The sequence below is a fragment of the Gordonia sesuvii genome, assembly GCF_036350415.1.
Lineage (GTDB): Bacteria > Actinomycetota > Actinomycetes > Mycobacteriales > Mycobacteriaceae > Gordonia > Gordonia sesuvii.
The window spans coordinates 170,525-226,965 of the sequence record NZ_JAZDUF010000008.1; the positions used below are offsets into that span (position 1 = coordinate 170,525).

The 56,441-nt window shown below is 67.8% G+C and carries 57 protein-coding genes (2 of these 57 running past the window's edge); 25 read left to right on the forward strand and 32 right to left on the reverse strand.

What is annotated here, in order from left to right:
- Positions 1–425, forward strand: the end of a protein-coding gene (locus VZC37_RS22210; protein WP_330435869.1) for a Gfo/Idh/MocA family protein. It extends 535 nt beyond the left edge of the window; the window shows 425 of its 960 coding nt (coding positions 536–960); its start codon lies off the left edge, out of view; the stop codon is at positions 423–425.
- A gap of 4 nt (positions 426–429) precedes the next feature.
- On the opposite strand, the gene VZC37_RS22215 is transcribed toward VZC37_RS22210, so the two are convergent.
- Positions 430–1,320, reverse strand: a complete 891-nt coding sequence (locus VZC37_RS22215; RefSeq protein WP_330435871.1) for a helix-turn-helix transcriptional regulator — start codon at positions 1,318–1,320, stop codon at positions 430–432.
- Positions 1,321–1,468: 148 nt separating this feature from the next.
- Between VZC37_RS22215 and hpnE the strand changes: the two genes are divergently transcribed.
- From hpnE to VZC37_RS22240, 5 genes are all read left to right on the forward strand, one after another.
- Positions 1,469–2,818: a hydroxysqualene dehydroxylase HpnE gene (hpnE, locus tag VZC37_RS22220; protein ID WP_330435873.1), complete on the forward strand. Its 1,350-nt coding sequence runs from the start codon at positions 1,469–1,471 to the stop codon at positions 2,816–2,818.
- A gap of 30 nt (positions 2,819–2,848) precedes the next feature.
- Complete coding sequence (locus VZC37_RS22225; RefSeq protein ID WP_330435875.1) at positions 2,849–4,081, forward strand: glycosyltransferase; 1,233 nt, start codon at positions 2,849–2,851, stop codon at positions 4,079–4,081.
- Between the two features lie 108 nt (positions 4,082–4,189).
- Positions 4,190–7,576 (forward strand): protein kinase domain-containing protein, encoded by a 3,387-nt coding sequence (locus tag VZC37_RS22230; protein ID WP_330435876.1) that lies wholly within the window; start codon positions 4,190–4,192, stop codon positions 7,574–7,576.
- A 290-nt stretch (positions 7,577–7,866) separates the two neighbouring features.
- Entirely contained in the window at positions 7,867–8,754 is an 888-nt protein-coding gene (gene thpD, locus VZC37_RS22235) for an ectoine hydroxylase (RefSeq protein WP_330435878.1), read from the forward strand.
- A gap of 114 nt (positions 8,755–8,868) precedes the next feature.
- Positions 8,869–9,735, forward strand: a complete 867-nt coding sequence (locus VZC37_RS22240; RefSeq protein ID WP_330435880.1) for an aldo/keto reductase — start codon at positions 8,869–8,871, stop codon at positions 9,733–9,735.
- A gap of 42 nt (positions 9,736–9,777) precedes the next feature.
- On the opposite strand, the gene VZC37_RS22245 is transcribed toward VZC37_RS22240, so the two are convergent.
- Entirely contained in the window at positions 9,778–11,274 is a 1,497-nt protein-coding gene (locus tag VZC37_RS22245; RefSeq protein WP_330435882.1) for an MFS transporter, read from the reverse strand.
- Between the two features lie 94 nt (positions 11,275–11,368).
- Between VZC37_RS22245 and VZC37_RS22250 the strand changes: the two genes are divergently transcribed.
- Genes VZC37_RS22250 through VZC37_RS22260 form a run of 3 tightly spaced genes read left to right on the forward strand, consistent with a single transcriptional unit; the run spans position 11,369 to position 13,156 of the window.
- Positions 11,369–11,842 carry a MarR family winged helix-turn-helix transcriptional regulator gene (locus tag VZC37_RS22250; RefSeq protein ID WP_330435884.1) on the forward strand — a complete coding sequence of 158 codons (474 nt, stop codon included), beginning with the start codon at positions 11,369–11,371 and terminating at the stop codon, positions 11,840–11,842.
- Complete coding sequence (locus tag VZC37_RS22255; protein WP_330435886.1) at positions 11,839–12,708, forward strand: SDR family oxidoreductase; 870 nt, start codon at positions 11,839–11,841, stop codon at positions 12,706–12,708. Before VZC37_RS22250 ends, VZC37_RS22255 begins: the two co-directional genes overlap by 4 nt.
- Positions 12,709–12,760: 52 nt before the next feature.
- Positions 12,761–13,156 (forward strand): nuclear transport factor 2 family protein, encoded by a 396-nt coding sequence (locus VZC37_RS22260; protein ID WP_330435888.1) that lies wholly within the window; start codon positions 12,761–12,763, stop codon positions 13,154–13,156.
- A 10-nt stretch (positions 13,157–13,166) separates the two neighbouring features.
- Here the strand turns inward: VZC37_RS22260 and VZC37_RS22265 are convergent, their stop codons facing one another.
- Both VZC37_RS22265 and VZC37_RS22270 read right to left on the reverse strand, forming a co-directional pair.
- Positions 13,167–13,823 carry an O-methyltransferase gene (locus tag VZC37_RS22265; protein WP_330435890.1) on the reverse strand — a complete coding sequence of 219 codons (657 nt, stop codon included), beginning with the start codon at positions 13,821–13,823 and terminating at the stop codon, positions 13,167–13,169.
- Between the two features lie 40 nt (positions 13,824–13,863).
- The gene (locus VZC37_RS22270; RefSeq protein WP_330435892.1) at positions 13,864–15,861 is read right to left on the reverse strand and encodes an alkaline phosphatase family protein; all 1,998 of its coding nucleotides are present in this window, start codon (positions 15,859–15,861) and stop codon (positions 13,864–13,866) included.
- A 34-nt stretch (positions 15,862–15,895) separates the two neighbouring features.
- Between VZC37_RS22270 and VZC37_RS22275 the strand changes: the two genes are divergently transcribed.
- Complete coding sequence (locus tag VZC37_RS22275) at positions 15,896–16,735, forward strand: MBL fold metallo-hydrolase (RefSeq protein ID WP_330435895.1); 840 nt, start codon at positions 15,896–15,898, stop codon at positions 16,733–16,735.
- 12 nt (positions 16,736–16,747) lie between these two features.
- On the opposite strand, the gene VZC37_RS22280 is transcribed toward VZC37_RS22275, so the two are convergent.
- The 5 genes from VZC37_RS22280 to VZC37_RS22300 all read right to left on the reverse strand — a co-directional run bounded on the left by VZC37_RS22280 (position 16,748) and on the right by VZC37_RS22300 (position 22,146).
- Entirely contained in the window at positions 16,748–18,154 is a 1,407-nt protein-coding gene (locus VZC37_RS22280; RefSeq protein WP_330435897.1) for an amidohydrolase family protein, read from the reverse strand.
- Entirely contained in the window at positions 18,154–19,446 is a 1,293-nt protein-coding gene (locus VZC37_RS22285; protein ID WP_330435898.1) for a CoA transferase, read from the reverse strand. Before VZC37_RS22285 ends, VZC37_RS22280 begins: the two co-directional genes overlap by 1 nt.
- The gene (locus VZC37_RS22290; RefSeq protein ID WP_330435900.1) at positions 19,427–20,089 is read right to left on the reverse strand and encodes a TetR/AcrR family transcriptional regulator; all 663 of its coding nucleotides are present in this window, start codon (positions 20,087–20,089) and stop codon (positions 19,427–19,429) included. The genes VZC37_RS22285 and VZC37_RS22290 overlap by 20 nt, the downstream gene beginning before the upstream one ends.
- 273 nt (positions 20,090–20,362) lie before the next feature.
- Positions 20,363–21,073, reverse strand: a complete 711-nt coding sequence (locus VZC37_RS22295) for a type II CAAX endopeptidase family protein (RefSeq protein ID WP_330435902.1) — start codon at positions 21,071–21,073, stop codon at positions 20,363–20,365.
- Positions 21,070–22,146 (reverse strand): NAD(P)H-binding protein, encoded by a 1,077-nt coding sequence (locus VZC37_RS22300; protein WP_330435905.1) that lies wholly within the window; start codon positions 22,144–22,146, stop codon positions 21,070–21,072. Before VZC37_RS22300 ends, VZC37_RS22295 begins: the two co-directional genes overlap by 4 nt.
- A 170-nt stretch (positions 22,147–22,316) precedes the next feature.
- Between VZC37_RS22300 and VZC37_RS22305 the strand changes: the two genes are divergently transcribed.
- From VZC37_RS22305 to VZC37_RS22315, 3 genes are all read left to right on the forward strand, one after another.
- Positions 22,317–23,171 carry a sulfurtransferase gene (locus tag VZC37_RS22305; protein WP_330435907.1) on the forward strand — a complete coding sequence of 285 codons (855 nt, stop codon included), beginning with the start codon at positions 22,317–22,319 and terminating at the stop codon, positions 23,169–23,171.
- An 84-nt stretch (positions 23,172–23,255) separates the two neighbouring features.
- On the forward strand, positions 23,256–23,963 hold the full coding sequence (locus VZC37_RS22310) for a type 1 glutamine amidotransferase domain-containing protein (protein WP_330435909.1): 708 nt from the start codon (positions 23,256–23,258) through the stop codon (positions 23,961–23,963).
- 15 nt (positions 23,964–23,978) lie between these two features.
- Entirely contained in the window at positions 23,979–24,386 is a 408-nt protein-coding gene (locus tag VZC37_RS22315) for a PPOX class F420-dependent oxidoreductase (protein ID WP_330435911.1), read from the forward strand.
- Positions 24,387–24,436: 50 nt separating this feature from the next.
- On the opposite strand, the gene VZC37_RS22320 is transcribed toward VZC37_RS22315, so the two are convergent.
- The 8 genes from VZC37_RS22320 to VZC37_RS22355 all read right to left on the reverse strand — a co-directional run bounded on the left by VZC37_RS22320 (position 24,437) and on the right by VZC37_RS22355 (position 31,186).
- The gene (locus tag VZC37_RS22320) at positions 24,437–25,315 is read right to left on the reverse strand and encodes a siderophore-interacting protein (protein ID WP_330435913.1); all 879 of its coding nucleotides are present in this window, start codon (positions 25,313–25,315) and stop codon (positions 24,437–24,439) included.
- A 25-nt stretch (positions 25,316–25,340) separates the two neighbouring features.
- Positions 25,341–26,225 (reverse strand): formate/nitrite transporter family protein, encoded by an 885-nt coding sequence (locus VZC37_RS22325; protein WP_330435915.1) that lies wholly within the window; start codon positions 26,223–26,225, stop codon positions 25,341–25,343.
- A 120-nt stretch (positions 26,226–26,345) separates the two neighbouring features.
- On the reverse strand, positions 26,346–27,404 hold the full coding sequence (locus VZC37_RS22330; protein WP_330435917.1) for a threonine aldolase family protein: 1,059 nt from the start codon (positions 27,402–27,404) through the stop codon (positions 26,346–26,348).
- A 146-nt stretch (positions 27,405–27,550) separates the two neighbouring features.
- Positions 27,551–28,039 carry a hypothetical protein gene (locus tag VZC37_RS22335; protein WP_330435919.1) on the reverse strand — a complete coding sequence of 163 codons (489 nt, stop codon included), beginning with the start codon at positions 28,037–28,039 and terminating at the stop codon, positions 27,551–27,553.
- A gap of 33 nt (positions 28,040–28,072) precedes the next feature.
- Positions 28,073–29,194, reverse strand: coding sequence for a molybdopterin-dependent oxidoreductase (locus VZC37_RS22340; RefSeq protein WP_330435921.1), 1,122 nt, complete (start codon positions 29,192–29,194; stop codon positions 28,073–28,075).
- Positions 29,191–29,862, reverse strand: coding sequence for a class I SAM-dependent methyltransferase (locus VZC37_RS22345; RefSeq protein ID WP_330435924.1), 672 nt, complete (start codon positions 29,860–29,862; stop codon positions 29,191–29,193). The genes VZC37_RS22340 and VZC37_RS22345 overlap by 4 nt, the downstream gene beginning before the upstream one ends.
- Positions 29,859–30,533 (reverse strand): TIGR04282 family arsenosugar biosynthesis glycosyltransferase, encoded by a 675-nt coding sequence (locus VZC37_RS22350; RefSeq protein ID WP_330435926.1) that lies wholly within the window; start codon positions 30,531–30,533, stop codon positions 29,859–29,861. The genes VZC37_RS22345 and VZC37_RS22350 overlap by 4 nt, the downstream gene beginning before the upstream one ends.
- Positions 30,530–31,186 carry a glycosyltransferase family 2 protein gene (locus VZC37_RS22355; RefSeq protein ID WP_330435928.1) on the reverse strand — a complete coding sequence of 219 codons (657 nt, stop codon included), beginning with the start codon at positions 31,184–31,186 and terminating at the stop codon, positions 30,530–30,532. Before VZC37_RS22355 ends, VZC37_RS22350 begins: the two co-directional genes overlap by 4 nt.
- A gap of 114 nt (positions 31,187–31,300) precedes the next feature.
- On the opposite strand from VZC37_RS22355, the gene VZC37_RS22360 reads away from it, so the two are divergent.
- The 3 genes from VZC37_RS22360 to VZC37_RS22370 are packed head-to-tail and all read left to right on the forward strand — an operon-like array spanning position 31,301 to position 34,463.
- On the forward strand, positions 31,301–32,686 hold the full coding sequence (locus VZC37_RS22360) for a hypothetical protein (protein ID WP_330435930.1): 1,386 nt from the start codon (positions 31,301–31,303) through the stop codon (positions 32,684–32,686).
- Positions 32,687–32,700: 14 nt separating this feature from the next.
- Positions 32,701–33,402, forward strand: coding sequence for a response regulator transcription factor (locus VZC37_RS22365; RefSeq protein WP_330435932.1), 702 nt, complete (start codon positions 32,701–32,703; stop codon positions 33,400–33,402).
- Positions 33,399–34,463 (forward strand): sensor histidine kinase, encoded by a 1,065-nt coding sequence (locus VZC37_RS22370; RefSeq protein ID WP_330435934.1) that lies wholly within the window; start codon positions 33,399–33,401, stop codon positions 34,461–34,463. Before VZC37_RS22365 ends, VZC37_RS22370 begins: the two co-directional genes overlap by 4 nt.
- A 26-nt stretch (positions 34,464–34,489) precedes the next feature.
- Here VZC37_RS22370 and VZC37_RS22375 read toward each other — a convergent pair whose 3' ends face one another.
- The 8 genes from VZC37_RS22375 to VZC37_RS22410 all read right to left on the reverse strand — a co-directional run bounded on the left by VZC37_RS22375 (position 34,490) and on the right by VZC37_RS22410 (position 41,850).
- Entirely contained in the window at positions 34,490–35,521 is a 1,032-nt protein-coding gene (locus VZC37_RS22375; protein ID WP_330436012.1) for an NAD-dependent epimerase/dehydratase family protein, read from the reverse strand.
- Positions 35,522–35,529: 8 nt separating this feature from the next.
- Entirely contained in the window at positions 35,530–36,363 is an 834-nt protein-coding gene (locus VZC37_RS22380) for an S-methyl-5'-thioadenosine phosphorylase (protein ID WP_330436014.1), read from the reverse strand.
- 108 nt (positions 36,364–36,471) lie between these two features.
- Positions 36,472–36,966, reverse strand: a complete 495-nt coding sequence (locus tag VZC37_RS22385; RefSeq protein ID WP_330435936.1) for a flavin reductase family protein — start codon at positions 36,964–36,966, stop codon at positions 36,472–36,474.
- On the reverse strand, positions 36,963–37,466 hold the full coding sequence (locus VZC37_RS22390; protein WP_330435938.1) for an NADPH-dependent FMN reductase: 504 nt from the start codon (positions 37,464–37,466) through the stop codon (positions 36,963–36,965). Before VZC37_RS22390 ends, VZC37_RS22385 begins: the two co-directional genes overlap by 4 nt.
- A 51-nt stretch (positions 37,467–37,517) precedes the next feature.
- Complete coding sequence (locus VZC37_RS22395; protein ID WP_330435940.1) at positions 37,518–38,180, reverse strand: isochorismatase family protein; 663 nt, start codon at positions 38,178–38,180, stop codon at positions 37,518–37,520.
- On the reverse strand, positions 38,177–39,703 hold the full coding sequence (locus tag VZC37_RS22400) for an MFS transporter (RefSeq protein ID WP_330435942.1): 1,527 nt from the start codon (positions 39,701–39,703) through the stop codon (positions 38,177–38,179). Before VZC37_RS22400 ends, VZC37_RS22395 begins: the two co-directional genes overlap by 4 nt.
- Entirely contained in the window at positions 39,670–40,755 is a 1,086-nt protein-coding gene (gene rutA, locus VZC37_RS22405; RefSeq protein ID WP_330435944.1) for a pyrimidine utilization protein A, read from the reverse strand. The genes VZC37_RS22400 and rutA overlap by 34 nt, the downstream gene beginning before the upstream one ends.
- Before the next feature lie 66 nt (positions 40,756–40,821).
- A complete protein-coding gene (locus VZC37_RS22410) occupies positions 40,822–41,850 on the reverse strand; it encodes a LacI family DNA-binding transcriptional regulator (protein ID WP_330435946.1) in 1,029 nt (342 codons plus the stop codon).
- 275 nt (positions 41,851–42,125) lie between these two features.
- Here VZC37_RS22410 and VZC37_RS22415 point away from each other — a divergent pair, with 275 nt between their 5' ends.
- Positions 42,126–42,332 (forward strand): hypothetical protein, encoded by a 207-nt coding sequence (locus VZC37_RS22415; RefSeq protein ID WP_330435947.1) that lies wholly within the window; start codon positions 42,126–42,128, stop codon positions 42,330–42,332.
- Positions 42,333–42,507: 175 nt separating this feature from the next.
- Entirely contained in the window at positions 42,508–44,487 is a 1,980-nt protein-coding gene (locus tag VZC37_RS22420) for a sulfatase (RefSeq protein WP_330435948.1), read from the forward strand.
- Position 44,488: 1 nt separating this feature from the next.
- On the opposite strand, the gene VZC37_RS22425 is transcribed toward VZC37_RS22420, so the two are convergent.
- Both VZC37_RS22425 and VZC37_RS22430 read right to left on the reverse strand, forming a co-directional pair.
- Positions 44,489–45,634, reverse strand: a complete 1,146-nt coding sequence (locus VZC37_RS22425) for a metallophosphoesterase (protein WP_330436017.1) — start codon at positions 45,632–45,634, stop codon at positions 44,489–44,491.
- Positions 45,635–45,714: 80 nt separating this feature from the next.
- Positions 45,715–46,317 (reverse strand): maleylpyruvate isomerase family mycothiol-dependent enzyme, encoded by a 603-nt coding sequence (locus tag VZC37_RS22430; RefSeq protein WP_330435950.1) that lies wholly within the window; start codon positions 46,315–46,317, stop codon positions 45,715–45,717.
- Positions 46,318–46,354: 37 nt separating this feature from the next.
- Here VZC37_RS22430 and VZC37_RS22435 point away from each other — a divergent pair, with 37 nt between their 5' ends.
- On the forward strand, positions 46,355–46,807 hold the full coding sequence (locus tag VZC37_RS22435) for a PaaI family thioesterase (protein ID WP_330435952.1): 453 nt from the start codon (positions 46,355–46,357) through the stop codon (positions 46,805–46,807).
- Positions 46,808–46,819: 12 nt separating this feature from the next.
- On the opposite strand, the gene VZC37_RS22440 is transcribed toward VZC37_RS22435, so the two are convergent.
- Together VZC37_RS22440 and VZC37_RS22445 are read right to left on the reverse strand one after the other, a co-directional pair.
- Complete coding sequence (locus VZC37_RS22440; RefSeq protein ID WP_330435954.1) at positions 46,820–48,055, reverse strand: glucose-1-phosphate adenylyltransferase family protein; 1,236 nt, start codon at positions 48,053–48,055, stop codon at positions 46,820–46,822.
- A 119-nt stretch (positions 48,056–48,174) separates the two neighbouring features.
- Entirely contained in the window at positions 48,175–48,903 is a 729-nt protein-coding gene (locus tag VZC37_RS22445) for a mycothiol-dependent nitroreductase Rv2466c family protein (protein WP_330435955.1), read from the reverse strand.
- A 114-nt stretch (positions 48,904–49,017) separates the two neighbouring features.
- Here VZC37_RS22445 and VZC37_RS22450 point away from each other — a divergent pair, with 114 nt between their 5' ends.
- From VZC37_RS22450 to VZC37_RS22470, 5 genes are all read left to right on the forward strand, one after another.
- Positions 49,018–49,542, forward strand: coding sequence for a Uma2 family endonuclease (locus tag VZC37_RS22450; RefSeq protein ID WP_330435957.1), 525 nt, complete (start codon positions 49,018–49,020; stop codon positions 49,540–49,542).
- A gap of 97 nt (positions 49,543–49,639) precedes the next feature.
- Entirely contained in the window at positions 49,640–50,473 is an 834-nt protein-coding gene (locus VZC37_RS22455; RefSeq protein ID WP_330435959.1) for an SDR family NAD(P)-dependent oxidoreductase, read from the forward strand.
- Between the two features lie 59 nt (positions 50,474–50,532).
- Entirely contained in the window at positions 50,533–51,141 is a 609-nt protein-coding gene (locus VZC37_RS22460) for an LGFP repeat-containing protein (RefSeq protein WP_330435961.1), read from the forward strand.
- 86 nt (positions 51,142–51,227) lie between these two features.
- Positions 51,228–51,656 (forward strand): nitroreductase family deazaflavin-dependent oxidoreductase, encoded by a 429-nt coding sequence (locus VZC37_RS22465; protein WP_330435963.1) that lies wholly within the window; start codon positions 51,228–51,230, stop codon positions 51,654–51,656.
- A 38-nt stretch (positions 51,657–51,694) separates the two neighbouring features.
- On the forward strand, positions 51,695–52,153 hold the full coding sequence (locus tag VZC37_RS22470; protein WP_330435964.1) for an SRPBCC family protein: 459 nt from the start codon (positions 51,695–51,697) through the stop codon (positions 52,151–52,153).
- A 9-nt stretch (positions 52,154–52,162) separates the two neighbouring features.
- Here the strand turns inward: VZC37_RS22470 and VZC37_RS22475 are convergent, their stop codons facing one another.
- From VZC37_RS22475 to VZC37_RS22485, 3 genes are all read right to left on the reverse strand, one after another.
- On the reverse strand, positions 52,163–52,759 hold the full coding sequence (locus VZC37_RS22475) for a TetR/AcrR family transcriptional regulator (RefSeq protein ID WP_330435965.1): 597 nt from the start codon (positions 52,757–52,759) through the stop codon (positions 52,163–52,165).
- Between the two features lie 7 nt (positions 52,760–52,766).
- Positions 52,767–54,251 carry a carboxylesterase/lipase family protein gene (locus tag VZC37_RS22480; RefSeq protein WP_330435967.1) on the reverse strand — a complete coding sequence of 495 codons (1,485 nt, stop codon included), beginning with the start codon at positions 54,249–54,251 and terminating at the stop codon, positions 52,767–52,769.
- 174 nt (positions 54,252–54,425) lie between these two features.
- The gene (locus VZC37_RS22485) at positions 54,426–55,475 is read right to left on the reverse strand and encodes an AraC family transcriptional regulator (RefSeq protein ID WP_330435969.1); all 1,050 of its coding nucleotides are present in this window, start codon (positions 55,473–55,475) and stop codon (positions 54,426–54,428) included.
- A gap of 126 nt (positions 55,476–55,601) precedes the next feature.
- On the opposite strand from VZC37_RS22485, the gene VZC37_RS22490 reads away from it, so the two are divergent.
- Positions 55,602–56,441: the 5' portion of an NADP-dependent oxidoreductase gene (locus VZC37_RS22490; protein ID WP_330435972.1), read on the forward strand. It continues 180 nt past the right edge of the window; the window shows 840 of its 1,020 coding nt (coding positions 1–840); it begins with the start codon at positions 55,602–55,604; the stop codon falls past the right edge of the window.

Here is a 56,441-nt window from a genome sequence, read left to right on the forward strand (position 1 = left end):
ACCTGGGTGTGTACGCGATCTCGGCCATGGTCGAGTTCTTCGGCAGACCGCGGCGGGTCGTCGGCGCGTCGGTGCCGATCGCCGGTGGGGCAGATGGTGCGGGCAGTGCACTGGCGATGTACGACGGGCTCGTCGTCGACCTCTCGTACTCCAAGATAACCGCATCGCAGCGACCGGACGAGATCCAGGGCGAACTCGGGACGCTGACGTTCGACCATGTTGCCCAACCGACCGCCGCCCAGATCCGGCTACACGACGGCACGGTCACCGACCACGCCTTCGACGGTCCGGCGAACAACATGGTCCACGAGATCCGCAGATTCTCCGAGATCATCAGTGGCGCAGCCGATCCCACGGTCGACCACGAGCGCACGGCCGGTGTGCTCGACGTGGTCGAGATGATTGGTCAGCCGCAGGTGGGCTGAGCCCTCAGCCCGGCACCTGCCGTTCGGTGAGCTGCTTCTCCTGGCTGGCCGCCCAGGACGCCAACAGCTTCAGTCCGTCGGCGGTGGGGGTGCCTGCCGCGGCGGTGTAGATGTTGAGGTTCAGCCCCGGTTCCGACGGTAACTCCATCCCCTCGAAATCGAGTTCGAGCTGTCCGACCGCGGGATGGCGCAACCGTTTACGGCCGCTGCGGTGGAACCGGACGTCTTGCGATGCCCACCGCTGCCGGAACAGTTCGCTGCGCGTCGACAGTTCACCGACCAGCGCGACGAGGGCCTTGTCGTTCGGGTTCTTGCCCGCCTCCAACCGGAGCATCGCGGCCGCGTCCTTCGCGATCTGGTCGTAGTCGACGAAGAACTCCCTGGCCTCCTCCGGATGCAGGTAGACGAACCGCGTCGTGTTCGCCGGTCTGCGCGGGTCGGCCAGCACAGGGGAGTACAGCGCCCGCGCCAGGTCGTTCATCGCGATGATGTCGTGGCGCCCGTTCCGCACCCACGCCGGGGCCCCGCTGATGGCGTCGAGGACCTGCTGAACGGCCGGGCGCACCGACACCGCCGTGCTCTTGGTGCGACGACGGCTGCCGGACTGGGATTGCCGCGCGAGCGCATAGAGGTGCTCCCGCTCGGCTTCGTCGAGGTGCAGGGCGTTGGCCAGGGCGTCGAGGACGCTGTCCGACGCCCCGCCGAGGTTGCCGCGTTCCATCCGGACGTAGTAGTCCACCGAGACACCGGCGAGCATCGCCACCTCTTCCCGCCGCAACCCCTTGACCCGGCGATTGCCGCCGTAGACGGGCAGACCCGCCTGCTCGGGGGTGATACGCGCGCGGCGCGAGCTGAGGAACTCGCGGACCTGGGTGCGGAGATCGGTGGTGCTCATGATTCCCACGGTATGCCCGGTACGGGCGTTCGAGGAGGTACTGGCGTTACCCCGAACCCGGGGGCTCCCTCGCCGTTTCGGGAGGCTCGGCAGGGTTCGACGACAACGCCACCACCCGACGGTCAGTGCTGACCGGTACTGTCGTCGCATGCATTGCGTGGTCGTGGGTGGGGGATTGGCCGGGCTGGCCTCGGCGGTATGGCTGACCGAGGCCGGGCACCGGGTCACCGTGTTGGAGCGCCGCGGTTCGCTCGGCGGGCGGACCATCGCGATGCCCGTGGCCGCCGTCGACGATGTGCCCGACAACGGGCAGCACGTCTTCGCCAGCGGCTACGAGCACCTCATGCGATACCTCGACAGCGTGGGCACCCGCGAACACGTCCGCTTTCCCGGTCACATGACAGTCCGCCTGCCCGGTGGCGACACCCGCCGGTCGTCGTTTGCCGGTGTCGCCGGGCTGCGCGCCGCCATCGGTGATCTGCCCGGGGTCACCGGACTGGATCGGCTGCGAACCGCCCGCGCGCAGGCGACGTTGATCAGACAGGCGCTCCGACAGCCGGATTGGCTCGACGACATCACCGCCGACGAATGGTTCCGTCGGATCGGGATGCCGCAGTCGGCGCGCGATGCGTTGTGGGACGGGATCGTGATCGGCCTGACCGGCGACAAACCGACCATCTCGTCGGCGAAGGTGCCGGCCGACCTGCTGGTCACCGGGATGCGCCGGGCCCGCGCGACGAAGACCCCGATCTCGATCGGCTACCCGAGTGTGGATCTCGACACCCTCTTCGTCGACGGCGCGCAGAAGGTGTTCGCCGACAACGGGGTCGACATCCGGCATCGGGCCGTCGTCGCGTCGGTCGACGTCGCCGATGGCGCCGTCACCGGGGTGACCCTGACCGACGGTGAGCGGGTCCCGGCCGATGCGGTGATCTGTGCGGTGCCGGTGTGGAGCGTGAAAGGGCTGCTCGACCAGGTGCCCGGGCACGAGAAGATCTACGCCGCCGTCGAGCAACTCACGCCGGTCCCGATCGTCAGCGTCAACCTCTATCTCGACCGGTCGATCGGCATGGCCGACTGGGGCGAGATCCTCCTCGGTGGCGAGGGGGTGCTGGAGCAGGTGTGGGACCGCCAGCGGATGCACGGCCGCGACCCGCAGCGCCATCACCTCTACTCGACCACCGTGTCCGCCGCCTACGACCTCACCGGCAAGTCGAACGCCGAGATCACCGACATCCAGATGGACATGCTGCGCCGGTACTTCCCGGCCGCCCGCGACGCCGAGATCGTGCACAGCCACGTGGTGCGGATGCCGAAATCCACATTCGCCCAGCGCCCCGGGACAGCGGGTATCCGGCCAGATCAGCGGACATCGGTGCGCGGACTGGCGCTGGCGGGCGATTGGACGCGTACCGACTGGACCACCACCATGGAAGGCGCGTGCCAGAGTGCGGCACGCGCGGTCGAGATCGTCCTGGAAGGTGCCGGACGGGTCTGACGGGCCGCCGAGCACGAGGTGGGGGAATCCATGAGATTCGGTTTCGCGATGCATGGCAGTCGCGGTGACGTCCAGCCGGGGGTCGCCGTGGCGAGTGCGCTGGCCGAACGCGGCCATGACGTGACCGTCGCCGCTCCGGAGGACATCGCCCCCGCGGTGAGCCGCACCGGCCTGCCCACCAAGGTGCTGTGCCCGGACAACTCCGAACTGCTGCGCAGTCCGCTGGTGAAGGAACGCCTCAAGAGCAAGAATCCGTCGGTGCGTCTCAAGGCCCTCGGGGAGATCTCCGCGTTCGGGGCGGAGATGTCCGAGCAGGTCATGCGTGAACTCGCCGACGACGCCGACGTGCTGGTGACCGGCTTGCTCGCCCAGGAACGCGCCGCCACGGTGGCCGAGTTCGCCGGCGCGACGTTCGTCCCGCTGCACTACTGCCCGATCCGGGCGAACACCTCGGTCGACGTGTTCGGCGGTACCCCGCGGTGGGCGCGGCGTGCGCTGTGGTTCATCGGCGATCAGGTCAACTGGCTGACCGTGCGCAAGCGCGACAATGATCTCCGCCGACGTCTCGGATTGCCGTCGGCCCGTCGTCCGCTGCCGCGTCGGATCAGTGTCGCCGGCACTCCCGAGGTACAGGCATACGACGCGGCGGTTTTTCCCGGTCTCGCCGACGAGTGGCCGGCGCGGCGTCCGTTCACCGGGGCGCTGATACCCGACGAGCAGACGCGCAAGGCGTTCAACGGTGATCATGGCGCCGCGACCGACGACACCATCGCGTGGGCGGGCGCCGACGGCGCACCCGTGTACGTGGGGTTCGGCAGCATGCCGATCGAGCGTGAGCGCCTCGAGCACATCGTCGAGTCGCTGGTGGGGCTCGGATTACGGGTCATCGCGCACACCGACCACGATGTGCCCGGCGGCGACGCCGTACTGCGCGTCGCCGGAGCGCTCGACCACGAGGCGCTGTTGCCGCATTGCCGTGGTGCGGTCCACCACGGCGGCGCCGGCACCACATCCGCGGTCGCCCGCGCCGGTATCCCCGCGGTCATCGGCTGGCTCAGCGCAGATCAGCCGATGTGGACGGCCGCCCTCCGACATCTGGGTGTCGGCGGGGGCCGACGACTGAAGTCACTCGAGACGGACGATCTGCGGTTGCTGCTCGACGACCAGGTGATCGGTGCGGCGGCGGAGCTCGCGACGCGGCTGACCCCACCCGACGTCGCGGTGGCGCGATGCTGTGACGCGCTGGAGGCCGCCGCGAACTGACCCGGCCCGCTCGCGGTCGACCGGTGTCGGATTCGACCGGATCCCGGCGACTTCCGCGATACGCTGGGAAAGCACCGACAAGCGCGCCAGCGCGATCGAGGCACACCTATGGCCGAGTACGATCCGCACACCACACAGCGCGATGTCGTTCCCGACATCGCCGGAGAACTCGTGAGTGCGGGATTCACCGATGCGGTGCTCATCGGGTCCGGAGGCTTCGGCGCGGTCTACCGCTGTAGCCAGCCCGACCTGGATCGCACGGCCGCGGTCAAGGTCCTCACCGATCATCTGGACGAGGAGAACCTCGAGAGATTCGTGCGCGAACAACGCGCCATGGGTCGGCTGTCGGGGCACCCGAACATCATCAACATCCTCGAAGTCGGCGCCACCCCGGGCGGATTCCCATTCATCGTGATGCAGTTCCACCCGCACGACTCGCTCGACACCCGCATCCGCAAACACGGGCCGCTGGCCTGGCACGACGTCCTCCGTCTGGGTGTCAAGGTGTCCGGTGCGCTGGAGACGGCACACCGGTCGGGCACCCTGCACCGCGACGTCAAGCCCGGCAACATCCTGCTCACCGAATACGGCGAGCCACAACTCACCGACTTCGGGATCGCCCGGATCTCCGGCGGTTTCGAGACCGATGCCGACATGGTCACCGGGTCGCCGGCGTTCACCGCTCCCGAGTTGCTCTCGGGCACCGCGCCGTCGGTGGCGTCGGACGTCTACGGGCTGGGCGCAACGCTCTTCTGCGCACTGACCGGTCACGCCGCGTTCGAACGTCGCAGCGGCGAACAGGTTGTCGCGCAGTTCCTCCGGATGGCTGCGCAGCCCGTTCCCGACCTTCGGGAGGCAGGCATACCGGCGTCGCTGTCGCGGGCCGTCGAGTGGGCGATGGCCCGAGAACCGGACGACCGTCCCGCGACGGTCGCCGATTTCGGTGACGGCCTCCGCGATGTGCAGCGCGAACTCGGCCTGGCCGTCGACGAGATGGCCCTGCCACTCGCCACCACCGCCGATCCGATCGGCGGTGGTGGCGACCGTCGTATCCGTTCCGAGATCACCACCGCACCGCCGACACCGTCCACCAAGTTCCGTCCGCCGCTCCGTCCGCGGGCGCAGGTGCCGCGAGATCGGTTGATGGAGAGGCTACGAGCGGGTGAGCGCCGGCGTCTCGTGCTGATCCACGCACCGGCCGGCTACGGGAAGACCACCGTCGCCACCCAATGGGCCGAAGAACTGATCCGCGACGAGGTCACGGTGGCCTGGCTGACCGTCGACGACGACGACAACGATCTCGCCCGCTTCCTCGCGAACCTCGTGGAGGCGATCCGCCGTGCCTACCCCGTTGTGGTCGGTGATCTCGCCGACGTCGTCGAGGAACACGGCGCGAAGGCCGAACAATACGTCCTGACCTCGCTGATCAACGAGATCCACGCCCGCCACGAACGCATCGCGATCATCGTCGACGACTGGCACCGGGTGACCGACCCCGCTGCGATCGGCGCGATGGACTTCCTGCTCGAACGCGGATGTCATCACCTGCAGGTGATCATCACCAGCCGGTCCCGCTCCGGACTGCCCATCAGCCGGATGAGTGTGCGTGACGAATTGGTCGAGATCGACATCGCCGGACTGTGTTTCGACGCCGACGAGGCCCGGTCGTTCCTGCTCGACGTGGCCGGACTCGACCTCGGGCGTGACGAGATCACCGAACTGTGGAACTCCACGGACGGGTGGGTCGCCGCGCTGCAGTTGGTGTGCCTGTCGCTGCGCGGCGCGGAGTCGCCCGCCGAACTCATCAGCCACATCTCCGGACGCCACCACGCGATCGGCGATTTTCTCGCCGAGAACGTGCTATCGACCCTCGAACCCGAGATCCTGCACTTCCTGCTGACCGTGTCGCCACCGGAACGGATCTGTGCGGGTCTGGCGACCGTGCTCAGTGGTGAAGTCCGCGGTCAGGCACTTCTCGAGGACATCGAGGCCCGAGATCTGTTCCTACGCAGGGTCGATCACGACGGTGAATGGTTTCGATTCCACCCGCTGTTCCTCGAGTTCCTCCGGCGCCGCCTCGAACGTGACCAACCCGATTCGGTGATCGACCTGCACCGCAGGGCTTCTCGATGGTTCGCCGGGCACGGCATGGTCGCCGAGGCGGTGGGGCACGCTCTCGCCGCCGGTGACACCGATCGGGCCGTCGAGCTCGTCGAGGAAGACGGCCGCAGCCTGATCGAGCATGCCCACATGGCCACCCTGCTCGGCTTGGTGGACAAGCTGCCGCCGGCCGCCGTGGTCACGAGTCCGCGCGTGCAGTTGTTGTTGGCCTGGGCCAACGTACTGCTGCATCGCACCGAGATCGCCGAGGTTGCCCGGCGGCGTGCCGAGGCCGCGATCGCCGCGAAGGCGCCACCCGACGCCGAGGATATCCAGGTGGAGGCGAACGTGGTCGCGGCGTGCATCCACGCCACCGCGGATCGGCTCGAGGTACTCGACGAGCTGATTTCCGAGGCGATCTCCCGCCCGGCGACGCTGCCGCCGTTCGTCGCGTCGGTGGCGGCGAACATCGAGACGATGCATGCGACGACACGGTTCGACTTCGACGCGGCGCATCGATGGCAGGAATGGGCACGCCCGTACCACCAGCAGAACACCGGGCCGTACGCGGTCATGTACGGGTACGCCCTGGACGGCATCGCCTATTTCGAGCAGCTGGAGCTCGACCGCGCCGAGGAGTGCTTCCGCGATGCCGTGAAGGTGTCGGTGGTCACCGGGTCGGCCGCCAAGTCGCAGGCAGCCCGGCTGGCATGTGCGGTCCTGGCCGATGTGCTCTACGAGCGGGGGCGAACCGACGAGTCGAAGAAGCTGCTCGACGAAAGCTTCAAGCTCGGCGCCGAAGAGGGCGTCATCGACATGATCAAGGCGCGCTTCATCATCGGGGCGCGACTGGCGGTGAACGACGGCGATCGTGACGGTGCCGCAGCACTTCTCGACGAGGCCGCCGACATCGCGTACCGTCTGGACGCGCCTCGGTTGCGGGCGTTCGTGGAAGCCGAACAGGTGCTGCAGCGGCTGCCCGCACGGCGACCTGTTGTCGCTCGGGTCGACTACGCCACCAGGACATTTCCCACGTTCGGCGGCGACGCGATCGTGGCGCAACTCGATGCGGCGACGGCGATCCGGCTCCTGCTCGTCGAGGCCGACGACCTGGCAGACACCGACAACGAACGGGCCGCCGCGAATCGTGACATCGCGTGCCGGTGGATTCAGGAGTGGGTGGACCACCTGTCGGGCACCGGACGTGAGCGGGCGAAGCTTCGTGCTGAACGACTGCTGGCCGCATGCCTGTTCGCGGCGGGGCGGATCGACGACGCCGCACGTGTGGCCCGCGACCTCATTCGCCGTTGCGATCGGGCCGGGATGGTTCGCTACCCGGCCGACGGCGGCGCGGAGTTCTCGGCACTCGTGGACCGGATCGATCCAGGGACCTGATCCCGGCGAGACGCAGCCTTCGGTGTGGCAAATGTCTCTTTTGTCCCCGATGATCTGGTCGCCGATGGCCCGGTGCGTGTCTTCGCAGATCAGTGCGCCGATCCGCAATTCTGGGCCCATAGCCAGTGGTCGTCGCCATTTTAGGTTGACCTTGCACCGGCCGGACACGTCTGCGAACCTCGGTGATGCGTGTGGTGTGAAACCTTGCGCACAAGCGCGCGTAATAACAGCGAAACATGACAACAGAACACGGCGAAGATGCCGATTGAGGGAAAGGATCAGCGACGATCGTGATAACTCAAACAGCAACGAAACCAGTTGACGTTTACCGCACTCGGTTGGCCGAGCGTGGCCAGATCGAGCCGCGGCCGCATCCGACCGTCTGGGGGGACACGTCGGGACGTGGACCGCTCTCGGCCGACCAGTTGGCCGGGTACGACGCACGTGGCTTCCACACCGCGACAAATGTGTTGAGCGACGCCGACATCCGCACCTGTATGAACGAGGTCGACGTGATCACCGACCGGCTCGGCAACGACGAGCGGGTGGTGCGCGAATCGTCGTCGGGCGACGTACGTTCGCTCTTCGCGGTGCATCAGCTCAGCGATGTGATCGCCGAGATCTGTTCGCGCCGAGACATTGTCGGCGTTGCCGAGCAGATCCTCGACGACGAGGTCTATGTCCACCAGAGCCGGATGAACCTGAAGCCCGGATTTGCGGGCGGCCCGTTCTACTGGCACTCGGACTTCGAGACCTGGCATGCCGAGGACGGGATGCCCAAGCCGCGGGCGCTCAGCGTGTCGCTCGCGCTGACACCGAACTACGAGTACAACGGCGCGCTGATGATCATCCCGGGCTCGCACAAGAAGTTCCTGACCTGCGTCGGGGAGACCCCGGGTGACTATCACCGCGAGTCATTGACCTCCTACCGGCCGCCGTTCGGCACGCCGGAAGAGGGCGACGTGACCGCGCTCGCCGAAGAGCACGGCATCGACATGGTCACCGGCCCTGCGGGTTCCGCGCTCTACTTCGACTCGAACTGCATGCACGCGTCGTCCGGCAACATCACGCCGTTCCCGCGCAGCAACCTGTTCGTGGTGTTCAACGCGAAGTCGAATGCCATCGGTGAACCGTTCGCGGCGGACAATCCGCGTCCGGACTACCTGGCACACAGGTGAGCTCGAGAGAGTATCAGTGAGTTGACACGAGAGGGGCGGCCATGCGGCCGCCCCTCTTATGTGTCGGGCCCCTGGGGTTGACCTCAAGTCCTGTTGAGGTCGTAGGTTCCTGACATGCCCGACTCTCACTGGTCCACCCCGATCTGGTCCGACATCGACCCGCCCCGGCAGGGGCTCGGTCTCATGAGACTCGCCGACGATCCGGGCGATCCGGATCACGACCCGACGACCGTCGTGCACACCGCGATCGACAACGGAATCACGTTGCTCGACACAGCCGAGATGTATGGCAACGAGGAACTGGTGGGACGGGCAATCGCCGGCAGGCGCGACGAGATCATCCTGTGCACCAAGTTCGGTATCCGCTGGGACGTCCCGGGGCGAACCGAGCGCTGGAGCGTGCACGCCGACGCCGCCACCGTGATCGCGTCGTGCGACCGAAGTCTGCGACGTCTGGCAGTCGACACCATCGACCTCTACTACCTGCATCATCGGAGCGACGAGACCCCGATCGAAGAGACGGTCTTGGCCATGGCCGGTCTCATCGCGGCGGGCAAAATCCGGGCGATCGGCCTGTCCAACGTCACGGCCGAGGATGTCGTGCGCGCTCACGAGGTCCATCCGGTGACGGCTGTTCAAGAGGAATGGTCGTTGGTGTCGCGCGGTGTGGAGACGATGTTGGAGACGTTGGCGCACAGGGGGATCACACTGATTGCGCACTCGCCGACCGGGCATGGTCTGCTCCGGCGCTCCCCGGGCGGCTCGCTGGGGTCGGCGCTGGCCGAGGTCGCAACGCGACACTCGGTGACGCCAGGCCAGGCCGCGTTGGCCTGGGTGCACGAACAGGGGCGTCGGCATGATCAGCCGGTGGTACCGCTGCCGGGCACGACGAGCGTCACCCACCTGCTCGAGAACGTCGCGGCCATGGATCTGCGGTTGACCGTCGACGACCTCCGCATCCTGAACGAGACGAGCGGCTGATCTCCTCATGGAGACCAGCCGCTCGTGGTGTACCCAGTGTGCTCAGGACGCCGCGGTGACGGCCTCACTGTCGGCCGGCGCCGCCTCGCGTTCGGCTTTCCTCTTGCGCGCCACCGGGATCGCCATCGTGATGGCCACGCCGACGAAGGCGGCGATCGCGCCGATCAGGAAGCACCACTTGAATGCCGACTCGCCGGGCACCTCGACGGACCCATAGGTGACGGTCGAACTGGTCAGGACCAGGGCCATCACCGCCGACGCGGTGGTGGTACCGATCGAGCGCATCAGACCGTTGAGTCCGACGGCGGCACCGGCCTCGTGCATCGGCACGGCGTTCATGATCAACGTGGGCATGGCGGCGTATCCGATTCCCACACCGGCCGAACAGATCACGGAGGCGACCGCCAACTGCCACGGCGCATTCATCAACAGGAACGCCCCGAGGTAGCCCAGGCCGAGCACGCTCGCACCGATCGCCATGGTGAACTTTGCGCCGATCTTGTTGATCAGGGTGCCCGACACCGGGGCGAACAGCATCATCATCAGACCACCGGGCGCCATCCACAGGCCGGCGGCCAGCAGGGTCTGGCCCATGCCGCCCATCGCTTCCGGGATCTCCAGGAGTTGGGGCACCACGATCGCCTGCGCCATCATGCCGAAGCCGATCGCGATCGCGGCGATGTTGGTCAGCAGCACCGCGGGGCGCGCGGTGGTGCGCAGGTCGACCAGCGGATCGGCATGGCGCAGTTCGTACACGCCCCACAGGAGCAGCACGACGAGTCCGCCGAACAGCAGGCCCAGCGTGGTGGCGGTGCCCCACCCCCAATCGTTGCCCTTCGAGACGGCGATCAGGACGCCGGACAGGCCCAGGGCCAGGCCGATCGCGCCGACGACGTCGAAGTGTCCGCCGTGGCTGTCATCGACGTGCGGCACCAGCAGTGCCACCAGCACGGTGACGATCACGGCGAGGCCGGCGGACAACCAGAACAGCGCGCGCCAGTCGAACTCCTGGGCAACCCAGGCCGAGAGGGGCAGCCCGATCGCGCCGCCCACACCGAGGGTCGCGCTCATCGCGGCGACCGCCATCGACGTCAAGCGCGGCGGGGTCACCTCGCGCATGAGACTGATGCCGACCGGGATGAAACCCATCGCCAGTCCCTGCACGGCGCGACCGATGATCATCGGGATCAGCGAGCCGCCGAGCGCGCAGATCAGCGAACCGATCACGAGCAGGGCAGCGCTGACGAGCATGATCCGCTGCTTGCCGAACATGTCTCCGAGCCGTCCGGCGATCGGCATGGCGACGGCAGCTGCCAGCAAGGTCGCGGTGACGATCCACGATGCGTTGGAGATCGAGGTGTTCAGCAGATGCGGGAGTTCGGGCTGGATCGGAATGACCAGGGTCTGCATCAGTGATGCGACCAGGCCGCCGAAACACAACACGGCCACCACGGCGACGGCGGCACCGGTGTGGCTGTCGTCGGTCAACTCGGCATCCACCTGGTCGGTGTGTCGGTCGCCGGACTGCGACGTGCTCATAGAACTCCCTTCTCGCTGTGTGTAGCGTACATATGTATGATGCACACGCCAACTCGTGGGTAGATTGCCTGTATCGAACAGGGAGGATGTGGGGATGCCACCTGCCGGTGACGACTCGGTCTGGACTTCACCGTTGTATCGGGAACTGGTCGACGAACTGCTCCGGATGAGCCGACGCAAGACGCACCTCTATCCCGGCGCGACGCTCGAGGCGTCGGCGTTCGCGATCCTGTGGACGCTCTCCGACGGCCGCCCGCGCACTCTGCGAGACCTCGGTGAAGAACTCGATCTGGAGCAGTCGACCGTGAACCGGCAGGTGAACGCGGCGATCAAACACGGGTACCTCGAGCGTTTCGAGGTCGAAGGTCAAGCCAGCAGGCTCATCCAGCGCACCGTCGCGGGTGTCGAGGCCTTCGAACACGATTCACGCCTGCGCGCCGAGCGACTCGAGCGGGTGTTCGCCGATCTCAACCCGGGCACGCCGGAGGCGTTGCTGCACGAGCTGCGGGCGTTCAACGACGCCTACGAACGGACGTACACGCGCCAACACGAATCCGCTCAGCGGTGACTGCCGCAGGGACCTACGTGGTCAGCGGGTCCGCTTCCGGGATTGGGCAGGCGGTCGCCGACCGGCTGCGAACCGACGGTCACACCGTCATCGGTGTGGATCTGCGCGACGCCGAGATCATCGCGGACCTGTCGTCGGAGTCCGGCCGGCGTGAAGCGGTCGCGGCCGTGCTCGAGCGATCCGGCGGTCGGCTCGACGGCGCGGTGCTCGCGGCAGGGCTCGGGCCCGCCAAAGGCCGGGAACGTCTGATCGCCGAGGTCAATGTCCTGGGGGTCACCGACCTCCTCGAAGGTCTGCGGTCTGCGTTGGCTGCGACCGGCAACGCCAAGGTGGTGGTGATCGGCTCCAACTCGACCACGACGACCCCGCTCGTCCCGCGCCGCGCGGTACGACGACTTCGCGACGGCGACCTCGATCGCGCGGTCCGCCAGATCCGTCGGCGCATCGGTCTGTCGGCGCCCGTCGCCTACGCCGCGTCGAAGCTGGCGGTCAGCATGTGGTGCCGGGAGCATGCGGTCGCCGACGAGTGGGCGGGCGCGGGCATCCGATTGAACGTGATCGCGCCCGGACCGGTGCTGACCCCGCTGCTACGTGCCCAACTCGACAGCGACACAGGCAAGCAGGTGCGATCGTTCCCGGTCCCGATCCGGCAGTACGGCACTCCGGGTCAGTTCGCCGACTGGATCGCCCTGATGCTGTCGCCGAGTGCGGATTTCCTCGTGGGCGGTGTGATCATGATCGATGGCGGCACCGACGCCCTGCTTCGGCCGGATGCGTGGCCGCGGCGACTGCCGCTGCGGTCCGTTCCGCACATGTTGTGGACGATGTACCGTGCACCTCGGGATGGTCGCGTCGCCCGGTATTGATCAGTGCTGACGACGTGGCACGACCGCACAGGAGACGACGAGAGGATCTGGCATGTCCACCTTCCGGCAGGCCATCGAGGCACGAGACATGGATGCGGTGGAGGAGATGCTCGCCGACGATGTGGTCTTCCGGAGCCCGGTCGCATTCAAACCGTATGAGGGCAAGGCGATTACGGCTGCGATTCTGCGAACAGTGGTCGAGGTGTTCGAGGGCTTCCACTATGTCCGTGAGATCGGTGCCCAGGGTGCGGCCGACCACGCGCTGGTGTTCGAGGCGACCGTCGACGGTCTGGCCATCACCGGCTGCGACTTCCTCCGGTTCGACGACGACGGCAAGATCGTCGACTTCATGGTGATGGTGCGCCCGTTGCGTGCCGCCGAGGCGTTGGCCCGCGAAATGGGTGCGCGGTTCGACTCGATCGTCGACATGGCCTCGCGCAACGCGTGATCGATGTCGGTCACACCCGGCAGGACAGCTCCATGGTGTCTGCTTCCTTGCCGGGGAAGTTGACGCTGGTGTAGCCGTTGGCCGGTAGCCGTACCCGCTCCAGATACGGTGCCGCACCAGGGCTTTCGGTGTTATCGGCGATCAGCAGGCAGCCGGTCGACAGGCGGGGTTCGAGCAGTTCCAGCACCGGGAGGTACAGATCCTTCCAGCCGTCGAACAGCACGAAACCGATCTCGCCGTCGACGGTTCGGAGGGTTTCGAGTGCGTCGCCGTCGAGGATGGTCACGACATCGGCCAGACCGGCGTCGGCGAACGTGTGCTGTGCGGCGGCGATCTTCTTCTCGCTGAGTTCGGTCGTGTAGAGGTGACCGACCCCGTTGTCGCGCACCGCCGCTGCCAGGTGCAGCGTCGAAATACCGTAGGACATACCGAATTCGACCAGCGTGTGCGGGCGTGCGGCCCGAATCAGTGAGTACATCAGCCGGCCGGAGTCCGGGCTGATCGGCATGTAGCGGTCCTCGGCGGCCTTCGCCTGCTCGGCTGCGCTGCGTGGCGGGTCCGACGGACCGGATGCGGTCGTCGGACCCGGGCGGGGTACCGCCGCCGCGCGCTCGTAGAGTTCGGCGATCAAGCCGGCGACGGGTTCGGTGTCCAGGGTGGAGGTCATCTACTCACGCTACTGGCGATTGCTGTGCACTCACTGTGGTTCAGGGTGACGCGACAGGAACCTCGTCGGCACGAAGATCACGCCAGTCGGCCAACACCCGGTGGACCGATTCGGCGCCGAACAGCGGCTGCGGAGGGTGCGGCAGCACGACCGGGAACAGCAGGAACGGGGTGCTCTGCGGTCCGCCCATCCCGCCGTGCGACCCTACCTGCTCCTCGAAGGCGGCCACCTCGTCGGTCTCCGGCCAGTACGCACCGCCGACCATGATGTCGGCGACGTTGTCGAAGGTGTCGGTCCGCCGGATCTTCTCGAGCGCATCGTCGCCGAAGTGTGCCAACGGGTCGGTGCCGGTCACCGAACCGGTCGCCACGTCGACGGTACCGTTCGCGCCGAGAACCACCGAACCGCCGTCTGGCTGCGACACCAGCAGAAATCCGATGCCGGGGTGGCTGCGGAGACCGTCGAGCAAGCCCGGATAGGCCTCGTCGATGGCGGTGGTGTCGGCGCGGCCGGCGATGTGCGGAAAGCTGATCAGGCCGAGGTTGCCCGACCCCAGCACCACCGGGCGGTCCGACGGCGGGACGATCTCGTCGGTGTCCGCGGCCGACCCGATGCTGGCCGAGGCGTACAACCGGCCCTCGGTGTCACTCTGGGCGGAGAGATCCTCGGCGGGCGGTCGGTCGGGGTCACCGCAGAGCCGATCCACCACCTGGCCGAGTGTCTCCCCATAGCGGCGACTGAACGTGGCGCCCTGGCTTTGTCCGTGATCGGAGAGCAGCACGACATGGTAGTCGCGGTCGGCCTGCTCGACGGTGGCCAGCAGAAGCCGGATCGTCTCGTCGATCTTCGTCAGTACCGCAAGGGTTTCCGGTCGCGAGATACCGGAATGATGTGACACCTCGTCATAACCGATCAGGTCGGCGTAGATGATGCTGCGGCCGTTGATCAGATCGCGCACCACCGCGGCGACCGTGATGTCGGTGGCGACCACCGTGGTGAACGCGCGTACGAAGGGGTAGACGCCGCCGCGTGAAACCCGGGGCCGGATGTCGCGGCGTCGCTGGTGTAGTGCCTGGCGCAGCTCACGCTGGATCTCGGCGATCATCCGTGCGACGGTGCGCAGCGCGCTGGACAAGTCGAAGAAGTACGACGCGTAGCCCGCACCACCGCCGAGACGGGCTCCCCGCATCCGGGACACCACGAGGACGTTGTCGTCGGCACCGCCGGTGAACAGATTGCCGCGGCTGGCGCCGTCGAAGGCAAGTAGTCCCGGTCGGTCGGCACGTTCGGCCTCGCGTTGCTCGTTGTCGCGGGGATTGCTGAACACCGCGATGGTTCCGGTCGTCTTGTCGTACCAGCGGAACGCCGGAACGTTGTGATTGCTGCCGTGCAGAATACCGAGCTGCGACGCGCCGGTCTGGCTGCTCCAATCGGTGTGCCAGGGTGTGAGTCGATGGGTTTCGCGGACGAGCTTCGCGATGGTCGGGGTGACGCCGTCGGCGATGGCGCGCCGCAACACGCCGTGGCCGAGTCCGTCGATCTGCAGACACAGCAGGCCGGGGCCGGCGTCCGCCGACGGCGTCCGGCGCCGCCGAAACCGCTGCCGCCGCACCTGCATCAGCCGGTAGGAGGTGTCCGACCGGGATGCGATCACACCGCCGACCGCCGAGGTGAACAGCGACAGCAGAGCGGCCATCACGAACAGGTCGAAGGTGCGGTCGACGGTGGCAACCGGCACCAGCAGCAGCGACAGCATCAACAACAGGCCGCCTGCGACGAAGACCGACAGAAACAGCACGATCGGACCGATCCACGACATCGCCCGCACCACCAGCGGCCACAGGATCGCATTGAGCAGGCCGAAGACCAGCGCCAGCGCCAGCGCGGCCGGCAGATTGGTGGCCCGCCCGGACACCGTGACCGTGTCGAGGGTGACCCCGCCGAAGACGGCGTCGAGAACCAGCAGGGCGAGTGCGGTGGTCAGCCACAAAACGAGGAGTTCGACGGCGATGCCGACGACTCGGGTGGTGCTGCGCATGGCGTCCTTTCGGTTGCTTTGCGATCGTAGTGGCATGACGGGCCGAGAGGATGATGACGCGGAGGCTGATGACGCGGGCGACGGTGACGCCGGCGGCGAATCAGGGGATCGGCGTTCGCGGGTGCGCTGGCTCGGCCATGCGAGCACGCTGATCACCGACGGTGCGACGACGGTCCTGACCGACCCGATCCTCACCGCACGAGTCGCACATCTGCGTCGCCGCCGCGGCCCGACGCCCACCGACCCCGCGATCCGTGAGCCCGACGTCGTGCTGCTGTCCCACCTGCACGCCGACCACACGCACCTGCCGTCGCTGCGGATGATCTCCGCCGACGTCCCGATCGTCGTGCCCCGGCGGGCACCCGATGTGTTCCCCGCATTGAAGGCGGTGGGCGGGCGGCTCATCGAGGTGACCGCGGGCGACGAGGTGGAGATCGGCGATCTCGTAATCCGCGCCGTCCCCGCCGACCATGACGGGAGGCGTTGGCGCCGTGGACCGTTCGACACGTCGGCGCTCGGCTATGTGATCGCCGGTGAGCTGACGACGTACTTCGCCGGCGACACCGATCTCTATCCCGATCTCGGGAACTGGGTGTCCGAGTGCGATCTCGCGTTGCTGCCGGTCGGTGGTTGGGGGCCCAATCTGGGTCCCGGGCACATGACTCCCGATCGCGCCGCGGAGGCCGCCGGGATCGTCGGTGCCACGCTCGCCGTACCCATTCATTTCGGCACTCTGTGGCCGATCGGGTTCGACCGGATCCGGCCCGATCGGTTCTACCGGCCGGGGGCCGAGTTCGTGTCGCTGCTGGACCGGGACGGCGTGACGGCCACCGAACTCCATCCGGGAGAGACGATCGGTCTGGGTGCGGTCTGAATCGCATGCGATTCACCCGAGGTGGATGGGCACGCCACCGACCACGGTGGCGGCGACCTCGACGGAGTCGGGATCGTTTCGGACACTGTCGATCTCGCCGCGGACCACGGCGAGGTCGGCGACCGCGCCGGGTTCGATGCGGCGAGTGGTGAGGGGGTCGTCGCCGGTTCCTGCGAACATGCCGAGGGCCACGTCGACGCCGACTTTCTCGCGTGGGTCGCGGCCCGAATGGTCGACGGCGGCCGCGTGAATCGCCTTCCACGGGTCAGGATCCCCGAAGGGGGCGTCGGTGCCGGCCGCGACGGCGACACCGGCGTCGCGCAGAGTGCCCAGTCGCCACAGGTCGGGCGTCTCGGTGGGTGGCACCTCGGCCGCGTACTGGTCGGCGCGCTCGAGCGGGAAGTTGGGTTGGGTGATCACCGTGATCCGGTGCTCTCGAAGCCAGTCGAAACACTCGGGCGGGATGATCGCGCCGTGCTCGACCCGGTCGCCGTCGATCACGCCGGCGGTGTCGAGGGCCGCCATGGTCAAGATGAGCTGCACACGGGTCACGCAATGCACGGCAACAGGTCTGCCGACGCGGTGCGCTTCGCGGATGATGCCGACGAACTCGTCGAGGTCGGGCAGCCGGTCGTCGTCGAGGAGGATCTTGGTGGGGCCTAGGGTGAATCGCCCGGTCGCGGCGGGCACCGTGGGTGCGGTGATTGTCGGGCGCGCCATGCAGTGCACGCGTTGGCGGATCTGGCCGGATTCGACGACTCCGGCCAGGTCCTCGATCGCGGCCTGTGTGAGATCCGGTGTGGCGTCGGTGAATCCCGTGACGCCACGGACGGCAGCGCGACGACAGACCTCGCCCAGATCGGGAGGGGTGGAGGGCACGGCGTCCCCGAGCCACGAGTCCATCCGCCACAGCCGGCCGACGGCGCGGCCGGTGGCGTCACGCTCGACTCCCGGCGATGTGCACTCGTCGACACCGGCCGCGCGGCAGGCCGGCGAGTTCAGCATCCACAGCGCGCCGGAACGGTGCTGCACCCGGATCGGATGGTTGGGCACCAGCTCGTCGAGCTCGTCCCGCGTCAGCGGTCCGGCCACGGACTCGTGATAGCCGAACGCGCGCAGCCACGTTCCCGAAGGCGCCGCCTGCGCCGCACCGGCCAGGACCCGGCGGAGCGCGGCGGCGTCGGGCACGGTGGGCGGTCCGAGCCGGATCGAATGCGCGGTCGCCGCGAGGGAGCGCAGGTGGATGTGGTGGTCGTGGAGTCCCGGCAGAACGCGGCCAGTGCCGACGTCGATGTCGTCCTCGTCGAGGCGTCGCCCTAGTGATGCGCCGATCTCGTCGATCCGCCCTGCGCTGCACCGGATGTCGACGACCCGACCGTCGGAGAGTGTGGCATTGCGGATCAGTAGGGAATTGTCCATCAGTACGGTGCCGTTGGTGGTCGGGGAGCTAGCACCGGCTGGGTGCTGTTCTCAAAGGAGCACGACACCGACCAGCCCGGTCCGTCGGTGATCACGTGATGTTCTCCGGGGCAGTCGTTCTCGGTCGCGGCGAACGCGGCTGCGGTGTTCGTCATGGACACGTCGATCAGGTGGCCGCCCCCGGATCGGGCCGATGCGGCGACCGCCAGTGCCGCGGACACCCCGGACAGCGGATCGGCGATGGCGTCGGCGCAGAACACCGGCCCGTGGTCGGTCCACCCCACCAGGCCGCCGCCGGCAGCGGCGTCGTCGCCGAAATCGACCTGCATGGGGCGCTGTCGGCCACCGCCGGTGATGGACACCCAGATACGGCCGGGTCGGTGGGTCACCTGATGGGGTGCGACCCCGAGGTTCTCGAGCGCGCGTGGGCGGGATGCTTCGATGACGATGTCGGCAGTGGCGACGAGGTCGGCGAGCTCTGTGCGGCCCGACGTCGACGCGAAGTCGATACGGCGGAACTGCTGATCGCGGTGGAGCCACGCGAAGAAGTCGGGATCGCCGACCCGTGCGCCGTCGGGGCGCGACGTGCTCTCGACCTTGATCACCTGCGCTCCGGCGCGGGTCAGGATGTGCCCGCACAGCGGACCCGCCCACAGCGACGAGAAGTCCACCACCGTGGCTTCGGTCAGGCTGAGATCGGTGGCAGGTTCTGCGATGCGGGACACCTCGAACGGTGCCGCATCCGTCATCGTGCCCGGTGGTGGGACGACCGCGGACGCGACGCCCAACAGCTGGGCCCGGTCGACGACGTCCCGCGCAGCCGTCCGTGCGGCGAACTCCGTCACGTCACGCCAGGGATCGCCGGTTCCGGCATCGCCGATGATGGCCGGCACCGAGGCGACGTCGTCGTCGCGGGGCAGGGCCAGGGCGACCCAGCCGTCGGCGGCCCGCAGTAGGCGGGTCAGCCCGCCCGCGGAAACGTCGCCTTGCCGATGGAAACCACGCAACGCGGCCCGGGCGCCGATCACTGTTTCGACGTCGAGATCAACAGGGGCACCACAGGATTCGGTGAGGTCGCGCAGTCGGTGCAGCGACTGCGCGAGCAGACCGATCGCCGCGGCCGGTGACAGTACCGGCGCCTCGTCGGCGAAACCGGTCAGCGCCATCCCGCCGCACGCTGCCCAGGCGAGCATCGGGCAGGAGGGTTCCCGGCCCGCCAAGTGCGGCAGGGTCGGCCACGGCGCCAGCCATCGGTCGACGATGGCGGCCGCGTCATTTCGGTTGCGGCGCACCGATCAGACCCGCGACTGCGTAGCGTTCCACCAGTGAGCTCAGGCTCCGGGCATCCCCGCCGGGGGTGGACAGTGCAGCAAACGTGGTGAAGGAGGTCAGGATTCGGGCCAGCCACGAACTCGCGTCGTCGACGTCCGTGGTGGCCGAGATCTCGCCGCGGTCGCGCGCGGACGCCACGTATGGCCGGAGGAATCCGGCGGTGGCACAGACGGCTTCGGCGCCGTGGGCACCGAGGATGTGGATCATCGCGGCGGAGTTGGTCTCCGCGCCGTGCCGGTCGGCGCAGCGGTCGCCGGTCTGGTTGATCGTGGCGACGATGATGTCGCTGAAGGCGCCGATCTGAGCGGACAGCGTCGGAAGCGGGGCGATCGCTGTGGCGATGCCGTCGAAGAACCGCTCGGTGGTGCGCAGGCGTAGCGCCTCCAGCAGGATCTCGCGCGACTCGAAGTAGCGATACAGCGTTCCCCGGGACACCCCGGCGGCCCGCGCCACATCGGACATGCTCAGCCTGCGGACACCGACCTGGCCGACCAGGCGGTCGGTGGCCTCGAGGAGGCGTTCCTCGGTGGCCGTGTCCGACGCGCCGGCGATCTGGGTGCGTGCGTCGTCCGCCGGCCAGAGATCCCCGAAGTCGGTGGTCACTCAGTCGTCCTCCTCGTCAGCTCTCGGCGAAAGCATCGCGGTCGCCAGGACAGTCTATGGCCGCGACCGTGATGCGGGTACGGCCGCGACACGCGACGTCGGCGCCCAGTCGACGGGAAGTGGCACCCACTCGACGGAAAGTGGCACCCAGTCGACGAGAAGTGGCACCCAGTCGACGAGAAGTGGCACCCAGTCGACGGAAAGTGGCACCCAGTCGACGGGAAGTGGCGCCCAGTCGACGGGAAGTGGCGCCCAGTCGACGGGAGGATTCCGTCAGCCGAAGATGGGGGGCAGGCAGAACAGCACGATCGCACCCCAGACCACGTGCGTGCAGATCGGGGCGAGCACCCCGTCCGTGGATCGGCGCAGCACGGCACACACGGAGCCGAGGATCACTGCGGCGAAGCCCAACATGACGTTTCCGCTGGCCAGGGTGACCAGCGCGTACAGCACCGTCGACCAGATCATCGGGCGATGCTTCTGCACCGCCGAATAGACCGCGCCGCGGAAGAAGATCTCCTCGGCCAGGCCGTTGCCGAGGGTGATGGCGGTGATCAGGATCAGACTGCCCTCGTCGCGGAACGCCAGGACCTCGCTGACCAGTGAGGCGAGCGCCGGGATCTCGCGGGTGATCAGCGCCCCGACGACGAACGCTGCGCCGACCGCAAGGCCCACCACCAGGCCGAGGACCGTCGCGCCACCGACCGAGGCCGAACCGCCGCTGCGCCACCCGAAGCCGCCGAGGTGGATCGGACCGGACAGGAACCCGCCGATCAGCCAGGTGGCAGCCAGCCCGACCGTCATCGGCACAAATGACGCCGCTCCGGGTTCCGCGGACAGCGAGAACCCCAGGATGACGGCCCCGATCACCAGGAACACGCCGACGACGACCCGCCGGCGCCGCACCCCGTCCGGTGTGTCGAGCCGGGTGGCGGGCGCCGGTGCCGTGAGTCGTTGCGCGATGGTGGCGAGGTCCGAGGTCATCCTGTCAGCAGGGATACCATGCTTCGGGCCAACTGGCCTGTCGACGACAGTGTCGAACCGACGATCCGCCGCACCCGCATCAGGTCACCGCCCGCCCACGCCGGGTCGGAGTCGGCGAGATGGTGCAGGTTGGCAAGGTCGCACACCGGTCGTGGCGCGGGTGTCGAGACGGATGCCGCGATCGCCTTGTCCATCGGCGTTAGCCCACCTGGCAGCGCGGGAATGAGTTCTCTGATCGTGTGTTCCGAGGCGGCCATGGGCTGATTGAGCGAGGTCACCAGGTCTTCGGTGAGCGACGTCGGAACCGGGACGATCCGGCCCGCGACCTTCCCGACCAGACGGGTGCTCACATACGGCATGGGCAGGCGGAGCCGCGGTTGCCCGATGGCCCGGAGATATTCCGCCAGGACCTCCCCGTAGCGCACCCCGACATCGGGTCCGGCGATGTCGTAGGCGCCGGCGGGAAAGCCCGGGTCGGCCACCGCAGACAGATAGTGGATCACGTCGCGAATGGAGATCGGGTCCATCGGGTTGCGCGTCCAGCTGGGTTCGGGGATCACCGCGAGGCGGTCGGCGACGTAGCGGATGATCTCGAAGGATGTCGATCCGGCGCCCAGGATCACCGCTGCGCGCAGCCACACCAGCTCCGGGCCGCCGGGGATGTTCAGGGCGTCGGCGGCGTCGGCCCGGCTCCGCAGATGCGCGGACAGCCGGCTCCGATCGACGTCGGGGACGAAGCCGCCGAGATACACGATCCGGCCCACCGAGGCGTCGCGTGCGGCGAGCGCGACGTTGTTCGCGGCCCGCACGTCGGCGTCGTCGAAGTCGTCCTGTCCGATTCCGTGGACCAGGTAATACAGGACATCGACCGGTCCGGCCGACTGCACGGCGTCGTGCGCTGACGCTGGATCGTCGGCGTCCATCGCGACGGCGGTCACGGCGTCGTACCAGCTGAAACGTCGCAGCGTCTCCGGCTGTCGGCTCGTGACGACAACGTCGTGGCCGGCCGCCAGCAGGGCGCACACCAGCCGCGATCCGACGTATCCGGTCGCCCCGGTGACGAACAATCTCATCGGGATCCCCTCGAGCACAGATGTGGCGTGGCCATGACCTCGACGCTACGAGGCGCCGTTCGGTCGTGTACCCCGTGGACGGCACTGTGCAACCGGATTGCGACGACGATCACGGTCGGGTCACGGCGGTGGGCTGTGTCGGGAGCGGTGACATGATCGGGAGCGGTGACATGATCGAAAGCATGGTCATACGCGTCGACGACCTCACCGAGGCGATGTTGTCCGACCGGCCGCCGGTCATCCTCGATGTCCGGTGGCAACTCGGGGACCCCCACGGCCACGAGCACTACCGGGCGGGTCACGTCCCGGGTGCGGTGTTCGTGGACCTCGACCGTGAACTCGCCGCACCGCCCACCCCGGCTCGGGGGCGCCATCCGCTTCCCGACCTCGCCGATCTTCAGGTTGCGGCGCGGCGATGGGGGATCGATGACGACTCGTTGGTGGTGGTCTACGACGACATCGGGAATCTGGCGTCCGCGCGGGCGTGGTGGCTGTTGCGGTGGGGTGGGCTCACCGACGTGCACCTGCTCGACGGCGGTCTCGGCGCGTGGCGCGACGCGGGTCTGCGGGTGTCGTCGGGGGACGCGACACCACGACCCGGCACCGTCACCCTGACCGGGGGACACATGCCGGTCGTCGACATCGACGACGTCGCGGCCACATCGACGGCACTGCTCGACGCTCGCGCAGCTCAGCGATACCGCGGCGAGGTGGAACCCGTCGACCCACGCGCGGGTCACATACCCGGCGCGATCAGCGCACCGACCGCCGAGAACCTCCGGCCCGACGGGACGTTCCTGGCTCCGGATGCTCTGCGGCGACGATTCACCGAAATCGGTGTCACCGACGACGACGTGCCCATCACGTACTGCGGTTCCGGCGTGAACGCCGCCCACCAGGTCGCCGCACTGGAACTCGCCGGGTTCCGCGGTGCGCTGTTCCCGGGTTCGTGGTCGCAATGGTCGGCCGATCCCGCGCGGCCGGCCGAGACCGGTTCAGGTCCGGATGACAGCAAGCGTGGATGACAGGAGCCGTCGGTAGCGTTGGTGCGGGGGATGAGAGACCGACCATCATCGACGGACAGATCGCCGATGAAGAAGGAGGCTGACATGGCACGCCACGTGCTCTTCCTGATGACCGGAGCCGACCACTGGACCCTCAACGACGGGACCCGACATCCCACCGGCTTCTGGGCCGAGGAAGCCGTGACACCACTCGAGATCTTCACCGACGCCGGTTTCACCGTGACGGTCGCCACCCCCGGCGGTGTGCGTCCCCCGGTTGACGACGGCAGCCTGACCCCCGAAAGCACCGGATCGGCGGACAAATCGGCGCACATCCGCGAGGTTGTCGACACCGCAAAGGAATTCGCGAACCCGATCGCGCTGGCGGACGTGAAGGTCGACGACTTCGACGCAGTGTTCGTGCCCGGCGGCCACGGCCCGATGGAGGACCTCGCGACCGATCCGCAGGCCGGGGCCATCCTGACCGCGGCCAACAGCGCCGACATCCCGCTCGGCGTCGTCTGCCATGGGCCGGCGGCGCTGCTGTCCGCCGTCGATGCGGGCGGCCGCAACGTGTTCGCCGGCCACACCGTGACCGGCTTCTCCAACACGGAGGAACAGCAGGCCGGACTCGCCGACAAGGCGCCCTGGCTGCTGCAGGACCGTCTCTCCGACGCCGGGTTCACCGTCACCGTCGGCGATGCGTGGGCACCGAACGTCTGCACGGACCGCAACCTGTATACGGGACAGAACCCCGCGTCGTCCGCGGACCTGGCCCGCGCCGTCGTCGAGCGACTCGGAAAGGCCTCCTGATGTCCACGCCCCCGGTTGCCCGACGCCGTGAAAGAGATGCTGGCCAAGCCGAATCCGTGCGTGATGGCCACGTTGCGCGCGGACGGCGCACCCGTGTCGGCGGCCACCTGGTATCTGCTCGACGGCGAGCAGATCCTGCTCAGCATGGACAACGGCCGGGTGCGACTGGGCCATCTGCAGCGGGACCCGCGCGTCACCCTGACCGTCCTCGACAGCGACAGCTGGTACACGCAGGTGACGCTGATCGGCCGGGTCACCGAGTTCCGCGACGACGACGGACTCGCCGACATCGACCGCCTGTCAAGGCATTACGGGGGTAGCCCCTACCCGGACCGGGTACGGCCGCGCACCACCGCCCTCGTCGAGGTGGAGCGCTGGTTCGGCTGGGGTGCGCTCAAGGACAACGACCAGGCGTCCGGCTGAGGGGCGTCAGGTAGGGCGGCGTCAGGTAGGGCGAGGAGTCGGCGCGGCCGTCACAGACCGCGCCGCTCCAACTCCTCGTCGAACGCCTCCGCGGCCGCTTTCTCGCCGAGCCCGTCGGCGATGGCTCGCTGATAGACGGCGAACAGCTCCTCGCCGTGCTGGGCGTAGCGGCGTGACCACTCGTCGCCGTCGGCCCGCCAGTACCCGATGATGTCGTAATGGTCGCGGCCCCAACGATGTTCATGGCGTAGATACTTTCGCACCGCCCGGGACTCCGCCGCTTCACCGGCGAACCAGCAATAGCCCTGACCGGGTGGTAAGTCGAGTCCGCGGATCGTCGTGGCGAGTGCGCTGGGACCGAAACCGTTTCCAGAGCCGACCACCGGGATCACGTCGGTACCGGTCGTGTCCGTCAGATAGTCGAGGTCGGTGCGGTCGACCACCTCGACGACGGCGATCGCGGCGGTCGACTCCGTCCGGTCCTCCAGAATCCGGGCGAGTGCGGGCAGCCCGGCGAGGTCGGCGGCCAACAGGCACCAGTCGGTCGCCGGTGGCGGGCGATACCAGCCGCGCGGGTGGGTCAACATCACGCCGTCGCCGGGACGCGCACGCTGCGCCCAGGACGTGGCGGGTCCGCGGGCGTGGACGACGAAGTCGACGTCGATCGTCCGGGCGGGGTGGTCGACGGTCCGGATCGAGTACGACCGTGCGTCGGGCGCCGTGGCCGGATCGTGGTAGCCCCACACGCCGTCGCGGTGCTCCATCGGAGGCGGAGACGACTGATCGGCTGCGGGAAAATAGATGCCGACGGCGTCGTCGGGAGCGCCGTGCAGACCCAGTGCGTCCAGGTCGGGCACTTCCAGCCGGATGCGGCGCAGGCGCGGGTTGAGGTCGGTTGCGTCGATGACGTGAGCGAAGGAATGACCCATGGCAGGGCCACCCTACGCCTTGTCGTCAGCCCCGCCCGGAGTCACGGTGGCGGCGTAGCGAGGGCAGGTGGGTGTCCCGTTCGTCGTTGACCCACGCGTAGTAGAAGCCGATGAGTATGCCGCCGCCCACGAAGTTGCCCAGCAACACGATCCCGAGGTTCCCGAGCGCCGGCCCCACCGCGATCCCCTCCTCGAGCCCGACCATCATGAACAGGACGGTGTTGGCCACCGAGTGTTCGAAGTCGAGGAAGGCGAAGACGAACACCGAGACGATCATCGCGAGACATTTCGCGATGTCCTCTTTCAGGTAGCCGTTGTACACGAGCAGCATCGCGATGTTGATCATCAGATTGCACAGGATCGCGCGGATGAAGAGGTCCAGCCAGCCGGTGACACCCTCGGACAGATAGCCGAGCTTGACGTCGACAGAATGGTTCATCGCTTCGAGCACCGAGCCGTGGATCAACGTGGTGCCCCACAGCAACACGGCGATCAGCAGCCCGCCGATGATGTTGCCGAGGTAGCAGAAGCCGAGGATTCGCACGAACTTCATCGCGGTGATCCTGCGGTAGTAGATACCGATGGACACGATCATCATGTTCGAGGTGAGCAGTTCGGACTTCGTGTAGTAGATGAAGACCAGTGCCCACCCGAATGTCGCCGCACCGATCATCTTGCCGATCACGTGCAACTGATCCGGGGTGTCACCCATCGAGTCGAAGGCGCCGACGATCGTGTAGTTGATGAGGTAGAAGATTCCGATGATGATGCCGGCCATCGCGGCGCGCTGGATGAAACGGCGACGCAGGCGCCCCGTCATCCGCTCCTTGGACTCGAGTACCTCGAGTGCCGTGCTGATGAAGAACTTGCCGGGAAACAGCTTGTTCGTATCGAACTCTTGGCTGCTCATGATCTAACGGTGACACATCGGCGGCGGCGGTGTGAGCTATCGACCTCACTCGTCGCCGACCCTTTGCGAGCACGAAAGGTGGGGCGCGGCAGCCGCGGTGACTCAGTCCAGCGCGGTGACTCAGCCCAACGCGGCGAGCAATTCGTCCACGTCGTCGGCGGTGGTTGCGTGCGACGTCACGAGCCGGGCGACGCCCGGCTCCGGGATGCCGTGGTGGAACACGTATCCCCGATCGAGCAGCCCCGACAGCAGCGGCTCGGGCAACTCGCAGAACACGAGGTTGGCGTCGACGGACCCGCGGACCCGGACGGTCGGCGTGGCTCGCAGTCCCGTCACCAGGCGCTGTGCCATCGCGTTGGCGTGTCGTGCGTTGCGCAGCCACACGTCATTGGACAGGTACGCCAGGACCTGGGCGGACTCGAACCGCATCTTCGATGCGAGCTGACCGGCGCGTTTGGCGCGGAAGGCGAGTTCGGTGCCCAACGCGACGTCGAAGCAGACGACGGCGTCGGTCGTCATCCCGCCGTTCTTCGTGATACCGAACGAGAGGATGTCGACCCCTGCTCGCCACGACATCTCTGCCGGCGACAGATCAAGGTGGACAAGAGCATTGGCAAAGCGGGCACCATCCATGTGGACGCGGAGCCCGGCCTCACGCGCGATCGAGGTGAGGGCGCGGACCTCGTCGAGGGTGTAGACCGACCCGGTCTCGGTGGCCTGGGTGATGCTGAGGACCTGGGGTTGCACGCTGTGCACGTCGCCGACCCGGTCCGCCACCGCGCGACGCAGCTGCCCCGGGTGGATCTTGCCGTCGTCCCCGTCGAGGAGGGCGAGTTTGGCTCCGCCGGTGTAGAACTCGGGTCCGCCGCACTCATCGACCTGGATGTGGCTGGTGCGGTGGCACAGAATGGATCCCCATGGGCGGACGAGTGCCGACAGCGCCAGCGAGTTGGCCGCCGAACCCGTCGACACACAGTGCAGGTCGACATCGGTCTCGAAGATCTCGGCGACCCGTCGGGTGGCGGTCGCCGTGACGGGGTCGTTGCCGTAGGCGAGGTGGGCCTGGTCCGCGACGGCCACCACCGCGTCCACGATCTCGGCGCAGGCGCCGGCCGCGTTGTCGCTGGCGAACATCTTCGACGGCGCTGTGCCGTCGGCCCAGTTGACTGCTGCACACATCGCGGCCCAGTGTATCGAGCGTCGCGCGTCCACCGTGGCCTCGCGCGCGAAGCTCACCGTGGCCTCGCGCGCGAAGCTGCACGCGCGGACGCACGATCGGCGCGCGACAGAACGCAGGCTCGGATCGCCACCACGGCCGACGTCGATCAGGTCCGCGGATTCCTCACGCGGTGGACATCGAACAGCTGAGGGTCGGGCAGCGGATCGGCCCAGGTCGCCGGGTCGGCGCGCCGGCGGGTCCACGCCGCGACGCCGAAGACCAGGCCCCAGACGACGAGCAGCGCGACGGTGAGACCCAGCCCGAAGTCGCGGTTCAGGATGGTGGCGTTCGCGATCTGATCGTCGGGCGGCCGAGGCAGGATGACCGGCAACGCCAGGACGATGAGCACGTTGGACAGTCCGAGTGCGACCAGCAGCGTACGGCTCCACCACAGCGGCAGCCGGTCGCGCAGCAGCCAGGAGATGCCGAGCGCGAGGGGCGCGAAGACGGCGTCGTGCACGATCAGGCCGGCGACGAGCCAGATCACCACCGACACCTTGTCGGCGGTCGAGAGGTCCCACAGCAGCCATCCGCCATACCCGCAGGCGACGACGCCGCAGCCGATCAGGACCGCACGGATGCCGCGCTCGACCATTACCGCACCCTGCCCATCACGAGACCCTGCCCATCACGAGATCTCGATCCGGGAGACCCACTTCGTCTGCATCACGCCCGGCAGATTGGGCGCGATCAGACGACACGGATAGCCGTGGTCGAGGTTCAGCGTCTCGCCGTTGAGGCGCAACGCGATGAGAGTGAGGGGGTCGGCCGACTGGGCGGCGGGGACATCGCTCACCGCATACAGGCCCCGCTCCAGGGAGATCACCCGCACGCCGCGCGACCCGTCGCCGCCCACCAGCGCGGCCAGGTCGGCGAGGCGGACACCGGTCCAGGTGGCGCCGACGCTCCAGCCCTCCACGCACGCGATCGGCAGGTTGACGGTTCGTTGCGGGAGGAGGCGCAGGTCGTCGAGGGTCATGTCCCGGGTGACCTCCCTCCCGGCGACCCGGAGTCGGTAGCCGGCATCGGTGGCCGGTCCGATCACCCCGGCCGCCTCCGCGGTGCGGTTGATCGGAAGTCCCTGAGGTCCGTCGCCGTTGCGTGGGGCGAGAAAGGCAACCGGGCGCAGCAGGGGGATCGTCTGACCGGCGAACGCCAGTGCGCTGAGCCCGCCTGCCGCCCAGGTGAGGTTCAGGAACCCACGTCTGGTGAGACCGGACGGCGCACGGCGATCAGATGCCCGACGGTCGACCGGGCCGTCGAGCGCATTCCGGATGATCGGCAGCTTGACGGCGATGTGGATCGCGAGCGCGCCGACCACCACATAGGCCATCGCGTAGTGGGTGGCCGGGAAGAAGAACGACCACGGATACCACTGTGCGATGTTCAGGAGACCGGTCAGCAACTGGAAGATGCTCGCCGACACCAGAACCGCGATGGATGCCCGCTCGAGCGCCCGAGCCGGTGAGCCGAGCAGCGGCTTCTCGAAGAGCTTCGGGTAAACCACCGCGAGCTTGGCCAGCAGGAGGGGGATCGCCACGCATCCGGAGATCACGTGCACGCCCTGCGTGACGAGATAGAGCCAGATCGGTCGGGAGATCCAGTCGAACCAGGTGGGTGGATGCTGTATCCAATGGCTGAGCAGGCCGGTGACGAAACAGATCGCGAAACTGACGCCGAGCGCCACACCGATCCGTGCGGTGATCCGCGGGCTACGCAGTCCCGGAGTGTCGTCGTCGGTGGTGGTCATGGCCGCGACATCTCCACGATCTGTCGGCCACCGTGCTCCCAGGTCCCCGCGATTCTCAATCCGCAGCAGCCACTGAGGTTCTCGGCTCCGAGAAGTCCGATCCGGGCCCACGGGAACCACGAACTCGCATACTCGTCGCCCTCGACGCGCACCGTCTCGTACTCGACGTGCTCGACGGCCGGATCGATCTCGACGACGATGGTCCCGCCCCGGTGCACCAGTTCGGCTGCGCGGGCCAGCACGCGCTCGGGGGCGCCGCCGATGCCGACGTTGCCGTCGATGAGCAATGCCGTGGTCCAGCGTCCCTCCCCGGGGAGCGGACCGTGGATGTCGCGCAGCAGCACCGTGATCCCGCGTCGTCGGGCCATCGACACCGCGACGGTGGAACTGTCGACACCCAACGCGATCATCCGTCGTGCGACGAGCACGTCGACGAGTCTGCCGGGGCCGCAACCGAGATCGATGGTGGCTCCGCGACACCGGTCGGCGATCCTGGTGTCGAACTCATGGTCCACCGACTCGGCCTCGACGGCGTCGACGTCCTCGACCCCACACCACCGGTTGACCGGCCACCGACGCAACTCCCCGTCCGCGGACCGCAGCACCGTGTGCCGGGAGGCGAACATCGCGTCGAACGGGTTGGGGCCCGACAGGGAATCGGAGATCATCGCACCACCGTCCCCAGATGCTCTGCTGTGCAGGCGAACTCACTGCCGTCCGGACATGCACGGGCAACCGCGTCGACGTCGTCTGGGACGTCGACGTCCGACATCGTCGCGAGTCGGTGCACGGTCAGGCCTGCCCCGGCCAACGCGTCTCTGGTCAGCCGCCCGGTGTCGGGACGCGACATGGGAACCGTGGCCAGCGCTCGGGCGCCCTGGGCTCGGACGGTGCCGAACGCCCACCAACCGCCATCACACGCCTCCCCGAGCACGCACGACCGTCCGCCCTCGAGCGCGGACAGTCCGCCCTCGAGATCGTCGACACGGACCTGTGGGGTGTCCATCCCGATCTGCAGCACCCGGACGGCGCCCGTGGCCGCGGCGTCGAGATGGGCGTTGGTCAGGCGCTGGGCGAACCCGTCGCCGCGTTGGGGAAGGAGCGTGACGTCGCGCAACGCGGCGAGGAGGTCGTCGGCGCGGTAGGACGCCCCGAGATCACCCGTGTAGGCCACGATCACCTCGGTGTGGGCCACCTGACGGGCGGTCCGCAAGGTGTCCAGCAACGCGGCCGCCGCAAGAGCTGCCGCCCCCCGGGGGCCGTACCGTGTCGCGAGGCGCGTCTTCGCCAGGCCCGGTACCGGCGCCTTCGCCACGATGAGCACCGCGGAGTCGGTCATCGCAGCACCATCACGAAATCGCGGGCCGCGCGCACCGAGCCCCGGATGGAGCCGGACACCTTGGACTGCCCCGCGGTGCGCACGGTGTACCGGACGTCCCGTTCGGTGACCCGCAGTCCCGCCTGACCGGCCCGCAGGAGCAGTTCGACGGGATAGCCGCTCTGCCGGTCCGCGACGCCCAGGCTCATGAGCGTGTCGCGACGGATCGCGCGCATCGGCCCGATGTCGTGGATGGGCAGGTGGTAGCGGCGCCGGAGATAGGCGGCCACCGCGGCGGAGCCCGCCCGCGCGTGCAGGGGCCAGGTGCGTGGGGAATCCGGCCGGCGCCGACCGACCGCGAGGTCGGCTCCGCGATCGAGGTCGGCAACGAGGTCGAGGAGCTCGGCCGGGTCCATCGACCCGTCACCGTCGATGGTGCAGACCACGTCGCGGTCGGCCGCGGTGACACCGGCCGTCACCGCCGACCCGTACCCCGGCTCCGACTCGTACACCACGGTCGCCCCGGCCTCCCGCGCACGGTCAGCGGTCGCGTCGTCGGAGCCGTTGTCGACGACGATGCTCTGCATGCCGGCCGGAACCCGCGACACCACGTCGCCGATCGAGCCGGCCTCGTTGCGGCACGGGATGATCACGGCGACCTCGGTGGGGTTCACCCCTCTCACGGTAGGAGCGTCGGCGCTGCAGAAACAGGTTTCCGGTGATGACGGAAGTGTGACAACACCCCCGTCGGCCCCCGCGTATGTGGCCCGAACCAATACCGTTGCACCATGGCCGAAACCGTGACCGAGGACGAACGGGACCCGACAGGTTCCGCGTCCGTCGGCCGGACTGGCCGGCCGACGGTGCGGCGTGATGTCGTAAGTGTCACGGTCGCAGTGGTTCTCGTGGCAGCGGCCGCGTACGTTCCATTGGTTCACGACCGTTCGATGCTGGGGCGCATCTTCGCCCAGGCGCCGCCCCTGTTCGCGAACTGGTTGCCGCACGACGGGCCCGGAACCATACCGGCGATCGTGCTTGCCGTACTCGCCGTGATCGCGATGCCTGCGATCTCCCGACGGGTCTCGTTCGGGGTGCTCTGCCTGGTCACGTGGGGATGGGCGATGGCCTGGACGGTGAGCCTCGCGTTGATCGACGGCCGCGAACGTGGCTACACCGGACGGCTGGAGCGGCCAGACGAATACCTCGCCGAGGTCCCGGGCGTCGACGGGATCGGCGCGATGCTGCGCGGGTTCTCCGATCGGATCATCGACGGCCAACCGGATTCGTGGACGACGCACGTGTCCGGGCATCCGCCGGGCGCGTTGCTGACGTTCGTGGTCCTCGACCGGCTCGGCCTCGATGGCGGGGGATGGGCGGGTACCTGGTGCATCGTGATCGGCACCAGCGCCGTTGCCGCTGTCCTGATCACGGTGCGCAGGCTCGGCGACGACGGCTGGGCGAGGCGTTGCGCGCCCTTCCTCGCCCTGTTCCCGGGATGGGTGTGGGTCGGTGTCTCCGCGGACGGCTACTTCATGGGTGTCGCCGCGTGGGGAGTGGCACTGCTAGCGATCGCGGCGACGTCGCGGGGACCCGCCACCATCTGCTGGGCGGTCGCGGCGGGCGTGCTGCTGGGCTTCTGCATCTTTCTCAGTTACGGGATGGTTCTGATCGGTGCGGTGGCGGTCGCGGTGCTGCTCGCCACACGCACCGCACGGCCCCTGCCGTGGGCGTGCGTGGCGGCGCTGGGCGTGGTCGCGGCGTTCTGGGCGGCAGGATTCTGGTGGTTCGACGGCTACCACCTGGTGGTCGACCGCTACTACCAGGGCATCGCCAGTGACCGCCCGTTCTCGTACTGGGGGTGGGCGAACATCGCGGCGACGCTGTGTGCACTCGGGCCGGCCGCGGCGGCCGGTGTGGGCCGGACGTTTCGGTGGCCACCAGGTGTGATGTGGCGCAGCGCGCCGACACTCCTGGTCCTCGGCGGGCTGATCGCCATCGTCGCCGCGGACCTCAGTGCGCTGAGCAAGGCGGAGACCGAACGCATCTGGCTTCCGTTCTCGCTGTGGGTGATGGTGTCGGTGGGGCTGCTGCCGCGGCGCCATCAGCGGGTCTGGCTCATCGCGCAGGCGGGACTGGCGCTGGCCGCCAACCACCTGCTGTTGACGTATTGGTGAAGTGGAGACGGGTGATGGTGCGCATTCTGGTGGCCGACGACGACCGCGTGGTCGCCGACGTCGTGCGGCGATATCTCGAACGTGACGGGATGAACGTGACGGTGGTCGACACCGGTGCGAAAGCGTTGTCCTGCATCGACGATGGAGACGTCGACCTCGCCATCCTGGATGTGATGATGCCCGACGGCGACGGGATCTCCGTGTGCGAGAACGTCCGTCGCGGCGTACATGGGGATCTGCCGATCATCATGCTGACCGCGCTCGGAGACGAGGACGACCGTGTCGCCGGACTCGAATCCGGCGCCGACGATTACGTGGCGAAGCCGTTCAGCCCGCGGGAATTGAGTCTGCGTGTGCAGTCGGTCCTGCGCCGCGCCTCCTCCACGCGGGTGACACCGGATGCCGATCACCTGACCGACGGCGGAATCCGTGCCGACCCGGCAGCGTGCGCCGTCATCGTCGACGGGCGCTCGGTGTCCACGACGAAACGCGAGTTCGATCTCCTCGTCTTCTTTCTCGGCAACCGCGACGCCGTGTTCACCCGCGAGGAGCTGCTGGATCAGGTGTGGGGCTGGAGTTTCGGCGACATCTCCACGGTGACCGTGCATGTCAAGCGGCTGCGGGCGAAGCTCGGCGCCGCGGCGCGCATCGAAACGGTCTGGGGCCGGGGCTACCGCTGGAACACCGCGACACCCGACGGAAGGACGCCCCGATGACCACCGAGACGCTGCGCATCTTCGCCGTGGCGCTGGCGATGACTGCGCCGATCGCCGCAGCCGGGGCCGGCGTGCTCTATCTGATCCGGGGGATGTCGCTGCGCGCCAACATGGTCGCCATCATCCTGGTACCGCTGGCGGCCACCTTCACCGCGATCTACGGGGTGAGTGGCTTCATGTTCACCGACGACAGTTCACGGGTCGCGGCAGTGCTCGCCGCGGTCGCGCTGGTCACGGCGCCACTGGCGCTGATGCTGGGTCATCTGCAGGCCAAACGCACCGTCTGGGAGCGGCAGATGCGCGAACAGGAGCGCGCGGCCGAACATTCACGGCGGGAACTGATCGCCTGGGTCAGCCACGACCTGCGCACCCCGTTGGCCGACATCAAAGCGCTCGCGGAAGCGTTGTCGGATCAGGTGGTGACCTCACCCGACGAGATCGAGGAGTTCGCCCGCGAGATCGACACCAACACCGTTCGTCTGTCGCAGATGGTCGACGATCTGTTCGAGATGTCGCGGATCAACTCCGGTGCGATGACACTGGAATTCGAGCCCGTCGACGTCCGGGAGGTGGTCGACGAGGTCACCACCGCGCTGGGCAGTGCGGCCCGTCGCGCCGAGGTGAGTATCGGGGTCACCGCCCCTGATCGGCCGGTGGTGGCCACGGCCAGTTCGACGGCCTTGTCGCGAGTGTTGACCAACCTGGTCGTCAATGCGATCGCGCACACCCGCCGGGGCGGGGCGGTGGACCTGGTGGTCACCGATGCGGGCGGGAGTGTGTCTATCGTCGTCGATGACGACGGCACCGGCATTCCGCCGGAGGATCTGTCCCGGATCTTCGAGATCGCCTACCGGGGAACCACCTCGCGGACACCCGTCAACGGTGGCGGGCTGCCGGTCGGATCGGGGATGGGGTTGGCGATCGCACGTGGGCTGGTCGACGCCCACGCGGGCGAGATCATCGCATCGAACACGGTGCGGGGCAGCAGGTTCGAGGTGCTTCTGCCGAGGTCGCCGACCGGTCGGCGGGCGGTGGGAACCGAGACCGGGCGGCTCGGCTGAGGTCCTGCCGGCGTTCGGTCGGAGGATCAGCGTGCCGCGGCGCGCAGCGGTGCGGTGGCGAACTCGGCGAGACCGTCCTCAGGTGACACCTGCGCGGTGAAACCGAGGACGTCGCGTGCCCGTGCGGGATCGGCGACGATGTGGCGGATGTCGCCCGGCCGCAGTTCGCCGGTGATGACCGGCGCAGGGCCGTCGATCTGTCGTGCGAGGATCTCGGCGACCTCCCCGATGGTGATCGGTCGGCCGGAGCAGACGTTGAGGGCGCTGAAACCTGCTGTGTGCGAGTCGATCGCCGCCAGGTTGGCTGCGGCGACGTCGTCGACGTGCACGAAGTCGCGCATCTGCCCGCCGTCCTCGAAGACCAGCGGGGCCCGTCCGGAGGCGAGTCGTGACCGAAAGATCGATGCGACACCCGCATACGGTGTGTCGCGGGGCATTCCGGGCCCGTACACATTGTGATAGCGCAACGCGACCACGGATCCGCCGGTCGCCACCGACCAGGCGCGAGCATAGTGTTCCTGGGCGACCTTGCTGGCCGCGTACAGACTCGTCGGCCGCAACGGCGCATCCTCGTCGGTCAGCTCCCATGAGATCGACCGACCATCCGCCGTGTGATACTCGAAGTCGCCCAATCGTGTTCGGTCCGGGTCCCGGGCCGGCGGGCTCTCGACCGGCTGCCCGTCCTCGGTGCGGAGCCGACCGGAGCCGTAGACCACCATCGACGACGCGAGCACCAGTCGTCGGCAGCCGACACGGTGCATGGCGGCCAGTAGCGCTGCGGTACCGAGGTCGTTGTGCCGGGCATAGAGCGGTGCGTCCGAGAGGGTCACGCCCATACCCACCATCGCCGCCTGATGGCAGACGACGTCGACACCGTCGAGATGCTCGGCGATGGAGTCGACATCGGTGACGTCGGCCCGGATGACATCGGACGGCGTGGAGGCGTCGGCGCCGTGCGCTTCGGCGATCATGGCGTCGACCGCGACGGTCTCGATGCCCATCTCCCGCAGTTGCGCCACGATCCGGCCACCGATGAAACCGGCTGCGCCGGTGACCATCACCCGTGTCACGTGATGTCCCGCATGACCGCGTCGACATCGTGGTCCCCGGCCGCGCACGCGCAGTCGGCGTCCGGGTCGAGGTCTCGGATCGCCGCGAGCAACAACCCGGCGAAAGCCGGGAGATTCCTGGAGAACTCGGCGAACACCTCGGATGCGGTGACACCTTCCCCCTCGGTCACGCCGGCGTCGAGATCGGTGACCAGGCAGGCGTTCGCGTAGCAGATCTGCAGTTCGCGGGCCAGAACCGCTTCGGGGTGGCCGGTCATGTTGATCACCGACCATCCCTGTGCGGCATACCACCGGCTCTCGGCGCGCGTGGAGAACCGCGGCCCGTCGATCACCACGAGGGTGCCGCCGTCGCGCACGTCGTCGTGTCGTGTCAGCGTCTTTCGCACCGCCGGACAGTAGGGGTCGGCAAAGGACACGTGGATCGGGCCGTGCGAGTGCCCGGCCGGGAGTCGGTCGAAGAACGTTTGGGCACGTGACGTCGTGCGGTCCACCATCTGGTCCGGGATCACCACCGTTCCCGGGCCGGCGTCGGGTCGAAGGCCGCCGACCGCGGAAGCGCTGAGGATCTTGCGGACGCCGAGTTCACGCATCGCCCACAGGTTCGCCCGGTACGGCACCGTGTGCGGAAGGAATTCGTGACCGACCCCGTGCCGGGGCAGGAAGACGATCCGCCGTCCGTCGAGCACTCCCTCGGTGAGTGGCGCGGACGGTGCACCGAAAGGCGTGGTCACATCCCGGGTGACGACGTCGGTGAATGCGGCCTCCTCGGCCAGCCACGAATAGAAGCCCGACCCGCCGATCACGCCGATCGCCGCGTTGTGTTCGACCATGCTGCCATCTTGGAGGACAACGGGCCGCGGGGCCAGCGAAGCCATCGGCGGTCACATTTTCGTCACCACGGTCGCCGTCACCCACCGCGGGGCGGGTGCCACCGGAACTCAGGAGGCGAGTCGTCGGAACTCGCTGCGATGGAAGACGATCGGGTCCACGTCGGTGTCGGTGTCGTGGACGAAGTGGTCGTGCACCGCCATCACGACGATCGCGTGGTCGCCGGCGGGAACCTGCCGGTCGACGGACACGTCCAGCCAGACGGGGCAGCCGCGGACGAACAGTGCGCCGTCTTCGTGGGTCTCGGTGTCGATCCCGGAGAACCGGTCACCGCTCTTCGCGGCGAGGGCCCGGGCCGCGGTGTCCTGCGTCGAGCTCAGCACGCTGATACCCAACCGGTCTCGGGCGGCGAGCCGTGGCCATGTGGTGGACGTGTTCTGGACACAGAACGCGACCAGCGGCGGGTCGAGCGAGACCGGCACGAAGGTGCTCGCCGCCATCCCGATCCGCTCCGTTCCGGTGTCCGCGCAGATCGCGATCACGCCGGCCGGGACATTCGCGAACACTCGACGGAGCACCGCGCCGTCGGACTTCGGTGCGGTCACGGCGCCTCCATCCGGCTGGTCCGGCCGAGAACCCGGGCCCAGCGTTCGGCATAGTCGGCGATACGGCTGTCGGTGGTGTACGTGGAATCGATGAGGTAGAGACCGGGTGCCGGGCAGGTCGCGCCGAGTTCCACCAGGACCGGTTTGAGCAGCAGATCCGGGGCCATCGCATGGCCGGGGCCGGCCCCCAGCATCAGTGGCACGGCAGTGACGTCACGCAAGCCGTCGCCGGTGGCGAACTGGTCCAGGAACAACTTGAGGACTCCGGTGTAGCTGGCCTTGAAGGTGGGACTCGCGAACACCACGAGCTCGGAGTCGGCGACGGTCCGCACGGCCGAGGCCACCGTCGCATCACCCCAGCCGAGCAGCCCGGTGCCCAGTTCGATCACGTCGATGGTGGTGTCGGGTTCGGTTCCGGTGAGCGCGACGGCGAGCCGGGTGGCGGCATCGAGGGTGCGGGACGCCGGCTTGGGGTTGCCGACGACGACGGTGGTGGTCACTGGTGGTCCTTTCCGGTGAGCGGGTCGGGCCTGTTGGCGTGGACGTGTCGATCAGGTCCGGGATTCTGCGGTGCGGCACAGATAACCGACCGCCCGGTCGAGCGACCATACCTCCGCCATCTTCTGCTGCATGTCGAACAGATTCGAGGCGTGGATCGCCGGGTCACGGTCGCCGACCGCGTCGGCCACGACGATCGGGACGTAGCCGTGTTGCATCGTGTCGAGGGTCGTGGCGCGCACGCAGCCGCTGGTGGACAGGCCCGCGATGAGGACCGTGTCCACGCGCATCGACGTCAGGTACGAGTTGAGCGAGGTTCCGAAGAACGCGCTCGGGTACTTCTTGGTGATCAGGAGCTCGTCGTCGACCGGTTCGAGTCCGTCGATCGGATCGGCGTAGGGGCTGCCCTCACAGAACGCGACCAGCGTTCCCGCCTTCTTGAAGAAGACGCCGGCGTCGACACCGTCGGCGCGTAGCCGGACCTCGGTGAACACCACCGGGATACCGGCCGAGCGCGCGGCGTGCACCAGCGCGCGCATCGCCTCCACGTTCTCTTCGACACCGGCGTAGAGCGGACACTCCGGATCGACGTAGGCACGTGCGGGGTCCACCACCACCAGTGCGGGTCGGACACCCGGTTGCAGTTCCTGCCCGAAGCCGGCCTGCGCGTAGTCGGCGGCCTGACGGGACCGGTCGTCGGAGGGGAAGGGATTCATGCGGTTTCCTTCGGTCGGTCGGTGCCGTGGGGTGCGGTCGTGGTGAACGGACGGGGCGAATCGGAGGTGCGCCGCGGAAATCCGAGGCACACCGCCACGCCTACTGCGGCGATCCCGGTGAGTACCAGTCCGGCGACGACGAGATTGTCGAGGAAATCCTCGATCCCGCTCGTGGTCAGTGCCCCCGGCGTCCCCGCATAGGCGGCCTGGCGCGCGGCGGCGTCGAGGCCGGCAGTCAGGACCGCCAGCACGATGGCCGTGCTGAGCAGGTTGCCCACGTTCTGCAACGTCGAGCGCAGCCCGTTGGCGATGCCACGACGGTCGGACTCCACCGACAACATCAGTGCGCTGGTGCTCGGCGTCATGAAAAGACCGATCCCGCAACCGATGACCGACAGCGCGACAGCCACCACCGCCGTGCCGCCGCCTGCGGACAGCGCGGCTGTCGTGGCCAGCAGCCCGACAGCGGTGAGACCCATGCCGCACGACGACAGGGCCCGCGGGGTGAACCGGTTGACCAGGTGTCCGGCGGCGTAGGCGGCGATCACCGTGCCCAGGGCCATCGGTGTCACCAGCAGGCCCGCGACGAAGGGCGATGATCCGTCGACCGCCTGGGCGAACATCGAGATCAGCAGCGGCACTGCGTAGGTGGCGACGGCGATCAGCAGCGCCGCCAGCAGCACCAGCGCGATACCGCGGCTGCGGAACAGGGACAGATCCACCAGCGGATGCCGGCGACGTACCTGCACGACGACAAATGCCGCAGCGGTCACGGCGGCCGCCGTCCAGAACGCCCACGGAGCCCACGGCGCCGTCGTGAGACCAGGTGTCAACGCCAGCACGACCAGGGTGAGCAGAACACACGACAGGATCGCGCCCGTCACATCGAACGGTTCTCGACGTGACGCCGGTGGTCTCATCCGCGGAATCACCGCCAGTGACGCGACCGTCGCCGCCGCCGCGACCGGCAGGACCGCGAGAAACAATCCACGCCAACCGAATACAGCAGTGGCCGCACCGCCGACCACCGGGCCCAGCACCTGCGCCACCGCGGCGACCGTCGCGTTGGAACCCAGCGCACGACCCAGCAGGTGCGGCGCGAAGGTGTCGGTGAGCAACGACGTGTTGTTGGTGACCACGGCGGCAGCACCGATCCCCTGCAGCACCCGGGCGGCGATCAGCCACCCGGCCGTCGGCGAGAACACGCACAACGCGGTCGCCACGGTGAACACCACCAATCCGCAGAGGTAGAGCGGACGACGACCGACGATGTCCGACAACCGGCCGAACACCAGGATCAGCGCGGTCGTGACCACCATGTAGCCGAGCAGAATCCAGGTGGCCTGCGCGGCGGACGCCCCGAGTTCACGGGTCAGCGTGGGCAGGGCGACCGTGAGGCCGCTCATGCTCACGAAGACCGCGACGACGCCGGTGCTGGTGGCCGCGAAGACCCGCCACGGATGGGGATGCTGCGGGGCGGACTCGGTGATCAGGCGGCCTCGGGCCGGATCTTGGCGCGGCACTTCATCAACGGCTGGATGCGGGTGCCGAAATTCTCGATGCCCTCGACGAAATCGTCGAACGTGAGCATGATCCCCTTGATCCCGTCCACGGCGGCGATCTCGTCGAGCATCCTCGCGACGGTCTCATACGATCCGACCAGCGTGCCCATGTTGAAGTTCACCGCACCTTCGGGCAGGGAGATGGTCTTCGCGGTCGACGAGTCGTCGGCGTTGGTGTCGGTGGCCGACTGATCGGCCATGTAGCCGAGCGCGGCGAGATCCGCGTTGTCGTGGTAGTCCTGCCATTTCGCCTGTGCCGCTTCGTCGGTCTCGTCGGCGATCACCATGAACAAGGTCATCGCACCCATGTCCCGTCCGGCGGTGTCCGCCTCACGCATGAGATTCGCGGTCGCCTCGGTGATGGCGGTCGGCGTGTTGATCCCGGCGCCGAGGATGAAGTTGAAGTCGGCCATCTCGGCGGCGAACTTCATGCCGTTCTTGGACTGTCCGGCGGCGACGATCGGGACCGATCCGGCGGCCGGCTGCGGCGAGAGGACGCAGTCGTCCATCTCGTAGTAAGAGCCCTTGAAGTTGCTGACGCCGTCGGCCCACAGGTCCCGCATCACCTGCACATACTCGGTGGCGTGGTCGTAGCGCTTACCGAAATGCTCTTCGCCCGGCCACAGGCCCATCTGGCTGTATTCGTTTGGTGCCCAGCCGGTCACGATGTTGATGCCGAATCGGCCGGGTGCGACGGAATCGATCGTGGTCGCCATCCGGGCGACGATCGCGGGCGGCAGCGTGAGGATGGGGGTGGACGCGAACAGTTTGATCCGGTCGGTGACCGCGGCGAGCGCGGACATGAGGGTGAACGACTCGAGGTTGTGATCCCAGAACTCGGTCTCGCCACCGAAGCCGCGGAGCTTGATCATCGAGAGTGCGAAGTCGAGGCCGTAGTGTTCGGCCTTCTGCACGATGGTCTTGTTCAGTTCGAAGGACGGCATGTACTGCGGAGCGCTCTTGGAGATGAGCCAGCCGTTGTTGCCGATGGGGATGAAGACGCCGATTTCCATGACTTCGAATGTATGCAGGACTTTTTGCCGGTCGGTGGCTGCCGCGTAACGGCTTTGTTGCCTGCGTTACGGGTTCGACGGAGGTGCTGCGGCAGTTCCGCGCTGCACCCAGTCGACACCGAACTGCCGGTGAACCGGAGCGCCGGCGGCACCGTCGATGCGGGCGAGGAGGAGCTCTGCCGCGGCCAGCGCCATGTCCTCCAGGGGCTGGCGCACGGTCGTCAGGTCGAGGATCGACCACCCGGAGATGTCGAGGTCGTTGTACCCGACCACCGAGAGATCTTCCGGCACAGCTATTCCGAGTCGCTTCGTCGCGTCCAGGGTGCCGAATGCGACGTAGTCGGTGATGCAGAAGACCGCTGTCGGCGGGTCGTCGCGGTCGAGTAATGCGAATCCGCCGTCGAGTCCGGTCTTCGCGTCGACCGCGCCGCGGTGCGTGAGCGCATCGTCGATGACGATGCCGTGCCGCTTCAGCGCGTCCCGAAACCCGGTTTCGCGCAGTTTGACGCTCGCATTGTCGAGCGGTCCGGAGATCAACCCGATCCGGCGGTGTCCCATCGCGACGAGGTGATCGGCGACGAGCCGTCCGCCGCCGACATTGTCCGACGTCACCCGATCGACGCGGCCGGCCTGGCTGCCGTCGACGTCGCGGTTGAGGATGACCAGGGGGATCTGCCAGTCGATCATCTCCGAGACGATGGGTGAATCGAGGCGGGCGGAGATGAAGACGACGCCGTCGACGAGCCCGCCGCGCAGCGCCCGGATGTCGCCGTCCAACGAGCCCTCGGTGCGGTCGCTCATCAGCAGCACCCGGTAGTCGTCGCGCGCGAAACGGTCCTGCAGGGTGTTGACCAGGGTCGGATACGACGGATTGCGCAGGTCGCCACTCACGACCGCAATCGACGACGACCGTCGCGTGATCAGACTGCGGGCGGTCACGTGCGGGACGTAGCCCATCTCCTTGGCCAGCGCCTGGATCTCGTCGCGCGTCTCCTTGATGACCCGCGGGTCGTCGCGCAGGGCGCGGGAGACCGTCGACTGGGACACCCCGGCACGACGGGCGACGTCGTAGCCGGTGACGGGCTTGTTCCGCACGTTCAGATTGTAGGTATGGCCTCGCCGTCAGGTGCGCCGGGAACATTCTTCGGCTCACGTCGCGTCTGATCGGTGTCCGGTCGCCGACCGGCTACGTCACACACATCACCGGTAGGAGAACACCATGATCGTCGCAGTCTGGAACCTCGGGGTCGCCATCTGGAATCTCGTCGTCGCCATCATCTAGTTTCGACCGCTCCGCGGCCCGCACACCATGAGCACGGTGTGCGGGCCGAGAGTGTTTGCACGACCCGGTCTCGGGGCATGCTGTCGTCATGCCCGATCCCGACGAGCTCGATCCCGACATGCCCACCGAGTACGACGACAAGCACTCGGCGATGCCCACGGCCGACGACCCGGAGATCGGCGAGACCGACCGCATCGCGGAGGAGAAGGACATCTACAAAGGCGCTCCCGCGGACGGCCATTCGGATCATGGTCACGCGGTCGGTGGGAGCGAAGGCACCGCCGACGGGCAGTAGTCGGCCAGACGGCCCGGAGCCTGCGGAGGGCCAACCATCCGGTCCCTGCGGAGGCCCGGAGCCTGCGGAGGGCCGTCACGAAGGGCCCGTTCGGCATCGTCGCCCACCTCACGAGTTCTTCCCGCACTGCCGGAAACGCTTCCGCGCCCAGACGACGTCTGCCACTCTCGTTGCTGTGAGTCCATCGGCGCGAGAAGGCCTGTCCCGCCGCGGACTGATCGCCGGGTCGGGATCTCTTCTGGGCGCCGCGATCGTCGGCGCGGCGCTGCGTCCCGCGCGTGCATCGGGTGATCCCCCTCGGATGCCGAACTTCCTCGTGCTCGTCAGCGAGGACTGCGGCGCCCAGCATCTGGGCGTGTACGGCGGCCCCGCCCGCACACCGACCATCGACGCCTTGGCCGCGGACGGCATCCGGTGGGCCAATGCATTCGCATCGTCGCCGGTTTGCGCCCCGTCGCGCTTCGCGCTCATCACCGGTGTCGCGGCCGAGGAGTCGGCCCCGGCCAACCAGATGCGGGCCGCCGGAGAACTACCGCCGCAACTCGGCGGTGCCGGGTGGACCCGCTACCTGCGCGAGCGCGGGTACTACTGCACCAACAACGCCAAAGAGGACTACAACGCGTCGGGGCTGAGCACTGCCGCAACCTGGGACGAGTCGTCGGGCACCGCGCATTGGCGCAATCGACCCCGAGGTGCGCCGTTCTATGCGGTCTTCAATCCGACGATGACCCACGAGTTGTCGATGGCGTTCGCCGCGCCCGATGTCGAGGGAATCTCGACTCCGTATCTCGAGGAGCTGACCGCGATCCATGCGGTGGCCCCCACACCGATTCTCGGTGGACCGACGAGGCCCGAGGACGTTCGCATCCCGGGCTACTGTCCCGACACCCCGACGACCCGCACCGACGCGGCCTCGTACATGAACCAGATCAACCAGATGGACGCCGAACTCGCGTTCCGTCTGCGCGAACTCGCGGAGGCCGGGCTCGCCGACGACACCATCGTCCTCTACTTCAGCGATCACGGCGGTGTGCTTCCGCGGTCCAAACGGTTCTGCTACGACAGCGGGCTTCGGATACCGCTGATCGCCCGATTCGGGCGTAACGTGGCTCATCTCGCGCCCGCATCCCCCGGGTCGTCGGTCGACGACCCGGTCTGTGTCAGTACTGCGCTGGCACCCACGATCCTCGATCTCGCGGGAGCGCCGGTGCCCGAATGGATGTCGGGTGTGCCGTTCGCCGGTGGAAGTACGGTGAGGGCAACGTATGCGTTCGGTGGCCGCAACCGGATGGACGAGCGGTACGACTTCGTGCGGACGGTGCGCGACAGCAGATTTCGGTATATCCGCAATTACATGCCGCAGGTGCCGAACGGGCAGCACATTCAGTTCATGTGGCTGCAGGCCGGCTACCGCGAATGGGAGACCCTCCATCGCGCCGGGTCACTGCCCGAACGCCAGGACCGGTTCTGGCGCCGTCGACCGGCGGAGGAACTCTACGACCTCGTCGAGGACCCCGACGAACTGACCAACCTCGCCGCGCGACCGGCCTATCGCGGCGAACTGGTGAGGCTGCGCACCGCCCTCGACGAGCACATGCTGGCCGTCAACGACAACGGATTCATCGCGGAAGGCGCTCCGGCCGAGGGCTTCACCCGCAGCCGGGACCGCGATACGTACCCGCTGGACGACGTCATCGTCCTGGCCGGCGCAGCGCTCGAGCGACACCCTCTGCACCGCGACGGTCTCGCCGATCTGCTCGGACACCGTAACGACGTGATCAGATTCTGGGCGGCGGCCGGCCTGGGGTTACACGGCCGGGCCGCTTCGTCGCTACGCGCTCGACTCCGGCATGCATTCGAGACGGAGCAGGCCCCACACGTCAAAGTTGTTCTGGCCGAAGCACTTGTCACATCGGTGGCGGACCGCCGTGCCCTCGACCACCTCGCGTGGGCGCTGTCGTCACACCCGGGCGGGTGGATACGGCTGCAGGCAGCCAACGCGCTCGACCGGCTCGGTCCGGCGGCGATGCCGGTCGCCTCCGCGCTGGGCGCAGCGGCGACCACTGTCGGTGGCGACGAGCCGGTCGCCCTGACCCGGACCGCCGCCGGTCACACCTACCGCACGTTGCATCGGTGGCCTGCGGGTATCCCGTGAGTCACTGCGCGCTGCGGAGGGTGAGCATCGTGATCTCCGGTGGCGCACCGACCCGCACCGGCGGACCCCACGCGCCTGCGCCGCGGGTGGTGTAAAGCGTGGTGTCGCCGATCTGGTCGAGCCCCTCCAGAGACGGCTGCTGCAGCGGCACCAGATACTGGATCGGCCACATCTGCCCGCCGTGCGTGTGCCCGGAGACCTGCATGGCCACCCCGAGATCCGAGGCCTCTTCGGCCTGGAGCGGTTCATGGGCGAGCAGCAGCACGAACTGTTCCGGGTCCAGGCCCGCCAGCGTCGCCGGCAGATCCGGCTCATACGGTTCCGGGGCGGTGTAGTCGTGGATGCCGGCGAGTTCGATGGCCGCGCCGTTGCGCTCGAGCGTCACCCGCTCGTTGCGCAGCGTGCGCACACCGACTTTCTCCCACTCGTCGAGCCAGGCTCCGCCGTCGTCGGAGTAGAACTCGTGGTTTCCGCTGACCCCGAAGACGCCCAGCGGGGCGGTCAGTTCGGCGAGCGGCGCGATGTCGGCGCCCACCAGGTCGATGGTTCCGTCGGTGACGTCGCCGGCGATCACGATCAGATCGGGGCGTTGCTCGTTCACCAGGTCGACGACGTGCTGCGTGAACTCTGCGCTGTGCGCGGGACCGACATGCAGATCGGAGATGAGGGCCACCCGGACGTCGTCGAAGCCGGCGGGCAGTCCGGCCAACTCGACCTCCTGCTGCACGACCTGCGGCCGGGCAGCCTCCACCACGCCGTAGGCCGTGGTCGCGAGTGCGACCACCACCACGCCGGCGGTGGCGACCCGCAGCACCTTCAGATGCCGACGCGCCGCATCCTCGCCGGCCGTGTGACGGATACGGCGGAGCATGCGCACGACGAACGAGACGATCCCGACGACGGCCAACCCGAGAACCAGGTACAGCAGAGCACCCATCCAGGTCAGGCCGACGAACGCGGGAATCCGGAACCAGGCGGGGTCGAGCAGCCTGCCCGTACCGACCCCGATCACCGCCAGTGCCCACAGCACCACGAGGGCCACGTCGGCGACCACGGACCACGGACGGGGGAGGGCGGTGGCGCGGACCAGACGTCGGTGCAGCCAGAAGGTGATCAGCGCCAGGAACAGCGCGGCGAAGAGGAGCATCGGCACGGCGTCGACGGTATCCGATCGGGTTGTGCGTGCTTCTGACCTGCCCGGACCTTCGATCGGCAGGTCTGGCGGAGTCAGACCACGCAGTAGCCGACCGGAAGCGACTCGCGCCCGGTCAACGCCATCAGCAGCAACGGTCCGTCGCCCCGCGCGATGGCGATCCGACCCAGCAGTCCGACGGTGTCCTCGGCCACGTTCGCGGGCAAGGTCAGCGATTCGCCGAGGGCGCGCGCCAGGTCGAGGCCGTGCACGGCGAGTTCGAAGATCCGCGTCGGGACATAGTCCCCGAAGCGGATGCCGCCGAACGGGGTCTCGATGGCGCTGTCGGGATCGGTGCTCTGCAACGCGGTCATCGCCTCCTCGACCATCGCCGAGACGCGTCCGACCGGATCGTCGCCGAGATCCACCCCGGCCTGCACTCCCCGCGCGCTGACCGCGGCCTGATCGAACGCGGCAGCCGCCAGGTAGTACTCCGCGGCGCCAGCAAGGGTGATATCTGCGGCCGGCTTGTATGCGTAGGTCGTGACCGTCTTGAGGGCGCGGCTCGTGTGCCCGACGAGTGATCTGATGGTCCAGTCGCCGAGGCCCGGGTGGTCCCACCGGTCGTCAGGTACCCGCCGAGTGAGTCCGACGAACTGATCGGCAGCAGCTCGGAAGGTCTCGATCTGGGCAGACATGCACGCAAGTGTATGGCGAAGCGGATACTGATCACCTGTGGAACAGATCGCGATCCAGGATCGTCTCTTCCCGACCATGAACTGCTTCGGGTGCGGCCCGGCGAACACTCGCGGACTGCGCCTGAAGAGTTACGCCGAGGACGAGTTCGTCTCCGCCACGTTCACGCCGTGGCCCGAGCACGACAACGGGATCGGCTTCCTCAACGGCGGCATCATCGCCACCCTGCTCGACTGCCACTCGGCCGCCGGGGTCATGAACGAGGCGTCGGTGCAGGGCTGGCAGGCCCTCGACGGTGCGTTGCTGCCGTTCGTGACCGCAGGCATCGATGTGCGATATCTGCGCCCCAGTCCGCTCGACAGTCCCGTGGACCTGCGGGCGGTCATCGTCGAATCGTCGGAAGCCGAGATCATCTGCGATGTCGAACTGCGCCACGACGACAAGACCCGGGCCACCGGTCGTGCGGTGTGGAAGCGATGGCGGCCGCGGTAGCGGGATCTGCAGTCACCGGCGGATTCTGGCCCCCGACGAGACGCGCGCCCCGCCCTCGACCCGGGCCCCCCTGGTGATCTGGGCGCCCGTGCCCACGAGGGTGATCTTCTCGGTCGGCACCGGCCGTGACCGCGGACGACCGCCGACGGTCGTGTCGTTGCCGATCACGACATGTTCGTCGACGATGGACCAGGACACCGTGGCCCCGGCCTTGATCACGGTGTCGGAGAACACGATCGAGTCGACGACGGTGGCGCCCTGCTCGACTCGCACACCCGGGCCGATGACGCTGCGCCGCACGGTTCCGGCGATGTAGGCGCCGCTCGAGACCAGACTATCGGCGACAACGGCGCCGGCGCAGATGCGGGCGGCCGCGCGCTGGGGCTGTCGTGTCAGAACCGGCCAGCCCGGATCGTCGAGCTCGATCGTCCCGTCGATCAAGTCGCGGTGCGCCTTCAGGTAGGTCTCCGGGCGTCCGGCGTCGATCCAGTACCCCGACATCGGATGTGCCACGGTCTTGCCCCGCGCCACGAACCACGGGAGCAGGTGCTCACCGTAGTCGCCGAGCCCGGTGTCGCCCGGATCGTCCGCGTCGCCGTCGGTCCTCGACGCGAGTTCCTCGAGTGCGGTCACGAGCACGCTCGGCCGGTACACGAAGATCTCCGCCGCGACGACCGACGTCGTCGGCCGCTCGGGCTTGTAGCGGAAGTCGGTGACCGTGCCGTCCTTGCGATAGGTGACCGTCGCGTGGGCCGAGGCCTCGTCGCGGGGGCACGTGGTCGTCACCACCGTGCACTCGGCATCCGCCGCGCGATGCGTGTCGAGGACGTCGTCGAAATCGAGTGTGTACACGTGGTCGGCGCTCATCACGATCACCGCCTCGGCATCGCGGTCGCGAATCGTGCGGCGGATCCGGTACAGCAGGTCCGCGTTGCCGGTGGCGAAGCCGCCCTCGGTGGCCGGGGCGTCGGTCTGTTCGGGCAGGACGAAACGCAATCCGCCACGCGTGCGGTCGAGCTCCCACGGGCGCCCGCCGGCCACCCGCTCGAGCAGCGAATGCGCCTCGTACTGCACGCACAGCCACACCTCGTCGATCCCGCTGTGGTGCAGATTCGACAGCGGGAAGTCGATGAGCTGGTAGTTCCCGCCGAACGGCAAAGCCGGTTTCGCCCGGTTCTCGGTGAGCACCTCCATCCGGGAGCCCTTGCCGCCCGCCTGCACGATCGCCACCACGTTCGCTCTGCTCATCTGTCCAGAATGCACCTCCTGGTCCCTGAGGAGCCTCCGAGCTTGCGAGGGGGCGTCACGAAGGGCCTTCGTGACGCCCGCTCCTTCGTCGCGTGCTCCTCAGGCAGCAGGGGGTGGCCTCACTTCTTGAGGCGCCGACTCCCGGCGTGCCAGTCCTCCTGCACGCCCACCTCGTCGGCATCCACCCCGAAGGCGACCAGTTGCGGCTTCTCCCGGAGGCTTCGTTTGAGCTCGGCGAACCCGGGGAAGCGGGCCAGCCCGATGACGTGGTCCCAGAGTTCGACGGCCTCGGCGTCGCTGGGCAACCGGCTGATCACCGGCCCGAAGAAGGCCACACCCTCCGGCGGTTCGAAGTGGATGATCGGCGTGCCGACGTCACGACCGGTCAGCGCCAGTGCGGCATCGGTCTCGGCCTGGATCTCGTCGTCGAACGAGGTGTCGTCCAGGGCGGCGACGTGGTGCGACGGCAGTCCGAGCTCGTCGAGGATCGGTGACAGGAACTCCTCGGTGCCGCGGTGATCGCGGTCGGCGACCATGTAGGTGCCGGTGTGCGAGTCGAAGATGCGGGTGCCGAACGCGGGGTACAGCGGCTCGATAGCGGCGCTGCCGTGCTCGCGCCGAACGCTCGCCGCCACCCGCAGCAGTCGTAGCCCGGCGGTGTGGCCGGCCTCGTACTCGGGCGGGAAGTGTGACTCATAGTCGATGTGCGCGTTGAGAAGTCGCAGCGAGATGAACCGCCAGTCGACGGTGTAGTCCCGCTGCGCCTGCACTTTCCGAACCCACTTGCTCGTCATCCAGGCGAACGGGCAGACGGGGTCGAAGTAGAAGTGGATGTCGGCGTCTGGCATGAGTGTCGCTTTCGTCGCGGATGAACCGGTTCCTCTTCCGACGATAGCGCCACGTGCGCGTGCCGCGTGACAGTCTCGGCCACATGACATTTCGAAACGAACTACACTGCCATCATGACCGGTCAGGCCCGCATCCACTTGCTGTCGCTGGATGAGTGGTGGGCACTCGGCGAGGACAACGGAGTTCGGGTCGAGCTGCAGGAAGGCGTACGCATAGTGTCGCCCCGGCCGACCCCTTCGCACGCACGGGTCGCCTTGAGCATCGCTCGGCAACTCATGGACCAGATTCCCGCCGGCCTCGAGGTGCTTCCAGAGGTTGACGTCGTCATCGACCCGCGCATGCCGCCGACGGTCCGAATCCCTGACCTCATCGTCCGCCCGACCGCATCCGATGATGCACAGATCGGCGCCGATCAGGTGATCCTCGCCGTCGAGGTCGTGTCGCCGGGTTCGCGTCGCACCGACCGGGTGACCAAGAGCAGCGAGTACGCCGAGGCCGGTATCCCGCACTACTGGATCGTCGACGAAGACCACACCGTCACCGCACTCCGTCTCACCGACGCCGGGTACGAGGCGACCCGTTACGACGGCACGATCGTGACATCGTCGCCGTGGCCGCTGCGTATCACTCTCGACTGAGTCTTTCCGATTCGAGTACTCGATCGACGTTGGTGGTCGATACTGGTCGTCAATGACGCGGCGTCGACGATTCCGAGACGAAAGCGGCTGACAATCGATGAGTTCCCGCACGACGATGGTGATCACCGGCGCGAGCGACGGCATCGGCGCGGTCACCGCGCGAGCCCTGGCGGGTCCCGACATCGACATGGTGGTGGTGGGACGCTCCGCCGACAAACTCGAGGCGATCACCGCCGACACGGGCGCCACCGGGCTGATCGCGGACTTCTCCCGGCTCGACGACGTCCGCGACCTTGCGAAACGGGTGCACAGCCGTTTCGGGCATATCGATCTGCTGCTCAACAATGCCGGCGGAACCTTTGACTCCGAGACCTGCACGGCCGACGGACACGAACCGCATTTCCAGATCAACCACCTGGCGCCGTTCCTGCTCACCAACCTGCTGCGCGAACAACTCGCGGCCGCCGACCGCGGGGCGCTGGTACTCAACACATCGAGCATCGGCAACCTGATCGGCCGGGTCAACCTGTCCGACCTGGACCGACAACGCGGACGCGGCTCGAACACCTTCGCCTACGGCACCAGCAAACTCATGAACATCATGTTCACCAGAGGAATCGCCCAGCGCTGGACCGACGACAAGATCTATTCCGCCGCAGTTCATCCGGGCGCCGTGGCGACCAGTTTCGGACGTGGGTCGTGGGTGTTCGGACTGTACTACCGCACGCCGCTACGTCACCTCGGCACCATCACACCCGAACAGGGTGCCGAGCCACTGATCACGCTCGCCCGCCGAGGCGCAGACCCCGAGATCAATGGCGTCTACTTCCACCGTCACCGTGCCCGCGGACTGGAGAACCCGCAGGCCCGGCACCAGGACGTCATCGACGGACTGTGGTCGGCATCGGCCGAGCTGGTCGGCCTGACATAGCGAGCAGATGTGGGGAGCCGCACAGCCCACCCGCCCGCACGGTCCGTAGACTCCGTGCCATGTTCTCAGCTCAGACTTCGCGGGCGCTGACCCGTCGACCACGATGGACGTCGAGGCTCGTGGCCGTCGCGTTGGCGGCCCTCGCGTGCGGTGTGGTCGGTCAGGCCCCGAACGCCAACGCGGACATCATGATCGGCGGTTACTCGGTCGGCGGCGAGATCGGCGACGCCTACCTGGGTAGTGGCGGGGTCTTCAAATGGGGCGCACCGACGGCCGCCGAACGAGCCGCCGCTCAGGGTGGGCGGTTCCAGACCTTCGCGCGTGATGTCTCCTTCTACACCCACCCCGCGGTCGACGACGGAACCGCACACCAGGTCGGAGGCGCGATCCGAGCCCGATGGCAGAGGGCGGGCTGGGAACGCGGACCACTCGGCTACCCGACCAGCAACGAAGAGCGCGCCGGCAGCGGCCGGGCCAACGAGTTCCAAGGCGGCGTCATCTGCTGGAGCAAGACCGGCGGCGCACAGATCGTGTGGGGCGAGATCCAGCGCAAGTGGGAAGACGCCGGCGGTGCGCGCGGCTACTACGGCGTGCCGCTCGGTGGCGAATACCGTGTGGGTTCGCGTTTCGCCCAGGACTTCGCGAACGGCACCATCTTCTGGCCGTGACACCTGTTCACCCGCCATCTGCCCACGAACCCGGCGTTCGGTGGTAAACGTGTAGTGGGCGGGATACTTCGACAGCAGAGGCGGTCATGAGCGAAGCGGACGACTGGAACACGCAGATCATCAACGAGTTTCGCGAGAACGACGGGAAGGTGGGCGGCCCGTTCGAGGGGGCGCCGATGGTGCTCCTGCATCACGTCGGCCGCAAGAGCGGCAAACAGAACGTGACGCCGCTGATGTACATGCCCGACGACGAGGACTCGTCGCTCATGTACATCTTCGCGTCGAAGGCGGGCGCCCCGACCCATCCCGCCTGGTATCACAACCTGACGGCGGCCGGCAGCGCGACGGTCGAGGTCGGCACGGACAGCTTTGACGTCGCGGTCACCGAGGTGACCGGCGACGACCGGGACGAGATCTACGGCGAGCAGGCCAAGCGGTACCCCGGCTTTGCGGAGTACGAGTCGAAGACCGAAGGCATCCGGACGATCCCGGTGCTGGCGCTGCGTCGTTCCTGATGTCCACACCGGACTCGCATGAGACGGCAGCGGAGAGTGTGACGGAACGGTTCGAAGTGGCGCGCCTGATCGCGGCGGATCGTGCGGAGATCTTCGCTCTGCTGCGGTCGCCCGCCGGTCACGTCGCGATCGACAGTTCCGGCATGCTGCAGAGCGCGGACGGACCGGCCGTCACCGCAGTCGGCGATGAGTTCGTTGTGCACATGGACCGGGAATCCCTCAACGATCGGCCGATGGGTAAGTACGACGTTCGGGTCATCATCACCGCCTATGTCGAAGGCGATGTGATCGAGTGGACGGTCGCCGGCATGGGCTATCCGCCGCTGGAGCATCGGTACGGCTATCAGCTCGAGTCCGTCGATGGCGGAACGCGCGTCACGTCGTATTACGACTGGAGCCGTGTGCACAACAAGCTCCGTGGCGTCTTCCCGATCATTCCCGAAGCCGGCATCCGCGCCACCCTGGGTATCCTCGCGCGGACGGTCGAGACGCCCTGAGACTTCTACTCAACCGGTGATCCGCGTCGCCCCGTCGACGATGGCCCAGAGCTCTCGTTTCTCCCCGACGATGTCGGTGCCCGAGCGGATCCGGACAAGCGCCGCGTCCAGGGCGGCTCGGATGGTGTCCGCCATGACCGACGGGTCGAAGTCGCGGAACTGTCCGGACTTGGTTCCGGCAACCAGGATGTCCTGCAGATCGGTGATCTCCGAACGATGCTCGGCCCGATCGGAGCGCGGCGTGTCCGGTGAGCGGTAGATCGCCGACAATGCGGCCATCGCAGCCGGATGGTCGGCGTAGAAGTCAAGGCTCCCGATGATGAACTCACGCAGCGACTCTCGTGGATCGTTCGTCGTGTGGACGCGGGTATCGAGCTCGCGGTGGGCGAGTTCGTAGACGTGCGCGACGACCGCGTCGAACAACGAGGTCCGGTCGCGGAAGTGATAGGTCACCACACCGCGGGTGACTCCGGCGTGTGCGGCGATCCGGGAGATGGTCGCACGATCGGTCCCGAGATCGGCGATCACGGCGATGGCGGTGTCCACGAGCTGCGTGCGACGTGCCCGGTGGATGAAGGTGTCGTTGTCGGTCCGGGGTGAGGGCATATGTCTCCTACCCCTCGTGCAACCAGAAGTCGCACTGGTGGGCGGCCGCGAAGTCCTCGATCCCGGTTGCGTCAGTGCCGAACTGCAGTGCGTGCGTGGTGTTCTTGTCTACTCGGGGGATCTCGACACCGCCCTCGATCCGAGGCGTGCCATCGTGTGCGAACGACGTCCAGTAGTCGATCATCTCGTCGGAGATCTCGTGCTGACGGGGTGTGTGGAGCATGTTCGTCCCGGTGAGATCGAAGTAGTACGGAATGTCGGTCGCATGGGCGGCGCCCTGGGGAATCGTGGTGATCTGGTTGACGTTCGGCGCCGTCTCGTCGGCGAACTCGTAGAGGTAGGCGGGGGCGCGGTTGCTCATCAGCCTTGCGCCGTCGAGGGTGGGACATGCCCACGCTGCGTCGGTGGTCACCGTCGACCAGGCGAGACCGGGGCTTCCGAACCGCTGCAGCGGATACCGTGTCAACACCTCGGGTGCCCGATCACCGAACGCCGTCGCGACGAGCTGCGGGTAGGTCGCGGCGGTGACCGCGTCCGGCGTCGCGGCGAGCAGCCCGCCGACGAAGGAGCGCTGCTCGTCGTGGTTGCCTCCGGTGATCACCGGAATCTGTTGCTGATCACCACCTCTCAGCACATCCGCGGGGTTTTGGGGCAGAAGGTCGGTGCCGTAGGTGAGCTGGTTGGAGAAGTTCTGGTTGACGGCCATGAGACGGTCGGTGGGAAGTCGGCGCAGGCAGTTTGCTGCGTCCGCTCCGGCACATCCCAATTGCTCGGCGGCCGCGACGCTGGTGGACTGATTGTCGGCGACCGACGAGTACGGGGTCTGTGCCGGGACGCCGGGGTAGAGCGCGCCGTCGGGCCAGTTGAGCATGCATGATCCCGACGCCAGGACCGCTCGATCCAACAAGCCGTCGGACGCCGGGGAAGTGAGTGCAGCACAAGCGGACATGGCGCCTGCCGATTCGCCGAAGACGGTCACGTTGTCGGGGTCGCCGCCGAATGCGGGTGCGTTGTCCCGGACCCAGCGCAGGCTCTCGATCTGGTCGGCGAGGCCGAAGTTCCCACCGCCTTCCATGCCGGGCAATCCCAGGTAGCCCAGGACGCCGAGCCGGTAGTTGGCGGTGACCACCATGACGTTTCCGCGATCGGCGAGTCGCTGTGGGTCATAGGAACTGCCGGCTCCGCTGGTGTAACCGCCGCCGTGCCACCACACCATGACGGGAAGTGCCGTGTCAGAACTGTTTTGCCGGGGAGTGGTGACGTTGAGGGTCAGGCAGTCCTCGGACGGTTCCGGGTGGTCACCGGGGACCGGCTGGGTTTGCGGGCACGGGCTGCCGGGGCGTGCGGCGTTCACATCGGCGTCGGGGTTGTCGACAGGTTCGGGTGGCATCCATCTGAGCTCGCCGACGGGCGGCTCGGCGTACGGGATGCCCAGGAACTGGCGGCCCGAGTCGGTGGCGACGCCGCGAAGATGGCCACTGGTGGTCTCCACCTGTAGGAAAGTGGGTTCCGATGTGGGTTCGGTCGCCGTCGCACAACCCACAGCAGTGCAGATCGTCGCCAGAACCGCCAGCACTGTCAGACGGGAGGCGTTCGTGTCACGCAGTCGTTTCGGCCTCACTGGTCCCAGGGTAGACAAAATTTCTCAGTGGCGGGAAATTCCTGGTCAGGGCTGGTAGTCAGCGTCCCGACTCAGTTTGCGCCCAGGCCTCGACCTCCGACCGCCGCCCCACTCCTCTCGAAGTGTCCCCGGACTGGAGCCGAACCAGCGCTGACACGACCGCGACAAAACGCTCTGCTCGGCGTAGCCGAGTTCGCGGGCGAGGTGGCTCAGGGTGATGTCGGGGTCCCGGAGATAGTGCTCGGCCATCTCGCGGCGCACATCGTCGACCACTGCGTTGAAAGTCGTTCCCTCGGCAACGAGTCGACGGCGCAAAGTCTTGGGGTGCAAACGGAATTGCTCGGCGACGAGCGGAACCGCGGCAGAACCCGTAGGCAGCAGCTGCCGGATGAGGGGCCGTATCGACGACGACATCGTGGGTCGGTGACGGTCGACGACGGTGTCGAGATAGTCCAGGACAACCCCGTGGGCCATCTCGTCGTGCACCAGCGGGCGCCGGAGATCCTCTGCCAGGACGGTGATGCCGACCCTGGCCGACGAGAGCGTCGGGGCACAGGCGAAATACCGCCGGTACTCCTCCTGCGGCGCCAGGGGGGTGTGCGGAATGTGGACTGCAGTGGGCGCATAGTCCGACCCCAACAGGAATCGCAACACGCGCAGCATCACGCCCAGTGCGAGTTCGATTGTCTGAGGACACGCGGGCGGATAGGGAATCAGAATCTTGAACTCCAGGAACGACGTCTCGTCGCCGGGATCGACCGTCACCGAATTGGACGGGCTGTATGCGCCGAGATAGCTCTCGAAGATGTCGATCGCACCGGCCACGGACTCGGCGGTGCGTGCCGCGACCCCCACCGGACCGAACATCTCGATGCCCTGGCGTTGGGCGAGTCGGCGTCCGAAGTCGGGCGTCCGAGTCGTCCTGGCCGCTGATTCCACGGCGTGGATGAGCGACAGATAGGTGAAGAAAGCGTCGAAGTCGCCGACGTCATCCGGCCTGATGCCCGCGGACGTGAGCAGTGCGTTCGGATCGCCACCGAGTTCGGTGACCACTTCCGGATAACCCCGCAGCGATGTGCCCCGAATCACAGACATGTCCCTTACTGTCAATGGATTGGGCTCTACTGTCAATACTTTGCTGCTCGTGGGACGCAGACTGGCGTTGTCCAAATCACAGTTGATGGTGAAAGTTGCAGTCATCAATGAAAGGAGTACCGACTCATGGTCGATAAGAACCGCAGATGGCTGTTGGCGCAGCGACCGTCCGGGATCGTGGGCCCCGAGCACTTTGAGCTGGTCGTCGACGCCGTTCCCTCGATCGCGGACGGTGAGTTCCTCGTGCGCAACCGCTGGCTCAGTTGCGATCCCGCGCAGCGGACCTACATGGAGTTCGACAGCTACATCCCGGCGGTCCAGATCGGCGAGTTGATGGTGGGGGCATCGGTCGGCGAGGTCGTCGAGTCCAAGCACCCCGACTTCCAGGTCGGTGACGTGGTGTCGGGGGCGTTCGGCTGGCAGGAGTACGCGGTCAGCGACGGGTCGCCCTTCGGTGGCCTCATCCCACCCGTGACGGTGCCCGACGGTGTCGACGCGCCGACGGCGTTGTCGCTGTTCGGGATCACCGGTCTCACCGCCTACATCGGTCTGATCGATGTGGCCCGGGTTAAAGCCGGTGACACCGTGGTCGTCTCGGGTGCATTGGGAGCTGTCGGCTCGGTTGTGTGTCAGATCGCGAAGCTCAAGGGCTGCCGGGTCGTGGGCATTGCAGGTGGCCCCCGGAAATGCGACCTGCTGCGCGCCGAACTCGGCGTCAACGAAGCGATCGACTACAAGAACGACGACGTGGACGCCCGACTCGGCGAGACGTGCCCGGACGGCATCGATGTGTTTTTCGACAACGTCGGCGGCGAGATCCTCGACGCGGCACTCGCGCATATCGCGGTGGGCGCACGAATCGCGCTGTGCGGGTCGGTCTCCGGCTACAGCGAATCCCAGGGTCGGTCGCCGATCACGAACGCGTTCAATCTCACCCTGCAGCGTGCCACGATGACCGGCTTCCTG

Bases quoted from the DNA above. Each gene is read 5' to 3' on its own strand.
- VZC37_RS22350 (WP_330435926.1), bottom strand. From the start codon at position 30,533: ATGACCGACTCCGCGGTGCTCATCGTGGCGAAGGCGCCGGTACCGGGC.
- VZC37_RS22335 (WP_330435919.1), bottom strand. From the start codon at position 28,039: ATGGTCGAGCGCGGCATCCGTGCGGTCCTGATCGGCTGCGGCGTCGTC.
- VZC37_RS22320 (WP_330435913.1), bottom strand. From the start codon at position 25,315: ATGGGTCATTCCTTCGCTCACGTCATCGACGCAACCGACCTCAACCCG.
- VZC37_RS22325 (WP_330435915.1), bottom strand. From the start codon at position 26,225: ATGAGCAGCCAAGAGTTCGATACGAACAAGCTGTTTCCCGGCAAGTTC.
- VZC37_RS22280 (WP_330435897.1), bottom strand. From the start codon at position 18,154: ATGGACAATTCCCTACTGATCCGCAATGCCACACTCTCCGACGGTCGG.
- VZC37_RS22365 (WP_330435932.1), top strand. From the start codon at position 32,701: ATGGTGCGCATTCTGGTGGCCGACGACGACCGCGTGGTCGCCGACGTC.
- VZC37_RS22250 (WP_330435884.1), top strand. From the start codon at position 11,369: ATGCCACCTGCCGGTGACGACTCGGTCTGGACTTCACCGTTGTATCGG.
- VZC37_RS22260 (WP_330435888.1), top strand. From the start codon at position 12,761: ATGTCCACCTTCCGGCAGGCCATCGAGGCACGAGACATGGATGCGGTG.
- VZC37_RS22265 (WP_330435890.1), bottom strand. From the start codon at position 13,823: ATGACCTCCACCCTGGACACCGAACCCGTCGCCGGCTTGATCGCCGAA.
- VZC37_RS22380 (WP_330436014.1), bottom strand. From the start codon at position 36,363: ATGGTCGAACACAACGCGGCGATCGGCGTGATCGGCGGGTCGGGCTTC.
- VZC37_RS22375 (WP_330436012.1), bottom strand. From the start codon at position 35,521: ATGGTCACCGGCGCAGCCGGTTTCATCGGTGGCCGGATCGTGGCGCAA.
- VZC37_RS22455 (WP_330435959.1), top strand. From the start codon at position 49,640: ATGAGTTCCCGCACGACGATGGTGATCACCGGCGCGAGCGACGGCATC.
- VZC37_RS22425 (WP_330436017.1), bottom strand. From the start codon at position 45,634: ATGCTCCTCTTCGCCGCGCTGTTCCTGGCGCTGATCACCTTCTGGCTG.
- VZC37_RS22275 (WP_330435895.1), top strand. From the start codon at position 15,896: ATGACGGGCCGAGAGGATGATGACGCGGAGGCTGATGACGCGGGCGAC.
- VZC37_RS22240 (WP_330435880.1), top strand. From the start codon at position 8,869: ATGCCCGACTCTCACTGGTCCACCCCGATCTGGTCCGACATCGACCCG.
- VZC37_RS22475 (WP_330435965.1), bottom strand. From the start codon at position 52,759: ATGCCCTCACCCCGGACCGACAACGACACCTTCATCCACCGGGCACGT.
- VZC37_RS22415 (WP_330435947.1), top strand. From the start codon at position 42,126: ATGCCCGATCCCGACGAGCTCGATCCCGACATGCCCACCGAGTACGAC.
- VZC37_RS22305 (WP_330435907.1), top strand. From the start codon at position 22,317: ATGATCGAAAGCATGGTCATACGCGTCGACGACCTCACCGAGGCGATG.
- VZC37_RS22450 (WP_330435957.1), top strand. From the start codon at position 49,018: ATGACCGGTCAGGCCCGCATCCACTTGCTGTCGCTGGATGAGTGGTGG.
- VZC37_RS22270 (WP_330435892.1), bottom strand. From the start codon at position 15,861: ATGCGCAGCACCACCCGAGTCGTCGGCATCGCCGTCGAACTCCTCGTT.
- VZC37_RS22370 (WP_330435934.1), top strand. From the start codon at position 33,399: ATGACCACCGAGACGCTGCGCATCTTCGCCGTGGCGCTGGCGATGACT.
- VZC37_RS22225 (WP_330435875.1), top strand. From the start codon at position 2,849: ATGAGATTCGGTTTCGCGATGCATGGCAGTCGCGGTGACGTCCAGCCG.
- rutA (WP_330435944.1), bottom strand. From the start codon at position 40,755: ATGGAAATCGGCGTCTTCATCCCCATCGGCAACAACGGCTGGCTCATC.
- VZC37_RS22460 (WP_330435961.1), top strand. From the start codon at position 50,533: ATGTTCTCAGCTCAGACTTCGCGGGCGCTGACCCGTCGACCACGATGG.
- VZC37_RS22465 (WP_330435963.1), top strand. From the start codon at position 51,228: ATGAGCGAAGCGGACGACTGGAACACGCAGATCATCAACGAGTTTCGC.
- VZC37_RS22395 (WP_330435940.1), bottom strand. From the start codon at position 38,180: ATGAATCCCTTCCCCTCCGACGACCGGTCCCGTCAGGCCGCCGACTAC.
- VZC37_RS22245 (WP_330435882.1), bottom strand. From the start codon at position 11,274: ATGAGCACGTCGCAGTCCGGCGACCGACACACCGACCAGGTGGATGCC.
- VZC37_RS22430 (WP_330435950.1), bottom strand. From the start codon at position 46,317: ATGTCTGCCCAGATCGAGACCTTCCGAGCTGCTGCCGATCAGTTCGTC.
- VZC37_RS22295 (WP_330435902.1), bottom strand. From the start codon at position 21,073: ATGACCTCGGACCTCGCCACCATCGCGCAACGACTCACGGCACCGGCG.
- VZC37_RS22310 (WP_330435909.1), top strand. From the start codon at position 23,256: ATGGCACGCCACGTGCTCTTCCTGATGACCGGAGCCGACCACTGGACC.
- VZC37_RS22485 (WP_330435969.1), bottom strand. From the start codon at position 55,475: ATGTCTGTGATTCGGGGCACATCGCTGCGGGGTTATCCGGAAGTGGTC.
- VZC37_RS22360 (WP_330435930.1), top strand. From the start codon at position 31,301: ATGGCCGAAACCGTGACCGAGGACGAACGGGACCCGACAGGTTCCGCG.
- VZC37_RS22230 (WP_330435876.1), top strand. From the start codon at position 4,190: ATGGCCGAGTACGATCCGCACACCACACAGCGCGATGTCGTTCCCGAC.
- VZC37_RS22215 (WP_330435871.1), bottom strand. From the start codon at position 1,320: ATGAGCACCACCGATCTCCGCACCCAGGTCCGCGAGTTCCTCAGCTCG.
- VZC37_RS22300 (WP_330435905.1), bottom strand. From the start codon at position 22,146: ATGAGATTGTTCGTCACCGGGGCGACCGGATACGTCGGATCGCGGCTG.
- VZC37_RS22340 (WP_330435921.1), bottom strand. From the start codon at position 29,194: ATGACCACCACCGACGACGACACTCCGGGACTGCGTAGCCCGCGGATC.
- VZC37_RS22440 (WP_330435954.1), bottom strand. From the start codon at position 48,055: ATGAGCAGAGCGAACGTGGTGGCGATCGTGCAGGCGGGCGGCAAGGGC.
- VZC37_RS22330 (WP_330435917.1), bottom strand. From the start codon at position 27,404: ATGTGTGCAGCAGTCAACTGGGCCGACGGCACAGCGCCGTCGAAGATG.
- VZC37_RS22445 (WP_330435955.1), bottom strand. From the start codon at position 48,903: ATGCCAGACGCCGACATCCACTTCTACTTCGACCCCGTCTGCCCGTTC.
- VZC37_RS22345 (WP_330435924.1), bottom strand. From the start codon at position 29,862: ATGATCTCCGATTCCCTGTCGGGCCCCAACCCGTTCGACGCGATGTTC.
- hpnE (WP_330435873.1), top strand. From the start codon at position 1,469: ATGCATTGCGTGGTCGTGGGTGGGGGATTGGCCGGGCTGGCCTCGGCG.